General features: G+C 73.4%; 46 protein-coding genes, 2 tRNA genes and 3 pseudogenes (2 of these 51 running past the window's edge). 15 read left to right on the forward strand and 36 right to left on the reverse strand.

All coding sequences use genetic code 11. The annotated features are described in order from the left end of the window. Positions 1–1,585 carry the 5' portion of a glycoside hydrolase family 3 C-terminal domain-containing protein gene (locus RVR_RS10875; RefSeq protein WP_202233655.1) on the reverse strand. Its footprint begins 1,226 nt before the window's first position, so the window shows 1,585 of its 2,811 coding nt (coding positions 1–1,585); it begins with the start codon at positions 1,583–1,585; its stop codon lies beyond the left edge, outside the window. A 584-nt stretch (positions 1,586–2,169) separates the two neighbouring features. Here RVR_RS10875 and RVR_RS10880 point away from each other — a divergent pair. Then, complete coding sequence (locus RVR_RS10880) at positions 2,170–3,300, forward strand: winged helix DNA-binding domain-containing protein (RefSeq protein WP_202233656.1); 1,131 nt, start codon at positions 2,170–2,172, stop codon at positions 3,298–3,300. A 93-nt stretch (positions 3,301–3,393) separates the two neighbouring features. On the opposite strand, the gene RVR_RS10885 is transcribed toward RVR_RS10880, so the two are convergent. Beyond that, positions 3,394–3,879 carry an SAM-dependent methyltransferase gene (locus RVR_RS10885; protein ID WP_202233657.1) on the reverse strand — a complete coding sequence of 162 codons (486 nt, stop codon included), beginning with the start codon at positions 3,877–3,879 and terminating at the stop codon, positions 3,394–3,396. A gap of 160 nt (positions 3,880–4,039) precedes the next feature. On the opposite strand from RVR_RS10885, the gene cutA reads away from it, so the two are divergent. Beyond that, complete coding sequence (gene cutA, locus RVR_RS10890) at positions 4,040–4,363, forward strand: divalent-cation tolerance protein CutA (protein ID WP_202233658.1); 324 nt, start codon at positions 4,040–4,042, stop codon at positions 4,361–4,363. Between the two features lie 4 nt (positions 4,364–4,367). Here cutA and RVR_RS10895 read toward each other — a convergent pair. From RVR_RS10895 to RVR_RS10910, 4 genes and pseudogenes are all read right to left on the reverse strand, one after another. Next, a pseudogene (locus RVR_RS10895) lies at positions 4,368–4,856 on the reverse strand (NsdA family TPR-like regulatory protein); the annotation flags it as partial. A gap of 28 nt (positions 4,857–4,884) precedes the next feature. Next, entirely contained in the window at positions 4,885–5,766 is an 882-nt protein-coding gene (locus RVR_RS10900) for an IS3 family transposase (protein ID WP_202233659.1), read from the reverse strand. After that, on the reverse strand, positions 5,763–6,062 hold the full coding sequence (locus RVR_RS10905) for a transposase (protein ID WP_202233660.1): 300 nt from the start codon (positions 6,060–6,062) through the stop codon (positions 5,763–5,765). Before RVR_RS10905 ends, RVR_RS10900 begins: the two co-directional genes overlap by 4 nt. 23 nt (positions 6,063–6,085) lie before the next feature. Beyond that, positions 6,086–6,910 (reverse strand): NsdA family TPR-like regulatory protein, encoded by an 825-nt coding sequence (locus tag RVR_RS10910; RefSeq protein ID WP_237404683.1) that lies wholly within the window; start codon positions 6,908–6,910, stop codon positions 6,086–6,088. 384 nt (positions 6,911–7,294) lie between these two features. Here RVR_RS10910 and RVR_RS10915 point away from each other — a divergent pair, with 384 nt between their 5' ends. Beyond that, a complete protein-coding gene (locus RVR_RS10915; protein WP_202233662.1) occupies positions 7,295–8,176 on the forward strand; it encodes a helix-turn-helix domain-containing protein in 882 nt (293 codons plus the stop codon). Continuing rightward, entirely contained in the window at positions 8,173–8,448 is a 276-nt protein-coding gene (locus RVR_RS10920) for a helix-turn-helix domain-containing protein (protein WP_202233663.1), read from the forward strand. The genes RVR_RS10915 and RVR_RS10920 overlap by 4 nt, the downstream gene beginning before the upstream one ends. Positions 8,449–8,633: 185 nt before the next feature. Here the strand turns inward: RVR_RS10920 and RVR_RS10925 are convergent, their stop codons facing one another. The 5 genes from RVR_RS10925 to hrcA all read right to left on the reverse strand — a co-directional run bounded on the left by RVR_RS10925 (position 8,634) and on the right by hrcA (position 13,294). Continuing rightward, complete coding sequence (locus tag RVR_RS10925; RefSeq protein WP_202233664.1) at positions 8,634–9,041, reverse strand: NUDIX hydrolase; 408 nt, start codon at positions 9,039–9,041, stop codon at positions 8,634–8,636. Between the two features lie 55 nt (positions 9,042–9,096). Beyond that, positions 9,097–9,840: a 16S rRNA (uracil(1498)-N(3))-methyltransferase gene (locus tag RVR_RS10930; RefSeq protein WP_202233665.1), complete on the reverse strand. Its 744-nt coding sequence runs from the start codon at positions 9,838–9,840 to the stop codon at positions 9,097–9,099. Then, entirely contained in the window at positions 9,837–10,901 is a 1,065-nt protein-coding gene (locus RVR_RS10935) for a nitronate monooxygenase (protein WP_202233666.1), read from the reverse strand. The genes RVR_RS10930 and RVR_RS10935 overlap by 4 nt, the downstream gene beginning before the upstream one ends. A gap of 239 nt (positions 10,902–11,140) precedes the next feature. Beyond that, complete coding sequence (gene dnaJ / locus RVR_RS10940) at positions 11,141–12,277, reverse strand: molecular chaperone DnaJ (protein WP_202233667.1); 1,137 nt, start codon at positions 12,275–12,277, stop codon at positions 11,141–11,143. After that, positions 12,278–13,294 carry a heat-inducible transcriptional repressor HrcA gene (hrcA, locus tag RVR_RS10945; RefSeq protein WP_202233668.1) on the reverse strand — a complete coding sequence of 339 codons (1,017 nt, stop codon included), beginning with the start codon at positions 13,292–13,294 and terminating at the stop codon, positions 12,278–12,280. Positions 13,295–13,588: 294 nt separating this feature from the next. Between hrcA and RVR_RS10950 the strand changes: the two genes are divergently transcribed. Continuing rightward, positions 13,589–14,335, forward strand: a complete 747-nt coding sequence (locus tag RVR_RS10950) for an MBL fold metallo-hydrolase (protein ID WP_202233669.1) — start codon at positions 13,589–13,591, stop codon at positions 14,333–14,335. Between the two features lie 134 nt (positions 14,336–14,469). Further along, positions 14,470–15,300 (forward strand): DUF3097 domain-containing protein, encoded by an 831-nt coding sequence (locus RVR_RS10955; RefSeq protein ID WP_202233670.1) that lies wholly within the window; start codon positions 14,470–14,472, stop codon positions 15,298–15,300. A 27-nt stretch (positions 15,301–15,327) separates the two neighbouring features. On the opposite strand, the gene hemW is transcribed toward RVR_RS10955, so the two are convergent. From hemW to lepA, 3 genes are all read right to left on the reverse strand, one after another. Further along, positions 15,328–16,560 carry a radical SAM family heme chaperone HemW gene (hemW, locus tag RVR_RS10960; RefSeq protein WP_202233671.1) on the reverse strand — a complete coding sequence of 411 codons (1,233 nt, stop codon included), beginning with the start codon at positions 16,558–16,560 and terminating at the stop codon, positions 15,328–15,330. Positions 16,561–16,662: 102 nt separating this feature from the next. Continuing rightward, positions 16,663–18,546 (reverse strand): AMP-dependent synthetase/ligase, encoded by a 1,884-nt coding sequence (locus RVR_RS10965; RefSeq protein ID WP_202233672.1) that lies wholly within the window; start codon positions 18,544–18,546, stop codon positions 16,663–16,665. 173 nt (positions 18,547–18,719) lie between these two features. Then, positions 18,720–20,603: a translation elongation factor 4 gene (lepA, locus tag RVR_RS10970; RefSeq protein WP_202233673.1), complete on the reverse strand. Its 1,884-nt coding sequence runs from the start codon at positions 20,601–20,603 to the stop codon at positions 18,720–18,722. 235 nt (positions 20,604–20,838) lie between these two features. Here lepA and rpsT point away from each other — a divergent pair, with 235 nt between their 5' ends. Then, complete coding sequence (rpsT, locus tag RVR_RS10975) at positions 20,839–21,105, forward strand: 30S ribosomal protein S20 (protein WP_202233674.1); 267 nt, start codon at positions 20,839–20,841, stop codon at positions 21,103–21,105. 281 nt (positions 21,106–21,386) lie between these two features. Beyond that, entirely contained in the window at positions 21,387–22,280 is an 894-nt protein-coding gene (locus RVR_RS10980) for a hypothetical protein (RefSeq protein ID WP_237404684.1), read from the forward strand. A 167-nt stretch (positions 22,281–22,447) separates the two neighbouring features. Here RVR_RS10980 and holA read toward each other — a convergent pair whose 3' ends face one another. Further along, positions 22,448–23,434 carry a DNA polymerase III subunit delta gene (holA, locus tag RVR_RS37480; protein WP_237405284.1) on the reverse strand — a complete coding sequence of 329 codons (987 nt, stop codon included), beginning with the start codon at positions 23,432–23,434 and terminating at the stop codon, positions 22,448–22,450. 116 nt (positions 23,435–23,550) lie between these two features. Between holA and RVR_RS37485 the strand changes: the two genes are divergently transcribed. After that, positions 23,551–23,808, forward strand: a complete 258-nt coding sequence (locus RVR_RS37485) for a hypothetical protein (protein WP_237405285.1) — start codon at positions 23,551–23,553, stop codon at positions 23,806–23,808. A gap of 127 nt (positions 23,809–23,935) precedes the next feature. On the opposite strand, the pseudogene RVR_RS37490 reads toward RVR_RS37485, so the two are convergent. The 7 genes and pseudogenes from RVR_RS37490 to RVR_RS11015 form a co-directional block, all read right to left on the reverse strand. After that, positions 23,936–26,341, reverse strand: a pseudogene (locus RVR_RS37490) (ComEC/Rec2 family competence protein); the annotation flags it as partial. A 673-nt stretch (positions 26,342–27,014) separates the two neighbouring features. Further along, positions 27,015–28,016, reverse strand: coding sequence for a ComEA family DNA-binding protein (locus tag RVR_RS10990; protein ID WP_202233676.1), 1,002 nt, complete (start codon positions 28,014–28,016; stop codon positions 27,015–27,017). A gap of 203 nt (positions 28,017–28,219) precedes the next feature. Then, entirely contained in the window at positions 28,220–29,137 is a 918-nt protein-coding gene (locus RVR_RS10995; RefSeq protein WP_202233677.1) for a DegV family protein, read from the reverse strand. Between the two features lie 175 nt (positions 29,138–29,312). Further along, a complete protein-coding gene (locus RVR_RS11000) occupies positions 29,313–29,900 on the reverse strand; it encodes a hypothetical protein (RefSeq protein ID WP_202233678.1) in 588 nt (195 codons plus the stop codon). Positions 29,901–30,159: 259 nt separating this feature from the next. Then, entirely contained in the window at positions 30,160–33,096 is a 2,937-nt protein-coding gene (gene leuS / locus RVR_RS11005; protein WP_202233679.1) for a leucine--tRNA ligase, read from the reverse strand. 338 nt (positions 33,097–33,434) lie between these two features. Further along, a complete protein-coding gene (locus RVR_RS11010; RefSeq protein ID WP_202233680.1) occupies positions 33,435–35,405 on the reverse strand; it encodes a S53 family peptidase in 1,971 nt (656 codons plus the stop codon). A 531-nt stretch (positions 35,406–35,936) separates the two neighbouring features. Further along, positions 35,937–36,009: transfer RNA gene (locus RVR_RS11015), tRNA-Ala, on the reverse strand. Positions 36,010–36,235: 226 nt separating this feature from the next. Here RVR_RS11015 and RVR_RS11020 point away from each other — a divergent pair. After that, entirely contained in the window at positions 36,236–37,366 is a 1,131-nt protein-coding gene (locus RVR_RS11020; RefSeq protein ID WP_202238530.1) for an alkene reductase, read from the forward strand. Between the two features lie 92 nt (positions 37,367–37,458). On the opposite strand, the gene RVR_RS11025 is transcribed toward RVR_RS11020, so the two are convergent. The 6 genes from RVR_RS11025 to RVR_RS11050 all read right to left on the reverse strand — a co-directional run bounded on the left by RVR_RS11025 (position 37,459) and on the right by RVR_RS11050 (position 41,601). Further along, a tRNA-Ala gene (locus RVR_RS11025) sits at positions 37,459–37,531 on the reverse strand. Positions 37,532–37,633: 102 nt separating this feature from the next. Further along, positions 37,634–38,284 carry a histidine phosphatase family protein gene (locus RVR_RS11030; protein WP_202238531.1) on the reverse strand — a complete coding sequence of 217 codons (651 nt, stop codon included), beginning with the start codon at positions 38,282–38,284 and terminating at the stop codon, positions 37,634–37,636. A gap of 148 nt (positions 38,285–38,432) precedes the next feature. After that, positions 38,433–38,876: a ribosome silencing factor gene (rsfS, locus tag RVR_RS11035; protein WP_202233681.1), complete on the reverse strand. Its 444-nt coding sequence runs from the start codon at positions 38,874–38,876 to the stop codon at positions 38,433–38,435. Positions 38,877–38,991: 115 nt separating this feature from the next. Further along, positions 38,992–40,812 carry an LCP family protein gene (locus RVR_RS11040; RefSeq protein WP_202233682.1) on the reverse strand — a complete coding sequence of 607 codons (1,821 nt, stop codon included), beginning with the start codon at positions 40,810–40,812 and terminating at the stop codon, positions 38,992–38,994. A gap of 30 nt (positions 40,813–40,842) precedes the next feature. Beyond that, a complete protein-coding gene (gene nadD, locus RVR_RS11045; RefSeq protein WP_202233683.1) occupies positions 40,843–41,442 on the reverse strand; it encodes a nicotinate-nucleotide adenylyltransferase in 600 nt (199 codons plus the stop codon). Positions 41,443–41,457: 15 nt separating this feature from the next. Then, positions 41,458–41,601, reverse strand: a complete 144-nt coding sequence (locus RVR_RS11050; protein WP_202233684.1) for a hypothetical protein — start codon at positions 41,599–41,601, stop codon at positions 41,458–41,460. 225 nt (positions 41,602–41,826) lie between these two features. Here RVR_RS11050 and RVR_RS11055 point away from each other — a divergent pair, with 225 nt between their 5' ends. Continuing rightward, on the forward strand, positions 41,827–42,870 hold the full coding sequence (locus tag RVR_RS11055) for a M48 family metallopeptidase (RefSeq protein ID WP_202238532.1): 1,044 nt from the start codon (positions 41,827–41,829) through the stop codon (positions 42,868–42,870). 206 nt (positions 42,871–43,076) lie between these two features. Here RVR_RS11055 and RVR_RS39300 read toward each other — a convergent pair. From RVR_RS39300 to galE, 6 genes and pseudogenes are all read right to left on the reverse strand, one after another. After that, a pseudogene (locus RVR_RS39300) lies at positions 43,077–44,063 on the reverse strand (SCO2583 family membrane protein); the annotation flags it as partial. Positions 44,064–44,127: 64 nt separating this feature from the next. Beyond that, complete coding sequence (locus RVR_RS11060) at positions 44,128–44,550, reverse strand: SCO2583/SCO2584 N-terminal domain-containing protein (RefSeq protein WP_202233685.1); 423 nt, start codon at positions 44,548–44,550, stop codon at positions 44,128–44,130. A gap of 147 nt (positions 44,551–44,697) precedes the next feature. After that, on the reverse strand, positions 44,698–45,984 hold the full coding sequence (locus RVR_RS11065) for a glutamate-5-semialdehyde dehydrogenase (protein ID WP_202233686.1): 1,287 nt from the start codon (positions 45,982–45,984) through the stop codon (positions 44,698–44,700). A 459-nt stretch (positions 45,985–46,443) separates the two neighbouring features. Beyond that, a complete protein-coding gene (locus tag RVR_RS11070) occupies positions 46,444–46,932 on the reverse strand; it encodes a hypothetical protein (protein ID WP_202233687.1) in 489 nt (162 codons plus the stop codon). A 198-nt stretch (positions 46,933–47,130) separates the two neighbouring features. Next, positions 47,131–48,210, reverse strand: coding sequence for a glutamate 5-kinase (gene proB / locus RVR_RS11075; RefSeq protein WP_237405286.1), 1,080 nt, complete (start codon positions 48,208–48,210; stop codon positions 47,131–47,133). A gap of 95 nt (positions 48,211–48,305) precedes the next feature. After that, complete coding sequence (gene galE / locus RVR_RS11080; RefSeq protein WP_202233689.1) at positions 48,306–49,274, reverse strand: UDP-glucose 4-epimerase GalE; 969 nt, start codon at positions 49,272–49,274, stop codon at positions 48,306–48,308. A gap of 263 nt (positions 49,275–49,537) precedes the next feature. Here galE and RVR_RS11085 point away from each other — a divergent pair, with 263 nt between their 5' ends. The 4 genes from RVR_RS11085 (at position 49,538) to RVR_RS11100 (ending at position 55,445) form a co-directional block, all read left to right on the forward strand. Then, positions 49,538–51,298, forward strand: coding sequence for an FG-GAP repeat domain-containing protein (locus RVR_RS11085; RefSeq protein ID WP_202233690.1), 1,761 nt, complete (start codon positions 49,538–49,540; stop codon positions 51,296–51,298). A 307-nt stretch (positions 51,299–51,605) separates the two neighbouring features. Beyond that, positions 51,606–53,681, forward strand: a complete 2,076-nt coding sequence (locus RVR_RS11090) for a glycosyltransferase family 2 protein (RefSeq protein ID WP_202233691.1) — start codon at positions 51,606–51,608, stop codon at positions 53,679–53,681. A gap of 229 nt (positions 53,682–53,910) precedes the next feature. Next, positions 53,911–54,531 carry a dTDP-4-dehydrorhamnose 3,5-epimerase gene (gene rfbC, locus RVR_RS11095; RefSeq protein WP_202233692.1) on the forward strand — a complete coding sequence of 207 codons (621 nt, stop codon included), beginning with the start codon at positions 53,911–53,913 and terminating at the stop codon, positions 54,529–54,531. Positions 54,532–54,656: 125 nt separating this feature from the next. Continuing rightward, positions 54,657–55,445 (forward strand): class I SAM-dependent methyltransferase, encoded by a 789-nt coding sequence (locus RVR_RS11100; RefSeq protein ID WP_202233693.1) that lies wholly within the window; start codon positions 54,657–54,659, stop codon positions 55,443–55,445. Positions 55,446–55,449: 4 nt separating this feature from the next. On the opposite strand, the gene RVR_RS11105 is transcribed toward RVR_RS11100, so the two are convergent. Together RVR_RS11105 and RVR_RS11110 are read right to left on the reverse strand one after the other, a co-directional pair. Next, positions 55,450–57,240 carry a DUF6020 family protein gene (locus RVR_RS11105; RefSeq protein ID WP_202233694.1) on the reverse strand — a complete coding sequence of 597 codons (1,791 nt, stop codon included), beginning with the start codon at positions 57,238–57,240 and terminating at the stop codon, positions 55,450–55,452. After that, on the reverse strand, positions 57,237–57,671 hold the end of the coding sequence (locus RVR_RS11110; RefSeq protein ID WP_237404685.1) for a glycosyltransferase family 2 protein. It continues 489 nt past the right edge of the window; only the last 435 of its 924 coding nucleotides appear in the window; the start codon falls outside the window, past its right edge; its stop codon occupies positions 57,237–57,239. The genes RVR_RS11105 and RVR_RS11110 overlap by 4 nt, the downstream gene beginning before the upstream one ends.

Raw genomic sequence — 57,671 nt, forward strand, 5'->3', positions numbered from 1 at the left:
CGATCGCGGTGCCGTAGTCCTGGCCCGGGTACCACGCCTCCATGACGCCCTTCACCGAGCCGAGCCACGGCATGGTGACCGCGGAGCCGGTGTTGAGCACCACCACGGTGTTCGGGTTGGCGGCGGCCACCGCCGAGATCAGGCTGTTCTCCGCGGCGGGCAGGTCGATGCCGCTCAGGTCGCTGCCCTCGCCCTCGTAGTCGCTGACGAAGACCACCGCGACGGACGAGGCCGCGGCGAGCGAGGCGGCCGAGCCGGTGTCGGACCCGTCGCTGTACTTGACGCTGACGCCGCTGCCGGCCCGGGAGGTGATGCCCTGCAACGGGGTGACGGTGCCGCTGGAGTTGACCTGCGCGCTGCCTCCGCCGCGGCTCTGCACGCTGGTGGACGCGTCGGCGCCGATCACCGCGATCGAGGAGGTGCCGGAGCCGAGCGGCAGCACGGAGCCGCTGTTCTTCAGCAGGACGGTGCCCTCGGCGGCGAGCTGGGCGGCGGCGGTCTGGTGCGCGGCGCTGGTGGCGACCGCGCCGGGCGCGCCGGAGGGCGCCTTGTCGAACTGTCCGAACGCGAACATCTCGGTGAGGATGCGGCGGGCCATGGTGTCCAGGGTGGTCTGGCCGACCGCGCCGGAGGCGACCGCGTTGCTCAGCGCGGTGCCGTAGTAGCCGTCCGAGCCGGACATGTCCTGGTCGAGGCCGGCGTTGGCCGAGGCAGCGGTGGAGTGGGTGGCGCCCCAGTCCGAGGTCACGAAGCCCTGGAAGCCGAACTGCTGGCGCAGCGCGGTGGTCAGCAGGTCGGGGTTCTGGCAGGCGTACGTGCCGTTGACGGTGCTGTAGGAGCACATCACCGAGGAGGCCGCGCCCTGCTGCACCGCGGCCTGGAAGGCGGGCAGGTAGATCTCCTGGAGCGCCTTGGCGCCGATCACCGCGTCGTCGGAGGGCGTGTTGCGGTTGGTCTCCTGGTTGTAGACGGCCAGGTGCTTGACCTGCGCCATCACCCCCGTGGACTGCACGCCGCGGATGTCGGCCGCGCCCATCTGGCCGTTGAGGTACGGGTCCTCGCCGATCGACTCGAAGGCGCGGCCCCAGCGCGGGTCGCGGTCGATGTTGATGGTCGGGCCGAGGTCCACGGTGGTCCCCTTGGCGGCCTGCTCGCCGCCGATCACCCGGCCGTAGGTCTCCTCGGCGGAGGTGTCCCAGGTGGAGGCGACGCTGACGGGGGCGGGCAGTTGCGTGACGTCGTTCATGCCGTCGGCGACGCCGGCCGGACCGTCCTCAAGTGTCATCGCGGGGATGCACAGGGAGGGGATCGCCGGGGTGAAGCCGACGTAGCTGGAGCCGGTGGCGCCGGTGGCGAGCGTCACCTTCTGGGCGTTCGTCATCTTCGCCAGCACCTGGGAGACGCGGTCCGGGATCGGTGCGGTGGAGTGCACCCAGGGGCAGTCGGCCGCGGCCGCCGGGGCGGCGGGCGCGGCCTGCGCGGCGGGGGCGGCGACGGCGCCGAGCAGGCCGGAGCCGCCGGCGAGCAGGGCCAGGGCGGCGAGGTACGGCGTCCGCCGTCTCGCCGGAGTACGGAACGTGTGCACGATGCCTCCAAGCATCTTGCCGAGGGGGGTGTTCCGGGTCGGTACGGTCGGGAACGGGGCAGGCGGGGCACGGGACGGCTGGGAGCGCCGGGGCCGCCGGGGACGGCCGGGACGGTTGGCTTCGGAAGGTGGACGCACGCCGCGCGGCGGCCGGTTGCCGTCGCGGTGGGCGCGCGGGGGTGCGCGGTTGCGGGCGTGCGGAGGCGCTGTTCACGAAGGGGCGGTCCTGCGGCCTGCCGACGGTTGCCGGTCATGTGCCCGTGGTGCGGGTGTGATTGAACCCGCCTCCCGGGGCATGGTCAAGGTCTGAAGCGTCATTGCCGGAAACCGGTGCGCAAGGGGCGCCACCAGCGGGATTGGCTTCAAGAAGTGAAGTCGGCGTCTGCGAGGGCGGGTTCCGTGAGGGCCGCGGGTCCGGGCGGGGTGCGCGGGGCGCACGGGGGCGGGCGCGCCGGGGCGGGGACGGGGAGCGGACGGGGAGCCGGGGCGGGCGGGGACAGGGTCGGGCGGGGTCGGGACGGGGAAGCGCGCGGGAACGCGGGCCCGCGTGATGCCGGAAGGGACGGCGGGTAGGGTCCGCTCGTATGCTGACCATGCGTGAACTCAACCGGGCGACCCTCGGCCGCCAGCTACTGCTGGAGCGTGAGCCGCTGAGTGTCGCCGACGCGGTGCGGCGCGTGGTCGCGCTCCAGGCGCAGCATCCGGCCTCGCCGTATCTCGCGCTGTGGAACCGGGTCGCCGGTTTCGCTCCGGCCGAACTCGACGCCGCCTTCACCGGGGGCTCGGTGGTCAAGGCGACCCTGATGCGGATCACCTTGCACGCCGTGCACGCCGGGGACTATCCGGTCCTGCGCAGGGCGGTGCAGCCCACCTTGTACGCCTCCCGACTCGGCTTCCGCTTCGCCGACGCGGGGCTGACCCCGGCGGACGCCGACGAACTGGTGCCGGAACTGCTGGCCTTCGCCCGCCTGCCGCGGACTTCGGCACAGATGCAGGAGTGGGTGGAGGAGCGGCTCGGAGCCGAGAGGAAGGACGGGGCGTGGTGGGGCCTGAAAGCCTATGCGCCGCTGCACCACGCCCCGACCGGCAGGCCGTGGTCGTTCGATCCGCGGCCGTCCTTCGTCGCGGCGGGGATGGGGGCCCTCCCCGCCGGGCGGGCGGTGGATCCGCAGGCGCTTCGCACCCTGGTTCTGCGCTACCTGGCCGGCTTCGGGCCGGCGTCGGTGGAGGACGTGGCCCAGTTCGCGATGGTGCAGCGGGCACCCGTCCGGGAGGCCCTGCGCGCTCTGGACGGCACCGTCGAGCAGCTTCCGGGACCGGACGGCAGCACGCTGTTCGACCTCCCGGGCGCTCCCCGGCCGCACGCGGACACCCCCGCTCCGCCTCGGCTCATGGCGATGTGGGACAGCGTCCTGCTGGCGTACGCCGACCGCAGCCGGGTGATCCCCCCGGCCTACCGCCCCCTGGTGATGCGCAGGAACGGAGACGTACTGCCCACCCTGTTGGTCGACGGCCACGTCGCCGGTGTGTGGCGCGCGCTGGACGGCGGCATCGAGGCCACGGCCTTCCACCCCCTGCCACCCGCGACCTGGGACGAACTCGCCGCGGAGGCCGCGTCCCTGAGGGTGCTCCTCGCCGACCGCGAGGCGGAGGTCTACCACCGCTACCACCATTGGTGGTCGAAACTCCCCCAGTCCGAGGTGCGCATGCTGTGACCCCCTCCTTCGCCGCCCGGACTCCGGCGCCCTGACCGAGGTGCGGTGCCCCCGCCACGAGGTGGGGCGGGCGTACCCGGGGCGCCCCGGGGGTCAGTCCTTCGGCGGCGCGTAGTACTCGGCCAGCATCTCCGAGGGCCAGGCCGGTTCGCCGACTTCGCCGCGGGGACCCATCGCGGTGAACCAGGGCTTGATGTCGAGCACGGGGGTGCCGTCCACGGCGTCCAACTCCTCGACGTGCAGGTCGAGGCCGTCGACGTCGAGCAGCCGGCAGCGCGAGACGCCCAGCCAGTTCGTCCGGCGCATGTTGCGGTGGGCGAAGATCCCGCCGAGCGGCCAGTCGGGGTTGTCCCGGGGGCGGCGCGGCTCGGGGTGCAGGTCGGTCGGGTCGGTGAGGTGGAAGCGGAACACCACCTCGATGTGGGAGAAGGCGTCGAGCCCGACCACCGCGCCCGCGTCGAACTGCTCCGCGTCGATACGGATGACGGAGCGGCGCCCACCCCAGTAGTCGTCCTCCGGGACCGTCCGCCCCCCGACGACATGGGCCACGGGCACCACCGTGAACGATTCGCCTGCCATGAACTCAAGCCTCCAGGTGTAGTTGTGCTCAGGTCGGACCCGGCCCCGGCCTGCGGTCCGGTTCGGTCCCTGCGGTGATCCCGCACCCCCGCACGTACCACCGCGTCACGAGTTTCCCGCAGAACCTCAACGCACGGAGCTGAACGCTAGGATCGCCAACATGACGGACTTCGTGCAGGTGTCGACCGCCACCGAGACCCGTGACCAGGCCCTCCGGCTCGCCCAGTCCGTCGTCCGGGAACATCTGGCCGCCGGAGCGCAGATCGTCGGCCCGGTGACCTCCGTGTTCTGGCACCTCGGGGAGTTCGGGACGGGCGAGGAGTGGCAGCTCCTCCTCAAGACCCGGGCCGATCGGTACCCCGCCCTCGAAGCGCACCTGCTCGAACACCACCCCTGGGACAACCCCGAGGTGTCCGCCGTGGCGATCGTCGCGGGAGCCGAAGGGTGCCTGCGCTGGGTGGCCGAGAGCACCGAACCCGAGTAACCCATCAGCCGGCGGCCTTGTCGAGTAGTTCGGAGACGGCGGGCACACCTCGATGTTCTCCCAGATTTTTCAGGAGCGGCGCCAGGCGGCGTCGCGGCCGAACAGATGCCACGCCGTCCGAGAGGTCCAGGGCCCGGTCGACCACCAAGACAGCCTGTTCGATCTCCCCCGCGCTCAGGTAAGCATCGGCAAGCCATGAAAGGTAGAGGGCCTTGTCTCGTGCGTGGCTGTCGTCGTAACGCGCCAGTGCCTGTTCGAGCGCGGGAACTGCCCTCAGCGGACGACGTAGTTCGGTCCAGCAACGGCCTGACATGATCTGGATCTCCGTGTGATCGACCCACGCCACCCAGTCTGGTTGGGGTGCGTCTGCAACATCGGCGAGCGCCGAATTCGCATCGTCCAGCGCCCTTTCCGTTTCAGCAGCGAGTCCCGCGACGGCACATGCCCATGCCTTGCGCTCGTGGAGCAGTGCGCGGACACCAGCAGGAGTGAAGTTTCCCCGTGATCTCGGACACTCGTTCTTACGCGGCGAGGGTGTGTCGTTGTCGGGTCTCTTGCGGGGTCAGATAGCCCCAGTCGGGGTGCTTGCGTAGCCGACGGCGGTTGTAGAAGGTCTCGATGTAGGAGAAGACCGCGGCGCGGGCGGTGGCCCGGTCGGGCCAGGTCCGGGTGCCGATCTCGGCTTTCAGGACTGCCCAGAAGCTCTCGGCGGCGGCGTTGTCGTAGCACGAGCCGGTGCGTCCGGTGCTTACCTTCATGTCCAACTCGGTAACTGCCGTTCGAAATTGGGCTGAGGTGTATTCGCTGCCGCGGTCGCTGTGTGCGATACAGCCGGGTTCCAGGCGGCCCCGGTCGTGGGCCATGTGCAGGGCGTCGACGACCAGGTCGGCGCGGTGGTGGTCGGCCATTGACCAGCCGACGACCTCGCGAGTGGCCAGGTCCAGCCAGCAGGCCAGGTAGAGCCAGCCCTGCTCGGTAGGCAGGTAGGTGATGTCGCCGACCAAGCGGGTCCCGGGGCGGTCGGCGGTGAAGTCGCGGCCGATCAGGTCCGGTGCGGGCCGGGCCTGCTTGTCCGGGCGTGTCAGCGACCTGCGGTGGCGGCGGGTGATCCCGGCGATGCGGCGTTCACGCATCAGCCGCTCGACCCGCTTGTGGTTCACCGCGTGCCCCAGTCGCCGCAGCTCGGCATGTACGCGCGGGACGCCGTAGGCGCCCCGGGAGGCGAGGTGGATCACAGTGATCTCGTGCGCGAGTGCGTCATCGGCACGCAGCCGCGCGCCCCGGGCGACCTGCCCCTCGGCCCACGCGTAGAAGGAGGAGCGGTGCACTCCGAGAATGCGGCACAGCAAGGTGACCGGGTAGGTGGCCTTCTCCGCCGCGATGAACCGGTAGACCTCGCTCACCGCTCGCTCTCCCGCGCGAAGAAGGCCGTCGCTTTTTTCAGGACCTCGATGGTCCTTTGCTGTTCGATGTTCTGCCGGCGCAGGCGCCGCAGTTCCTCGTGCTCGGCACCGGTCAGCTCGCCCGGGCCGCCCTCACCGCGGTCGATCTGGTCCTGCTTGACCCAGCTCCGCAGGCCCTCCGGGCTCACGCCCAGATCCCGGGCCACCTCGGTAACCGTCTTGCTGGAGGATCGGGCCAACGCCACGGCGTCCCGCTTGAACTCCTTCGAGTACCGCTTCCCTGCTTTGTTGCTCACCTGGCACTACTTCCTCTGGGACCTCACGTCCCAGTCTCCAGGTGTCCAGGTCCACGGGGAAGCTTCAGAGCGTCCGGCCCTGCGGTCTCGCATGAGCGAAGTGCTGTCTCCACACCTGCGTGGCAGTCCCCGCCCACCGACTGGTAAGCGAGGAACGCCAGCGCGTTGCCCGCGAGATCAGTGTCACCGGCCTCCTTGGCCGCCTCGTAGCTGTCCCGGTACAGCCCGGTGGCGTCAGCCTCTCTACCACCGTCGAATGCGGCCCATCCGGCCTGCTGAGCCTGTTCGGCGAGCACAGAGAGCAGGTCCCGACCGGTCTCCTCCGCATAGCTCGCCTCCCGGAGCAGTGCCTTCGTTCTTTGATACTCGCCCAGGTACACCCGATAGGTGTCGCCTCCGCCCAACACATCGTCGAGCCGCCGCAGGCGCGCCGTACGTTCGCGCAGACGCTCCGGGGCGTGCTTCCCCAGCCGCTCGCCCAACGCGGGTCCCCCGAGACCCGGAAGACCCACAGCCAGACCAGTACCTGCGGTCGCCTTGAGGAAATCTCTGCGCTGCACGTCGTTCCTGCTTTCTGTGGTGCCCGGACGTACAGGTTCCGAGGAAGACGCGTTCGACTCCCACGGGCGGGAAGCGAGGCCCAGCAAGTGACCGGGGATGCGCAGCGCATCGGCGATGCTCACGATCTTCTCGAAGCTGGTCACACTTCCCTGGCCCCGCGCAAGAGTCCCCACCCGCTCGGGCTTGATATCGCACTCGGCGGCGATCTTCGAGTAGCTGATCGAAGCATGCGCGCGCGCAAGCCGGAAAACCGTCCCGAAGTCGTGCGCAATGATCGCCGCCCGCATGTCCGGAAGTTCACACACCGCTTGCGGTAGAGCGGTCGGCGGTTCATACCCGTTCATCAAGTCCCCGTCACGCTCGCTGAGTCCATGGTGCATCACCTCGTTGCCGAAAGCGTACCCATGATGGGTATGCCTGCGAGGGGGAAGTCAGTCGGATCTCACCACGCGACAGTGGGTGCGTCAGAATCCGCGACCAACGTAAGTCGCGGCTCAACCAGGAAGAGTCCGGCCTGTCCCGCATTTCTCCGTCCAACTCGTGGAGGGCCCGAGGGCTCGGCTCGCTCATGAACAAGGTGATTTTGCGGCCCGCTCCGCGTAATTACGCGTCAGGCGGGCCGTATCGCACCACCACTCTCACGAAAAAGCACACGTAGAAGGGATATCCGTATGGCCGGCGGCAACGGAAGTGGCGGAGACGGCACGAGGAGGGATGGCGCCGACCTGACGTACCTGTCGGCGCGGGAGTGGTACGCGAGCGAACTGGCCTACCGGCGGCAGCAGTCCGGGTTGAGCCTGGTGCAACTCGCGCAACTCTGCCTGTACGAACAGTCCTACCTGCACCGCCTGGAACGCGGGAAGCGCCTCGGCACCGTTGAGGCGGCCCGCGCGCTGGACAAGGTGTACGGCACCGGGGATCTGCTCGTCCGGCTGTGGCACCTGGCGAAGCGGGAGGCGAGGGAACGCCCGTTCGTCGGGCTGGCTCCGCTGGAGGCGATCGCGGTCGGCATCCAGGAGTACGCGGTCAGCGCCGTCCCGGACCTGCTCCAGACCCGCGCCTACGCCGAGGAACAGGTGCGCGCCGGGCGCACCGGAGGCGCCGATCAGGTGGACGCACGGGTCGCCGGGCGGCTCGCACGACAGGAAAGGCTCACCGACCCCGACCCCGTCCACTACCGGGCGCTCATCGACGAAGCCGTGCTCCGACGCAAAGCGCGGGACCCGCACATCTGGACAGGCCAGTTGGAACACCTGATCGAGGCGGCGCAGTGGCCGGACGTCTCCCTGCACGTCGTGCCGTTCACCGCCGGACCGCACCACCTCCGCAGTTCGCTGGAGTTGATCTACCTTCCGCAGGGCCGCACGGTCGCGTACTCGCACAGCAGTTGGGGCAGCCACGTCGTCGAGGAGCCCGAAGAGGTCGAGCCGCTGAGGTTGGCGTACGACATGCTGCGCGACGCCGCGCTGACCCCGGCGGATTCGCTGACCTTCCTGCACACCCTGCTCACCGAGCACACCACGGACGAACCGTCCGACGGCATCACGTCATGAGCGCGACGACCAGGCCCGGCGGGGCCCGGCAGACCCGGCGGCGGCCCAAGCGGCTCAACCAGGAGCCGGAAGCCGTCACTTGGGCGCGCGAGCGGGCGGGACTGACCAAGCGGGAACTGGCCGGCGCGGTGGGGATCTCCGAACAGCTGATGGGCGAGATCGAGTCCGGCTGGCGCAGCGCCACCCCCGCCAACCTGAGGAGGATCGCGGTAGCCCTCAACTGCCCCCTCGTCGCACTGGAACGAAAACGCTGGCAGCCGTCGCCGCGCTGACGCAAGCGCCCCAACCCGCGTGAAGATCACCCCGTGACCCCCGGGCACGACCTGACCCGCCGCCGGGACAGCGTTGCCCGCAGGGCGGGTGCCGGGTGAGCGGCTGCGGCTGGACCGGTCGCGGACGGAGACGAACCGCCGCACCCAGGGGCGGGTTGCCGCCGAGGTCGCGCACGCGTGCGTCGTCAGGCGGTGAACGTCCGCCCGTCGTGGGCGCGGATCCTCGGCACGGCGCCGTCGCGGAGCGCGTCGGTGACGCGGACCGCGTAGACCTCGCCCATGGCCGCGGCGGCGTCGTCCACGGTGAGCCAGCGCACCGCCGCGGCCTCGTCGGTCGGGTGCGCGTGGCCGGCCTCGGGAGCGCAGCGGAAGACCAGGGCGACCACGCCCAGCGCCATGTTCTTGTACACGCCGGTCAGCCGCTCGGCCCGGACCTTGACGCCGGTCTCCTCGTACACCTCGCGTCGCACGCCGTCCTCGACGGTCTCGTCCCTCTCCAGCACCCCACCCGGCGGCTCCCACGCGCCGTTGTCGGCGCGGCGGATGACCAGCACCCTGCCGTCCTCCCGCACCACCACCCCCGCCACGGACACGGAGTGCAGAGGCGTTGACGCCGGTCGAGGGCCGCTGGCGCTCACGGACACGCGCCTACGACCAGCGGCCCGTGCGGGACATGAGGAGGGAGACGGCGGCCACGCCCGCCGTGGAGGTGCGCAGGACCGTCGGGCCCAGGCGGTAGGCCGCCGCGCCCGCCTCCGCGAAGGCCGCCAACTCCTCGGGGGCGACGCCGCCTTCGGGGCCGACGACCAGGAGGACCGAGCCGGTGGCGGGCAGTTCGGCGCGGGCCAGCGGGGCCGCGCCCTCCTCGTGCAGCACCCCGGCGAAGTCCGCCTCGGCGAGCAGCGCGCAAAGCTGACGTGTCGTCACCTGATCGCCCACCGAGGGGAACCGCAGCCGCCGGGCCTGCTTGGCCGCCTCGCGCGCGGTGGAGCGCCACTTCGCCAGCGACTTCGCGCCGCGCTCGCCGCGCCACTGCGTCACGCAGCGGGCCGCCGCCCACGGCACCACCGCGTCCACCCCGGCCTCGGTCATGGTCTCCACGGCCAGTTCGCCGCGATCTCCCTTGGGCAGCGCCTGGACGACGGTGACCGAGACCGGCGGGGCCGGCTCGGTGCGCAGGGCGCGCACCTCGACGTCGAGCACGTCCTTGCCCGTGACCGCGCTGACCGCGCCGCTCGCGCCGCGCCCGGCGCCGTCGGTCAGCACGACCTCCTCGCCGACCTGTAGGCGCCGTACCGACACCGCGTGCCGCCCCTCGGGGCCGTCGAGCCGTACCGTCGCCGGGGAGCCGTCGAGCGCGTCGGGGCCGACCAGGAACACCGGGGCGGTCACGCGCGGGCCTCCTGCGCGGCCCGCTGCTCGGCGGCCAGGGTCTCCACCAGCGCGCCCGCCGACAGCTCGCGGGCCAGCCGGTGCCCCTGCCCGGCCCACAGCGCCATGCCCTGCGGGTCGCCGAGGCCGGCCGCGGCGCGGCGCACCGGTTGGGTCAGGTGGTGCACTTGCGGGTAGCCGGCCGGTGCGTAGCGGCCGTGCTCGCGCACGAAGCGGTTGAGCAGGCCGCGCGCCGGGCGCCCGCTGAAGGCCCGGGTCAACTCGGTACGGGCGTACACCGGGTCGGTCAGCGCCCGCTTGTGGAGCGCGGACGCGCCGGACTCCGGGCAGACCAGGAACGCGGTGCCGAGGGCTGCCGCGCTGGCGCCCGCGGCGAGCACGGCGGCGATCTGCTCGCCCCGCATCAGCCCGCCCGCGGCGATCATCGGCAACTGCACCGCCTCGCGGACCTGCGTGATCAGCGACAGCAGGCCGAGGCCCGAGCCGTCGAGCTGGGGGTCGTCGCGGTGGGTGCCCTGGTGGCCGCCGGCCTCGACGCCCTGCACGCACAGCGCGTCGGCCCCGGCCCACTGGGCGGCGAGCGCCTCCGCGGGCGTGGTGACGGTGACCACGGTGCAGGTGCCGGCCTTCGCGAAGGCGTCCAGCACGGCCCGGTCGGGGCAGCCGAAGGTGAAGCTCACCATCGGCACCGGGTCCTCCAGCAGGATCGCCACCTTCGCGTCGTACGCGTCGTCGGAGCCCGTCTCCGGGTCGCCGAGCTCCGTGCCGTACCAGGCCGCCTCGCCGGCGAGCTGCTCGGCGTAGACCGCGACGGCGGAGGGGTCGACGGTGTCGGGCTGCGGCATGAACAGGTTCACCCCGAAGGGCTGCGACGTGGCGTCCCGCAACTGCCGGATCTCCTGGTACATCGCGTCGGACGTCTTGTACCCGGCGGCGAGGAAGCCGAGGCCGCCGGCGCCCGAGACGGCCGCCGCCAGTCGCGGGTTGGAGGCCCCGCCGGCCATCGGGGCCTGCACGATCGGGTACGCCGAGTAGGAGGAGAGATCGGTCAACGCGGACATGCGGTCATCGTGCCACGTACGGTGTGGTGCCCCGCGCCGCGGGGTGGCCCGGGCGGGAGCCCGCCGGCGGCGGACCGCCCGCCGAGCGGCGCCCCGGACCACAGGCGGGCACGGGTTCCGCCACACGGGCGCCCCGGACTCCGCGTACGGAAGCCCGGCCGGCCGCACCGGCACCCCGGACCGCGGGCGGCCGCACCGGCACCCCGGACCCGGCCGGGGTGCCCGGACGGCCATGCGGCCTACCGCCCGTTGAACGCGTCCTTCAGCCGCGAGAACAGCCCCTGCTGGCCCGGCGCGAACTGCCCGGTGGGCCGCTCCTCGCCGCGCAGCTTCGCCAGCCGCCGCAGCAGCTCCTCCTGGTCGGCGTCGAGCTTGTGCGGGGTGACCACCTCGACGTGCACGATCAGGTCGCCGCGCCCGCCGCCGCGCAGGTGCGTGATGCCGCGCTGGTGCAGCGGGATCGACTGGCCGGACTGGGTGCCGGGCCGCACGTCGACCTCCTCCAGGCCGTCGAGTGTCTCCAGCGGGCACTTGGTGCCGAGCGCGGCCGCCGTCATCGGGATGGTGACGGTGCAGTGCAGGTCGTCGCCGCGGCGCTGGAAGACCGCGTGCGGCAGCTCGCGGATCTCCACGTACAGGTCGCCGGCCGGGCCGCCGCCGGGGCCGACCTCGCCCTCGCCGGCGAGCTGGATGCGGGTGCCGTTGTCGACGCCGGCCGGGATCTTCACCGTCAGCGTCCGGCGCGAGCGCACCCGCCCGTCGCCCGCGCACTCCGGGCACGGGGTGGGCACCACGGTGCCGAAGCCCTGGCACTGCGGGCACGGCCGGGAGGTCATGACCTGGCCGAGGAAGGAGCGGGTGACCTGGGAGACCTCACCGCGGCCGCGGCACATGTCGCAGGTCTGCGCGGAGGTGCCGGGGGCGGCGCCCTCCCCGTTGCAGGTGCCGCAGGTGACCGCGGTGTCCACCTGGATGTCCTTGGTGGTGCCGAACGCGGCCTCGTCCAGCTCGATCTCCAGCCGGATCATCGCGTCCTGGCCGCGCCGGGTGCGCGAGCGCGGGCCGCGTTGCGAGGACTGGCCGAAGAAGGCGTCCATGATGTCGCTGAAGTTGCCGAAGCCGGCGCCGAAGCCGCCCGCGCCGCCGCCTCCGCCCGCCGCGGACAGCGGGTCGCCGCCGAGGTCGTAGACCTGTTTCTTCTGCGGGTCGGAGAGGACCTCGTAGGCCGCGTTGATCTCCTTGAACCGCTCCTGCGTCTTGGGGTCCGGGTTGACGTCCGGGTGCAGCTCGCGGGCGAGGCGGCGGAACGCCTTCTTGATCTCGTCCGGGCCCGCGTCGCGGCGCACGCCGAGCACGGCGTAGTAGTCCGTGGCCACCTACGACTCCGCCAGGATCTGTCCGACGTAACGTGCCACTGCGCGTACCGCTCCCATCGTTCCGGGGTAGTCCATGCGGGTCGGTCCGACCACGCCTAGCTTGGCGACTGCCTCGTCGCCCGAACCGTAGCCGACCGCCACCACGGAGGTGGAATTGAGGCCCTCGTGAAAATTCTCATGCCCGATCCGGACCGTCATGGTGCCGTCGGCGGTCTCCCCGAGGAGTTTGAGGAGCACCATCTGCTCCTCCAGCGCTTCGAGCACCGGGCGGATCGTCAGCGGGAAGTCGTGGTGGAACCGGGTCAGGTTGGCCGCCCCGCCCAGCATGATCCGCTCCTCCTTCTCCTCGACGAGGGTCTCCAGGAGGGTGCTGAGGACCGTGGCGACCGACGGGCGGTCGTCCGGGTCGAAGCTCTCGGCCAGGTCCTGCACCAGCGGCGGCACGTCGGGGAAACGGCGGCCGGTGACACGGCTGTTGAGCCGGGCGCGCAGGTCCGCGAGGACCGTCTCGCCCACCGGGCCGGGACAGTCGATGATCCGCTGCTCCACCCGGCCGGTGTCGGTGATCAGCACCAGCATCACCCGGGCCGGCGCGAGCGCGAGCAGTTCCACGTGCCGCACCGACGAGCGGGTCAGCGACGGGTACTGCACCACGGCGACCTGCCGGGTGAGCTGCGCGAGCAGCCGCACGGTGCGGGCCACCACGTCGTCGAGGTCGACGGCGCCTTCGAGGAAGTTGTGGATGGCGCGGCGTTCGGCGCCCGACAGCGGCTTGACGCCGGCGAGCTTGTCCACGAACAGGCGGTAGCCCTTGTCGGTGGGGATGCGGCCGGCGCTGGTGTGGGGCTGCGCGATGTACCCCTCGTCCTCCAGCACCGCCATGTCGTTGCGCACGGTGGCCGGGGACACCCCGAGCGAGTGGCGCTCGGTGAGCGCCTTCGACCCGACCGGTTCCTCGGTACCGACGTAGTCCTGAACGATGGCACGCAGCACTTCGAGTCTGCGTTCGCTCAGCATCGCGTACCTCCAACCCGGTGTCCCGGCCCAGCCGCCTGGCACTCCTCCGTTTCGAGTGCCAGCGCTCCCGCCCTCAGTGTACGGCGCGGCGGCAAGGGCTCGGCAAGAGCGACGGCGATCCGGTCTCGCGCGGCGGGCGGTACGGGCGATACGCGCGGTACGTACGGTGCCCGGCGCGGTCCCGGAGCCGCCGGCCGGTCCGCCGTACGGGGGGCGGCCCGGCGGAAGGCGCCGGCGGGGGCGCCGGCGGGGGTACGGCGCGCGGGGCGGCGGGCAGGGCGATAGCGTCGAGGCGTGAGTGATGAGGACAGGGCCGGAGCCGGCACGGCGCCCGGCGCCGGCGGATCGGGGTGGGAGCACCTCGCCCCGGGCGTCGCCAGGCGGCGGCTGCCGCACCTCGACGTGACCATCGGGCTGGTGGTCGGCGCCGAGGGCGTGCTGATCGTCGACACCGGGTCCACGCTGCGCGAGGGCGCGGAGCTGCGCGCCCAGGCCGAGGCGCTGACCGGCCGCCCCGTCACCCATGTCGTCCTCACCCACGGGCACTTCGACCACGTCTTCGGTGCCGCGGCCTTCCCCGACGCCGAGGTGTACGGCCACCGGGCGCTCGGCGAGGGGCCGGGCGGCGGCCCCGAGGCGCTGCGGGCGGACGCGGTCGCGCACGGGACGGACCCGGTGGAGGCGGCCGCGGCGGCCGCGGCGCTGCGCCGGCCGACCCGGCCCGTCATCGACCGGCTCGCCCTCGACCTCGGCGACCGCCCGGTCGTGCTGGTGCACCCCGGGCCCGGGCACACCGGCCACGACGTGGCCGTGCTCGTGCCCGGCGCCACCGCCAGCGATCCGTCGGTGGTCTTCTGCGGCGACCTCGTCGAGGAGTCCGGGGCGCCCCAGGCCGGTCCCGACGCCTTCCCGGCGCGGTGGCCGGCGGCCCTGGACGCGCTCCTGGCCCTCGGCGGCGAGACGGCCCGCTACGTCCCCGGCCACGGCGCGGTGGTCGACGCCCGTTTCGTGCGTGCGCAGCGCGACGCCCTGGGCTCCTGAACGCTCGCGCCCCCTCCCGCCGGCCCGGGGACCGGCCGCCGGGGTGCGGGCAGGCCGAAGTGCGGGGCCGAAGTGCGGGCCCGGCGGCGGGTTGCCCTACTCCCCCCGGCCCGGCCCTGCTTACGATCGTGCCCATGCGCAGCAGGAGTTACGACCCTGACCTGACCCCGCCGTGGAAGAAGTCCGGCCCGGTACCGGAGGTGGCCGCGGACCGCGACCTGGTCGTCGAGGAGGTGACCACCGGCTTCTGCGGGGCCGTGGTCCGCGTCGAGAAGACCGCCGAGGGCCTGACGGTGACCCTGGAGGACCGCTTCGGGAAGCTGCGGGTCTTCCCGATGGCCCCGCGCGGGTTCCTGATCGACGGCCGCACCGTGACCCTGGTCCGCCCGCGCGCGGCCGCCCCGGCCCCGCGCGGCCCGCTGCTGTCGGCGTCCGGCTCGATCGCGGTGCGGGGCGCGAAGGCCAGGGTGGCCCGGGCCGGCCGGATCTACGTCGAGGGCCGCCACGACGCGGAGCTGGTGGAGCGCGTGTGGGGCCACGACCTGCGGGTCGAGGGCGTCGTCGTGGAGTACCTGGAGGGCGTGGACGACCTGCCCGCCATCGTCTCGGCGTTCTCCCCCGGCCCGGACGCCCGGCTCGGCGTGCTGGTGGACCACCTGGTGCCGGGGTCGAAGGAGTCCCGGATCGCCGAGTCCGTCACCGGCGCCGACGTGCTGGTGGTCGGGCACCCCTACATCGACGTGTGGGAGGCCGTGAAGCCTTCCTCGGTCGGCATCGCGGAGTGGCCGCGGGTGCCGCGCGGCGAGGACTGGAAGACCGGCGTGTGCCGGGCGCTGGGCTGGACGGACCTGACCACCGGCGAGGCGTGGCAGCGCATCCTGGCGTCGGTGGGGTCGTACAAGGACCTCAAGCCCGAGCTGCTGGGCGCCGTGGAGCACCTGATCGACTTCGTGACGGCGCCGTAGGGGCCGCGCCCGCGGCGGGCGGAGCCCTCAGTCGACCAGGTCCCTGACCACGGCGTCGGCGAGCAGCCGGCCGCGCAGGGTGAGGACGGCGCGGCCCTCGGCGTAGGGGCCGGGCTCCAGGAGGCCGTCCCGCACGGCTTGGGCGGCGGCCTTCGCGCCCTGCTCGGCCAGGATCTCCAGCGGGCAGCCGTCGGCGAGCCGGAGCTCCAGCAGGACGCGCTCGACGCGGCGGTCCTCGCCGGTGAGCAGTTCCCGGCCGACGCCGGGGCTGCGCCCCTCCGCGAGGGCCTGCGCGTAGGCGCCCGGGTGCTTGGCGTTCCACCACCGCACCCCGCCCACGTGGCTGTGCGCGCCGGGCCCTGCGCCCCACCAGTCCGCGCCGGTCCAGTACAGCTCGTTGTGCCGGCAGCGCGCGGCGGGCCCGGTGGCCCAGTTGGACACCTCGTACCAGCCGTAGCCCGCAGCCGAGAGCCGCTCCTCGGCGATCAGGTAGCGGTCGGCGTGCACGTCGTCGTCGGTCGGCGGCACCTCGCCGCGCCGGATGTCGCGGGCGAGCCGGGTGCCCTCCTCCACGATCAGCGCGTACGCCGAGACGTGGTCGGGTCCGGCGCCGATCGCGGCGTCCAGCGACGCGTGCCAGTCCTCGTCGCTCTCCCCGGGGGTGCCGTAGATCAGGTCGAGGTTCACGTGCCCGAAGCCGGCGGCGCGGGCCTCGGCCACGCACGCCTCGGGGCGCCCGGGGGTGTGGGTGCGGTCCAGCACCTCCAGGACGTGCCGCCGGGCGCTCTGCATGCCGAACGACACCCGGTTGAAGCCGGCGGCCCGCAGCTCGGCCAGGTAGGCCGGGTCGACGGACTCCGGGTTGGCCTCGGTGGTCACCTCCGCGTCCGGCGCGAGCCCGAACTCCGCGCCGACCGCGGCGAGCATCCGGCCGAGGTCGGCGGCCGGCAGCAGCGTGGGGGTGCCGCCGCCGACGAACACGGTGCTGACCTGGCGGGGGTCGTCGCCGAGCACCTTGCGGGCCAGCCGGACCTCCTCGGCCAGCACGTCCGCGTAGGTGTCACGCGAGGCCAGCACCCCGCCCGAGCCGCGCAGCTCGCTCGCGGTGTACGTGTTGAAGTCGCAGTACCCGCACCGCGTGGCGCAGTACGGCACGTGCAGGTAGAACCCGAGCGGACGGTCCTCGGCGCCGTCGGACGCGGAGGGCGGCAGGCCGCCGTCCGCGGGCACGGGTTCCCCCTCGGGAAGTACGGAAGGCATACCGCCAGTATCCGCCACCCGGGCGCGGTGCCCTGCCGGGTGCCCCGGGCCCCGCGCCTCCCGGGGCGCCCCGGGCCCTCCGCCCCCGGGTGGCGTCCGGCCTCACGCCTCGCGGGCGCCCTCGTACATCTCGTCGATCAGCGGGGCGAACTCGCGCTCGACGACCGGCCGCTTCAGCTTGAGGCTGGGCGTGAGGTCGCCGTGCTCGACGTCGAGGTCGCGCGGCAGGATGCGGAACTGGCGGATCTGCTGCCAGCGCTGGAGGCCCTCGTTGAGCTCCCGGACGTACCCCTCGACCAGCTCGCGCACCTCCGCGGTGCCGACGAGTTCGGCGTAAGGCCGGCCGGCCAGGCCGTTGTCCCCGGCCCAGCCCAGCAGCGCCGGCTCGTCGAGGGCGAGCAGCGCCGAACAGAAGTTGCGGCCGCCCCCGATCACCAGCACGTTGCTCACGAACGGGCAGACCGCCTTGAACTGGCCCTCGACCTCGGCCGGCGCGATGTACTTGCCGCCGGAGGTCTTGATCAGGTCCTTCTTGCGGTCGGTGATCTTCAGGAAGCCGTCGGGCGACAGCTCGCCGACGTCCCCGGTGTGGAACCAGCCGTCCGGCTCCAGCACCTCGGCGGTCTTCTCGGGCAGCCCGTGGTAGCCCTGCATGATGCCGGGGCCGCGCAGCAGGATCTCGCCGTCCTCGGCGATCCGCACCTCCAGGCCGGGCAGGGCCTTGCCCACGGTGCCGGTGCGGTAGGACTCCCCGGGGTTGACGAAGCTCGCCGCGCTGGACTCGGTCAGTCCGTACCCCTCCAGGATGTGGATGCCGGCGCCGGCGAAGAAGTAGCCGATCTCGGGGGCGAGCGCGGCCGACCCGGAGACGCAGGCGCGCAGCCGGCCGCCGAACGCCTCGCGCAGCTTCCCGTAGACCAGCCGGTCGGCGACCGCGTGCTTGCTGCGCAGCGGCAGCGGGACGGTCGGGGCGCCGGTCAGCCGCATGCTGTTCTGCGCGGCCTTGGCGTAGTCGCGGGCGACCTGGGCGGCCCACTGGAAGATCTTGTACTTCGCGCCGCCGCCCTCCCTGGCCTTGGCGGCGACCCCGTTGTAGACCTTCTCGAAGATCCGCGGCACGGCGGCCATGTAGGTGGGCCGGACCACCGGCAGGTTCTCGATGATCTTGTCGACCCGGCCGTCCACGGCCGTGACGTGGCCGATCGTGATGTGCCCGGCGGTGAGCACCTTGCCGAAGACGTGCGCGAGCGGCAGCCACAGGTACTGCACGTCGTTCTCGTCGAGCAGCCCGACGGCCTGGATGGCGCGGGCCATGTACGCCCAGGCGTCGTGCGGCAGGCGCACGCCCTTGGGGCGGCCGGTGGTGCCGGAGGTGTAGATGAGGGTGGCGAGCTGGTCCTTGGTGAGCGCGGCGACGGCGTCGGTGACGGCGGCCGGGTGCTGCTCCAGGTAGGCCGCGCCGCGCTTCTCCAGGTCGGCCAGCGACAGCACCCAGCCGTCGCCGTCGGCGTCGGTGGCTCCGGCCGGGTCGATCACCACGACGTGCGCGAGGTCGGGCAGGTCGGCGCGGCGCTCGCGGGCCTTGGCGAGCTGGCCGGCGTCCTCGGCGATCAGCACCCGGCTGTCGGAGTCGGCGAGGATGAACGCGGTCTCCTCGGCGTTGGTGGACGGGTAGACCGTGGTGGTGGCGGCGCCGGCGCACAGCACGCCGAGGTCGGCCAGGATCCAGTCCACCGAGGTGTTCGCGGCGATCGCGACGCGCTCCTCGGGGCGCACCCCGAGGTCCATCAGGCCGGCCGCGATGGCGTTCACCCGCGTCGCGGCCTGCCCCCAGGTCAGCGAGCGCCACTCGTCGGGGCCCTCCCCGGACGCGGGTGGCACCGGCATGCGGTACGCCTCGGCGTCCGGCGTCGCGTCGACCCGCTCCAGGAAGAGCGTGGCCACGGACGGCGGCCGGTTCTCGATCAACGTCTGCGTGTCGGTCACGACAACCTCCGGGCCCGAACGGCGTTCTTAACTCACCAGTAACCTGTCCGCGATCAGGGTAGAGGCCACACGTCCGACATGTAAGGGGGAACGGGCGGCGGGTCGTGAACCGTGACCGGCTCCACCCGTCCCGCCCGCTCCCCCGCCCTGCCGCGCGGCGCCGCCTGCGAGCGCTACTTCTTCGCCTTGGCCTCGCCCTCGGAGTCGGTGGACAGCACCGCGATGAACGCCTCCTGCGGCACCTCGACGTTGCCCACCATCTTCATCCGCTTCTTGCCCTCCTTCTGCTTCTCCAGCAGCTTGCGCTTGCGGGAGATGTCGCCGCCGTAGCACTTGGCGAGGACGTCCTTGCGGATGGCGCGCACGGTCTCGCGGGCGATGACCCGGGCGCCGATGGCGGCCTGGATCGGCACCTCGAAGTTCTGCCGCGGGATCAGCGCGCGCAGCTTGCCGACCAGCCGCACCCCGTAGGCGTACGCCTTCTCCTTGTGGGTGATCGCGGAGAACGCGTCGACCTTGTCGCCGTGCAGCAGGATGTCGACCTTCACCAGGTCGGCGGCCTGCTCGCCGGTGGGTTCGTAGTCCAGCGAGGCGTAGCCGCGGGTCTTGGACTTGAGCTGGTCGAAGAAGTCGAAGACGATCTCGGCCAGCGGCAGGGTGTAGCGGATCTCCACCCGGTCCTCGGAGAGGTAGTCCATGCCGAGCAGCGAGCCGCGCCGGTTCTGGCACAGCTCCATGATCGCGCCGATGAACTCGGTGGGGGCGAGCACGGTGGCGCGCACCACCGGCTCGTGCACCTCGGCGATCTTGCCCTCGGGGAACTCGCTGGGGTTGGTGACGGTGTGCTCGGCGCCGTCCTCCATGGTGACCCGGTAGACCACGTTGGGGGCGGTGGCGATCAGGTCGAGGCCGAACTCGCGCTCCAGCCGCTCCCGGATCACGTCCAGGTGCAGCAGGCCGAGGAAGCCGACCCGGAAGCCGAAGCCGAGGGCGGCGGACGTCTCCGGCTCGTAGACCAGCGCCGCGTCGTTGAGCTGGAGCTTGTCCAGGGCCTCGCGCAGTTCGGGGTAGTCGGAGCCGTCCAGCGGGTACAGGCCGGAGAAGACCATCGGCTTGGGGTCCTTGTAGCCGCCCAGCGCCTCGGTGGCGCCCGCGGTCTGGGTGGTGATGGTGTCACCGACCTTGGACTGGCGGACGTCCTTCACCCCGGTGATCAGGTAGCCGACCTCGCCGACGCCCAGGCCGTCGGCGGAGAGCATCTCCGGGGAGTTGGTGCCGATCTCCAGCAGCTCGTGGACCGCGCCGGTGGACATCATCCTGATCCGCTCGCGCTTGGTGAGTTGGCCGTCGATCACCCGGACGTAGGTGACCACGCCGCGGTAGGAGTCGTAGACCGAGTCGAAGATCATCGCGCGGGCCGGGGCGTCGGCGACGCCGACCGGCGGCGGCACGTCGCGGACCACCCGGTCCAGCAGCGCGTCCACGCCGACGCCGGTCTTCGCGGAGACCCGCAGCACGTCGGCGGGGTCGCAGCCGATCAGGTTGGCCAGCTCGTCGGCGAACTTCTCCGGCTGGGCGGCCGGCAGGTCGATCTTGTTGAGCACCGGCACGATGGTGAGGTCGTTCTCCATCGCGAGGTAGAGGTTGGCGAGCGTCTGCGCCTCGATGCCCTGCGCCGCGTCGACCAGCAGGATCGTGCCCTCGCAGGCGGCCAGCGAGCGGGACACCTCGTAGGTGAAGTCCACGTGGCCGGGGGTGTCGATCATGTTGAGGATGTGGGTGCGGCCTTGGTCGTCGCCGGCGGTCGGCGCCCACGGCAGCCGGACGGCCTGCGACTTGATGGTGATGCCGCGCTCGCGCTCGATGTCCATCCGGTCGAGGTACTGGGCGCGCATCTGCCGCTGGTCGACGACTCCGGTGAGCTGGAGCATCCGGTCGGCCAGCGTCGACTTGCCGTGGTCGATGTGGGCGATGATGCAGAAGTTCCGGATCAGCGACGGGTCGGTACGGCTCGGCTCCGGGACGTCGTGCGGCAGAGGAGAAGGGGTCGCGGGCACGCGGGGTCCAGTTTCTTGAGAACGTGGGGAACGAGGGAACGTGAGGACGGGCGGACGGTCCGGGCGGACTGCCCTCCATAGTCCCATGACCGGGGGGCGGGCACGGTTTGGGAGCGCGTGTGCGCTGCTGGTAGCCTGGACCGCTGCGTCTCGTGCCCTCTACCCGAGGCGCGCACCCTGGTAGACACGCCATCGGCACAAGCCGGCGGCCAGACGAACCTGAGAAGGCTCTTTCGTGGCGAACATCAAGTCCCAGATCAAGCGCAACAAGACCAACGAGAAGGCGCGCCAGCGCAACAAGGCCGTCAAGTCCGAGCTGAAGACCGCGATCCGCCGCACCCGCGAGGCCGTCGCGGCCGGCGACAGCGAGAAGGCCACCGCCGCCGCGCGCGCCGCCTCCGCCAAGCTCGACAAGGCCGTCAGCAAGGGCGTCATCCACAAGAACCAGGCCGCCAACAAGAAGTCGGCGCTGGCCCAGTCGGTCTCCGCGCTCCAGGGCTGATCCACCCGCACCACCCCTCGTCACGGATCGCGGCACCGCCGGCAACCGGACCCAGCGGCCCCTCTACCGCCCGGACCGGCACGGCCCCGACCCAGTGCGCCGCACGCGGACGTTCGCCACGTGCCTGCGGCGCCGGACGCTGCTTCGAGAGCCCGCCCGGGTCCGCCCGGGCGGGCTCCCGGCTTTCCGGGGGCGCCCCAGGTCGCGGGGGTGTCACGGGTACGTGTGCGTTCCGTGACCGACCATCGCCGCAGGGGTACCGCTGCCGCTAGTCTCGGCCCATGTCGACGCCGCCGGAGCAGCCGAGTTCGAACCCCTACCAGCAGCCCGCGCCCGGGCAGGGCCCGGCCCCGATACCCCCGCAGCCCCCGGCGGTCGGCGGCTACGGGACACCGGTGCCGGCCCAGCACAACCCCTACGCGCAGCCCGGCCCGTACGACCGGCCGGCGCCGGGGCAGCAGCCTCCGGCGCAGGGCTACTCCATGCCGCCGGGGGCGCCCGGAGCGCCGGGGATGCCCGGGGTCCCGGGGATGCCGGCCGGGCCCGGGGCGCCGCGAAGCACGGGCGGGGCCGGGCGGGCCGTGCTGTGGGCGGTGGTGGGCGCGGTGGTGGCGTCGGCGCTGTGGGGCGGCGGGGTGCTGCTGTTCGGCAAGGACTCCTCGGCCGAGGCGGACCTGCGCGGGTACGCCGTCAAGGACGACCTGTGCGCGACCGCCGACCTGTCGGCGTTCAAGTCCACCTACCCGAAGGACGACGACGACCCGACCAAGTACACCGCCAAGACCCCGACGCTGGACGAGATGTACTGCGACGAGGGCCTGCAGAAGGACACCTCGACCTACTCCGACGCGTACGTGTACGTGCAGGTGGACCTGCACAGGAAGACCGACCCGAGCGGCGAGTTCGCGGACACCTGGCGCAGCTACACCCAGCACGACGACGACTACAAGGTGACTCCGGTCAGCGGCTACGGCGACGAGGCGTACCTCGTCACCGACAGCAGTTCGAGCAGCACCTACGTGACGCTCGCGGTCCGCGACGGCTGGATGACGTACACGATGGAGTGGAGCGCGTTCAGCGCGGGCACGTCGGACGACGACGCGCTGCCGTCCGCCGACGAGGCGTCGGACTGGGTGAAGACGGCGACGCGGGCGACGCTGCCGAAGCTGAAGTAGTTCTGTCCGGGACCCGCGCCCGGGTCGGGGTCGGGCGCCGGGGGCGGGGTCCGGGTGGCGGGCCACGGGGCGGACGTGGAGCCGGCGGCCCGGGGACAGGGCCGGGGGGAGACAGGAGCGGCGGGGCCGGGCATGCGGGGCCCCGTCAGGCGCCGGGGGCGGAGCCGTCAGGTACGGGAGCGCGCGGCGCCGGCGATGGTGACCACGGCCTTCTCCAGGGCGTACGCCGGGTCCGCGGCACCGCCCTTGACCGCCGCGTCCGCCTCGGCGACCGCGCGCAGGGCCACCGAGACGCCGTCCGCGGACCAGCCGCGCATCTGCTGCCTGACCCGGTCGATCTTCCACGGCGGCATGCCGAGGTCGCGGGCGAGCTGGCCCGGGTTGGCGCCGCGCGGCGCGGAGGCCAGCTTGCCGATCGACCGCACCCCCGAGGCGAGCGCGAAGGTGATGCCCGGCAGCGGCTGGCCGACCGACAGGGCCCACCGCAGCCGTTCCAGCGCCTCGGCGGCCCGCCCGGTCACCGCGAGGTCGGCGACCTCGAAGCCGGTGGCCTCGGCCCGGCCCGTGTAGTAGCGCGCCACCACGTCGACATCGATGGTGCCGTCCACGTCTGCGGTCAACTGGGCGCAGGCGCTGGCCAGTTCGCGCAGGTCACTGCCGATCGCGTCGACCAGTGACTGGGCCGCCTCCGGCGTCGCGGACCGGCCGAGGGTGCGGAACTCCTGCCGGACGAACCCGAGCCGGTCGGCCGGCTTGGTCATCTTCGGGCAGGCCACCTCGCGCGCCCCGGCCTTGCGGGCCGCGTCCAGCAGTGCCTTGCCCTTGGCACCGCCGGCGTGCAGCAGCACCAGGATGATCTCCTCGGCGGGCGCGGCCAGATACGCCTTGATGTCCTTGACGCTGTCCGCCGAGACGTCCTGCGCGTTGCGCACCACGATCACCTTGCGCTCGGCGAACAGCGACGGGCTGGTCAGCTCGGCGAGCGTGCCCGGCTGCACCGCCTCGGGCGGCAGGTCCCGCACGTCGGTGTCGGGGTCGGCGGCCTTGGCGGCGGCCACCACCTCGCGCACCGCGCGGTCCAGCAGCAGGTCCTCCTGGCCGACGGCAAGCGTCAGCGGAGCGAGCACGTCGTCTGAAGCGGTCTTCCTGGCCATCGCCGACCAGCATCCCACGCGGCGCCGACACCCCGTCCTCCCACCCGGCACCCGTCGGCACCCGCCGGCCCCCGCCCGGGTTCTGCGGCCGCCTGCGGCTCGGGCACAATGCCGGGGTGAGCGACGTACGACATGTCCTGGTGCTGCCCGAACGCGACGCGGCCGAGGAGGTCGCCGAACTCCTCTCCGACCGCTTCGACCTCCCGGACGAGCCGCGCGTCCTGCGCGACGCGCTCGCCGGCGAGGACGACGCCGAGGACGCCCAGTGGCTCGTGGTCGTCGAGGCGGACGACGACCTCCTCGACCCGGTGGCCCTCGACGAGATGGCCGCCCGCCTCGGCGGCTGGCTGGAAGAGGACCGCGACGAGCCCTGACCCGTGGCGCCCCGGCCCGGAGCGGCTGGACGGCCCCTGCGGGCTCGAAGTCGGCGCCCTGGGTGGGGGGCTTGGACGGGGTGGGGTGGTGGGGGACATAGGAGGTGCGGAGGTCGGTCGGGGTGGTGCCGCTCACCGCGATCGGGCCGTCCTGGTCGGTGCGCAGCACCACGGCGCCCAGGGCGCGCAGGGCGGAGACCGTGCGGGGGGCCGGGTGGCCGTAGGTGTTGTGGGCGCCGACGCTGATCAGGGCGAGGCGGGGGTGCACCCGGGCGAGCAGGGCCGGGTCCTGGTAGGCCGAACCGTGGTGCGCCACCTTCAGGACGTCGACGCGCGGCAGTTCCGGCCGCTCCGCCAGCACCTGGGCCTGGACGTCCGGCTCCAGGTCGCCCATCAGCAGCAGGGTCAGGCCGGCGTCGTGGACCAGCAGCGCGATGCTCGTGTCGTTGGGCGCGCCGGCCGGCAGTTCGGCGGCGGGCAGCCCGGGCGGGCCGGGCGCGGGCCACAGGGTGCGCCAGGACAGCGGGCCCACGGTGCGCCCCTCCCCCGGCTCCACCCGGCGCAACGGCACCCCGGCCGCCTCCGCCTGCCGCCGGACCCGGGCGGCCTGGCCGGGCGGGTCGTCCAGCGTGGTCGTCTCAATCGCGCCCACCCGGCGGCCGCGCAGCGCCCCGGGCAGGCCGTCCACGTGGTCGGCGTGGAAGTGGGTGAGGACCAGCAGCGGGATCGACGTCACCCGCAGGTCGCGCAGGCAGCGGTCCACCGGGGCCGGGTCGGGGCCGGTGTCCACCACGACCGCGCTGCCCGGACCGGTGGACAGCGCCAACGCGTCGCCCTGTCCGACGTCGCACATCGCGAACCGCCAGTCCGCCGGCGGCCACGCGGCGATGACGCGCGGCAGCGGCACCGGCCGTACCAGGGCGAGCATCAGCGCGACCGCGGCGCCCGCGCACCGCCACGGACGGCGCAGCAGGCTCCGGCCGCAGACCACCGCCGCGGCCGTCACCACCGCGAGCAGTGCCGCACCGGCCCAGCCGCCGGGCCAGGCGATCTCGGCGCCCGGCAGCGCGGCGCCTCGCCGCGCCACCGCCACGATCCACCGGGTCGGCCAGCCGGCCAGCCACGCCAGGCCGCGGGCGGGCGACGGCGAGAGCGGCGCCACCACCAGCGCGGCGAACCCCAGCACCGTGGCGGGGCCTACCGCCGGCTCGGCCAGCAGGTTGCACGGCACCGCCACCAGGCTCAGCCGCGCCGACAGCACCACGATCAGCGGACCGCAGGCCGCCTGCGCGGCCGCCGCCGCGGCCAGGGCCTCCGCCAACCGGGACGGCAGCCCCTGCCGGTGCAGGGCCGCGGCCCAGCGCGGTGCCAGCGTCAGCAGCGAACCGGTGGCCAGCACCGACAGCGCGAAACCGTAGGAGCGGGCCAACTCCGGCGCGCAGAGCACCAGCAGCAGGACCGCCCCGGCCAGCGCTGGGAGCAGGGAGCGGCGCCGTCCCGTGCCGATCGCGAGCAGCGTGATCAACCCGCACGCCGCCGCGCGCAGCACGCTCGGGCTCGGCCGGCAGAGCAGCACGAAGGCGACGGTGAGCGCGGCGCCGAGGACCGCGGTCGAGCGCAGCGGCAGGCCGAGCCGGGCGGCCAGTCCGCGCCGCTCCACCCGCGTGGCGAGGCCGGGCGGCCCGATCAGGAGGATCAGCATGATCGTCAGGTTCGCCCCGGAAACGGCGGTCAGATGTGCGAGGTCCGTGGCCTTGAACGCCTCCTCCAGATCCTCCGGCAACCCCGTGGTGTCCCCCACCACCAGCCCGGGGAGCAGGCCGCGGACGTCCCGGGGCAGCGGGGCGGCGGCCTTCCGCAGGCCGGTCCGCAGCCGCGCGGCCAGGCGTTGGAGCCGGGTCGGGGGGCCGGTGATCCGCGGCGCGCCGCGCACCGCGAGGACGGCGGCGGTCCGCCCGCGCGTGTCCGGCCCGAACCGCGCGGTGGCGGTCACCCGCGTGGAGGGGACCAGCCGCAGCCACGCCTCCGCCGCGCCCGTCGCCATCAGGACGACGGGCGTACGCAGCCGGGTCCGGCCCACCCGCTCCACGGTGGCCGGTACGACGACCACGGGCGGCCGTTCCCCCGCGCCCGCCGCGAACGGATCGCCGGTCACCTCCACGGACACCTCCGCGCCGGTGTGGTGGCGGGCGAGCGACGGCACCGGGCCGCGGGTCAGCTCGGCGCCCTGCAAGGCCGCGGCCGCCGCCGCGACGGTGCCGCACAGCACCGTCGCGAGCATCGCGGTCGGCAGGTTCGCCCGGCCCCGCCCGACGGCGCGGTTCCCCCGGCCGCCGCGCGGCGGCCCGATGCCGGCCCGGGCCCGGGAGACCGCAACGGCCAGGGCGGCCACGGCCGTCAGCGCCACCAGGCCCACGACCGCGGTGGCCGCCCCCACCGCCGGCACCGCCGCCGCGGCGCCCCACGCGGCCAGCGCGGGCCCGACCAGACGCAGATCCGGCGGCCCCTCCTGCCGCGGGTTCGCCGCGCCCAGCCGCGAGGCCGCCGCGGCGTGGACCGCCGCCCGGCCTTCATCCGACGACCGCGCCTCCCGCCCGCCTGGCGGGTCAACCGACGATCCGTCAGGGACGCTTCCCGCGGCCGGGTCGACCGCCCCCGGCCGCGGGGCCGCCTCCGTACTCCCCTCACCCTCCCGCCACGGCGGCCTCGGCCCCACCGCGGACCCGTCCGGCCGCGTCGGCCTCCGCCCGACCGCCGCTGCCGCGCCCGCGCCCGCACCCGCACCCGCACCCGCACCCGCACCCGCACCCGCACGAGCGTCACCCGCGCTGCCCTCCCACCCCAGCCCCGCCCGGGCGGAAGGGACCGCCCCGGTGGAAGGGGTCTCGGAGGGCGCGGGCATCCCGGTGCCGCCCTTCCCGCCGCGGCTCCCGCCGGTCACCGGGCACCCCCCTGCGCCCGTGCCGCTACCTGCTCGGTCCGCGCGCCGGGGGCACCCTCCGGTGCCGACGCGTGCTCCCGCCCTGTCATCGCGTCGGGCACATCCTGCTGCGCCGACGATGCCGGCCCGCGCCCTCGCCGCACGCCGGGGACACCCTGCTGCGCCCATGCGGGCTCCCGCCCCGTCCACACGCCGTGGCGCGCACGGGGAACGACCCGGTCCTCGGGCGGGCGGCGGGTGTGCCGGGCGGGCGGCCTCCCGCGGGTCACGGCGCGACCAACGGCTGGAGGGTGGCGAACTTGCGGGGGCCGATGCCCGGGATCTGCTGGAGCTGCTGCGCCGAGGTGAACGCGCCGTGCTGCGTGCGATACGTGAGGATGCGCTGGGCGGTGACGGGTCCGACGCCGGGGAGCGCGTCGAGTTGGGGCTCGGTGGCGGTGTTGAGGTGGAGGGGCGGGACCGGGCCGCCGTCCGCGCCGAGGCCGCCGTCCGCTGCGGAGCCGCCGGTACCGCCGCCCGGACCGGTCGCCCCACCGGGTCCGGCGGGCGGGGGCGTGACGCCCACGAGGATCTGCTCGCCGTCGGTGAGGGGCCGCGCCAGGTTCAGCGCGGTGGTGTCGGTGCCGGGCAGGGGCCCGCCCGCCGCCGTGAGGGCGTCAGCCACGCGGGCGCCCTTGGGCAGTCGTCGGACACCGGGCTTGGCCACCTTCCCCGCGATGTCCACGGTGAGCTTGGGCGGCGGCGCGGGCGGGGAGGACGACGGCGCGGCGGCGGACGGCGCGGCGGCCGCGAGTCGCGCCGGCGGTGCCGGGATGCGGACGGTGCGGGGACGGCCGCTCCAGTAGTGCTGGACCGCGAGCCCCGCGGCCACGGCGAGGACCACCGCGAGTGCCAGCACCGTCCTGAGTTCGAGCCCGCACCGCACGAGCAGCCAGGTCCGGGTGCGGCCGAGCGGGCCGGTGCCGAAGACCGGAGCGCCCGCGACCGGCGGGCCGAGCGGCGGTTCGGCCGGCGGCCCCTCGCCCGGCGGCCCCTCGCGGGCCGCGCCGAAGACGGCCGCGGTACGGTCCCGCGCGGCGGCGGCCGCGGCACCGGCCGCGCGGTCACGCCCGCGTACGCGTGGGGCCCGAGGCGGTCCGGAGCGGTCCGGGTGCGACGGCGGGCCCAGCGGGCGTGTGGAGCCGGGGGAACCGAGCGGGTCGGGGGAAACGAGGGGGTCGAGGGAAGCGAGCAGGTCGGGGGAGTTCGGCGAGTGCAAGATGTCCATGACCTGATGCTCGCTCGCCCGCGGCCCCCGGAACGATCACGCCGAACATCTGTGGAGAACCCGCGGGATGTGGATAACTTCGCCACTCGTGTGGGTGACCCGCATCCCGGCGGCCCCCACTCCCCGTACCCGCGCCACGCCGCATCCCGGCGGCACCCCCACTCCACCCGTACCCTGCACCGCACCCCCGCCCCGCCCGGACCTCAGCGGGGCGACACCACGACCCCGAGCAGCCCCGGCCCGGCGTGCGCCCCGATCACCGCGCCCACCTCGCTCACCACCAGCTCCCCCAGCCCCGGCACTCGCGACCGCAGCCGCTCCGCCAGCGCCGCGGCCCGGTCCGCCGCGGCGAGGTGGTGCACCGCCAGGTCCACCCGCCGCCCTGCCGCGCCGCCCCCCGGACCGCCGACCGCGCCGCCCCTCCCCCGGTCACCCGCACCGCCGTCCACGGCGGCCCCCGCCCGCTCCACCACGATCTCCTCCAGCCGGGTCACCGCCTTGGACGCGGTGCGCACCTTCTCCAGCAGTTCGATCCGCCCGTCCGCGAGCCGCAGCAGCGGCTTCACCGCGAGCGCGGAGCCGAACAACGCCTGCGCCGCGCCGATCCGGCCCCCGCGGCGCAGATAGTCGAGCGTGTCGACGTAGAAGAACGCGGAGGTGGCCGCCGCGCGGCGCTCGGCCGCCGCGACCACGTCGTCCGGGCTGCCGCCGGCCTCCGCGGCCTCGGCGGCGGCGAGGACGGTGAAGCCGAGCGCCATCGCGACCATTCCCGTGTCCACGACCCGGACCGGGACGGGCGCCTCCTTCGCGGCGATGGTCGCGGCGTCGTAGGTCCCGGAGAAGTCGGCGGACAGGTGGAGCGAGACGATCGCCTGCGCGCCGGCCGCGGCGGCGGCCTCGTAGGCCGCGGTGAACTCGGCGGGGCTGGGGCGCGAGGTGGTGACCGGGCGGCGGCGTTGCAGGGCGCGGGCGACGGCCGGCGCGGAGATGTCGGTGCCCTCCTCGAACGCCTCGTCGTCGATCACCACGGTGAGGGGGACCAGGCTTATGGCGTGCCGGGTGAGGGCCTGCGGGCTCAGGTAGGCCGTGGAGTCCGTGACGATGGAGACGTGCGGGGGCATGTCGGGAGATTACCGGGGCGCGGGGCGGGGCGGCACGTCGGGACCTGCGCCTTCGGGCCCGCGCCGCGGGACGGGCACGCCCCTCGGCCACGGCGCAGGAACCCGGGGCCCGACCCGCGCGCACCCCGCGCGCACCCCGTGCTCATCGCTGCTCATCCCTGCTCACATCCCGCGCTCACCCCGCCGACGGGGGCTTGTCCGGCAGTTCCTCGGACGCGCGCCCACCGGGGTGGAGCGGCTCCCAGTGGCGCAGGGCCGTCGCCTCGATGTCGATCTCGCGGGTGAGGGAGGCGAGGTCGTCGCCGCCGGCGTGCTGGACCCGGTCCTGGGCGGCCCAGCGCAGCGCGTCGGCGGAGTGGGTGATGCGCCGGGCCCGCTCGACGAGTTCGGGGAGCCGCGCGGAGACCCTGGAGCGGTCCGGCTCGCGTTCGAGCAGCTTCAGCTCGGCGTCCAGGCCGCGGGCGTGGTCGTTGAGGCGGTCGAGGAGGGCGGCGGCCTCGGGCAGCGAGGCGCGCTCCATGGCCTCGAAGGTGCTGTCGATGGAGGCGCGCAGGTCCAGCCGCAGCCGGGTGAGCGCCCCGATGTCGCCGGGCTGCGCGAAGCGGCGGGCCCGCAGCTTCTGGTCCTCGACCAGGCGGCGGGCCCTGGTCGTGTGCCGTTCGACGCCCCGCTTCACGGCGCGCGTGGTCCTCACGATCGCCACGGTGGCGAGCGTGGCGAAGATCAGGAAGAACAGCAGCAGGATGATGCCGACGGTCTCCACGGACAGCGCCTCCGATCACGGGCCACCGACCCGTTCGGGCCTCATTCCACGGTAATGCCTGGGGACGCGCGCAGGGGCCGGAGCGCTCCCCCAACCTGCTCCGGCCCCTCCCCTAGGGGGCGTAACGCCCGCACCCTCACGCGCGACCCACCCCTCACACGGACCCGCCCCTCACGCGCGACCCACCCCTCACACGGACCCGCCCCTCACGCGCGCCCCGCGCCTCACACCGCCACGCCACCCCTCACACCACCGCGCCTCACACCACGACGTTGACCAGCTTCGGCGCGCGCACGATCACCTTCCGCACCGGCGCGCCGCCGACGGCCTCGACCACCGCGGGAGCGGCCAGCGCCAGCGCCTCCAGGTCGGCGTCGGTGATGCCCGGCGGCACCTCCAGCCGCGCCTTGACCTTGCCCTTGACCTGCACCACGCAGGTCACGGCCTCGTCCTGGACCAGTGCCGGGTCGGCGACCGGGAAGGGCTCGTGGGCCAGCGACCCGGGGTGCCCCAGCCTGGCCCACAGCTCCTCGGCGAAGTGCGGGGCCAGCGGCGCGATCAGCAGCACCAGCGACTCGGCGACCGCGCGCGGCACCCCGCCCGAGGCGCCGGACGTGCGGGTCAGCGTGTTGTTCAGCTCGGTGATCTTGGCGATGGCCGTGTTGAAGCGCAGGTTGGCCATGTCGGTGGAGACGCCGTCGATCGCCTTGTGCAGGGCGCGCAGCGTGGCCTCGTCGGGCGCGGTCTCGGCGACGGTGACCTCGCCGGTGGCCTCGTCCACCACGTTGCGCCACATCCGCTGCAACAGCCGGTACTGCCCGACGACGGCGCGGGTGTCCCAGGGGCGGGACACGTCCAGCGGGCCCATCGCCATCTCGTACAGCCGCAGGGTGTCGGCGCCGTACTCCGCGCAGATCTCGTCGGGCGTGACGGCGTTCTTCAGCGACTTGCCCATCTTGCCCAGCAGGCGGGAGACCGGCGCGCCCTCGTGGAAGTAGGCGCCGTCCACCTCCTCCACCTCGGCCGCGGGCACCGCGATGCCGCGCGCGTCGCGGTAGACGAACGCCTGGATCATGCCCTGGTTGTACAGCTTGTGGAAGGGCTCGAAGGACGAGATGTGGCCCAGGTCGTACAGCACCTTGTGCCAGAAGCGGGCGTACAGCAGGTGCAGCACCGCGTGCTCGGCGCCGCCGACGTACAGGTCGACGCCGCCGGCCGGCTGGCCCTCGCGCGGGCCCATCCAGTACGACTCGGCCTCGGCGGAGACCAGCTTGTCGGTGTTGCGCGGGTCCAGGTAGCGCAGTTCGTACCAGCAGGAGCCGGCCCAGTTGGGCATGGTGTTGGTCTCGCGGCGGTAGGTGCGCAGGCCGTTGCCGTCGCCCAGGTCCAGCTCGACGGTCACCCACGCCTCGTTGCGGGCCAGCGGGGGCTCCGGGGAGGTGTCGGCGTCGTCGGGGTCGAAGGTGCGGGGGCTGTAGTCGTCGACCTCGGGCAGTTCGACGGGCAGCATCGCGTCGGGCACGGCGTGCGCGGTGCCCTCCTCGTCGTAGACGATCGGGAAGGGCTCGCCCCAGTACCGCTGACGGCTGAACAGCCAGTCGCGCAGGCGGTAGTTGACGGTGCCCTCGCCGATGCCGCGCGCGGTCAGCCAGGTGGTGATCGCGGCCTTCGCCTCGATGACGCCCAGCCCGTCCAGGCTGATCGGGTCGGCCGCGGCGGCCGAGCCGGCCGGGGCGTCGCCGGTACGGGAGTTGACGATCTTCCCGTCGTACGACACGAACGCGTCGTCCCAGGCGGCCGGGTCCGTGCCGCGGCCGTCGCCGGGCTCGACGACGCAGCGCATCGGCAGCTCGAAGGCGCGGGCGAACGCGAAGTCGCGGCTGTCGTGGGCGGGCACGGCCATGATCGCGCCGGTGCCGTAGCCCATCAGGACGTAGTCGGCGATGAAGACCGGGACGGGCTCGCCGCTGACCGGGTTCACCGCGTAGGCGCCGGTGAAGACGCCGGTCTTGTCCTTCGCCTCGGCCTGGCGCTCCACGTCGGACTTGGCGGCGGCCTGCTTGCGGTAGGCGGCGACGGCGTCGGCCGGGGTGGCGTGGCCGCCGGTCCAGGCGTCGCGGGTGCCTTCCGGCCAGGCGGCGGGCACGATCGCCTCGACCAGCTCGTGTTCGGGCGCCAGCACCATGTAGGTGGCGCCGAACAGGGTGTCCGGGCGGGTGGTGAAGACGGTGATCGCGCGGTCGCCGGCGTCCTTCGTGCCGCCGTCGGCGCGGACCGGGAAGTCGACCCGGGCGCCCTCGCTGCGGCCGATCCAGTTGCGCTGCTGCAGCTTGATCGCCTCGGGCCAGTCCACCGCGTCCAGGTCGTCGGCCAGCCGGTCGGCATAGGCGGTGATCCGCATCATCCACTGGCGCAGGTTCGCCTTGAAGACGGGGAAGTTGCCGCGCTCGGAGCGGCCGTCGGCGGTGACCTCCTCGTTGGACAGCACCGTTCCCAGGCCGGGGCACCAGTTGACCGGCGACTGGGCGACGTACGCCAGGCGGTATCCGCTCAGCACGTCGGCGCGCTCGGGGCCGGACAGCCGCGACCAGGCGGCGCCGCCGGGCACCTGGCGGCTGCCGTCCTCGAACTGCGCGACCAGGGTGTCGATCGGGCGGGCCCGGTCGGCGTCGGGGTCGTACCAGGAGTTGTAGATCTGCAGGAAGATCCACTGCGTCCAGCGGTAGTACTCCGGGTCGATGGTGGCGAAGGAGCGGCGGCGGTCGTGGCCCAGGCCCAGCCGGCGCAGCTGCGCCTTCATGTTGGCCATGTTGGCCTCGGTGCTGACCCGGGGGTGGGTGCCGGTCTGCACGGCGTACTGCTCGGCGGGCAGGCCGAACGCGTCGAAGCCCAGGGTGTGCAGGACGTTGTGGCCGGTCATCCGCTGGTGGCGGGCGAAGACGTCGGTCGCGATGTAGCCCAGCGGGTGGCCGACGTGCAGGCCCACCCCGGAGGGGTACGGGAACATGTCCATCACGAACTTCTTCGGCCGGGCCGCCAGCTCGGGCTGCTCGTCCAGCTCACCGCTGGGGTTGGGGGCGGCGAAGGTGCCGTGCTCGTCCCAGTGGTCCTGCCAGTGGCGCTCGATCCGCCCGGCCAGCTCGGCCGTGTAGCGGTACGGCGCAGCCGTCTCGGCGGCCGGGGTGGTGTCGCTCATCGTCCTCGGTACTCCATCGATGTCGTGACGGCCGCGCCGCCGTGGGCCGGTGCGCCGGGACCCGCGCCCGGGCCCGGGGGCGGAAACAAAAAAACCCCTCGCGCAGGAGGGGTGCCGCACTGACGTCCTTCGCGGTCAGCGCGGCGGGCTAAGCAGGAGGCTCACGGCTCGCATGCGGTCAGGATACCGCAGCGTGTCCCAGGCCCGCACAGGGGTCGTACGGCCCTCGGAGCCCCGTACGGGGGCCGCGCGGACGTAGTCCGCGGCCGCGGACGGGCGGCGGGCCCGCACCGGGGTTGCCGGTGCGGGCCCGCCGCCGTTCCGTGCGGGTCCTGCCGTCAGTTCTTGCCGGCCTTCTTGGCGGGCTTGTACGACTGGACGTAGCCCTTGGCCGGGCTGCCGACGCCGGTGACGTCGTCGTAGCCGACCGTGGCGTGCAGCGAGCTGTCCGTGCCGAAGGTGCGCAGGCTGGTGATCAGGCCGTCCGAGGCGTCCACGCCGTTGGCGTAGTCGACGCGGACGTTGGCGATGCCCTGGCCCTGGCCCAGCGGGTGGTCGGTCACGTCGTGGTACGCGGAGGTGCCGTACCGGTCGTAGATGAGCGGGTTGGCGAAGCCGATCGGCACGCCGCCGCGGGCCTGCTCGGCGAGCGCCTGGACGGCCGCGATGACCGGGGAGGCCAGCGAGGTGCCGCCGAGGCGGTACTCGCTGTACTTGGCCTTGCCGTTCGGGAAGGTCTGCGTCTCACCGATCAGGAAGCCGGTGTTCGGGTCGGCGACGGCCGAGATGTCCGGCTGGACCCGCATCCTGGTGGTGCCGCCGTTCGCCAGCGCGAGCGAGTCGGGGACGACGCCGCGCTGGTAGAAGGGCTGTGCGACGGTCTTGCTGGTGCCGCCGCCGGCGCCCGAGGTGAACGGGCCGGGGAAGCCGTCCCAGCTCTTGCCGTCGGCCGACAGCGGGGCGCGCTCGGTGCCCCAGCCGGTCTCCCACAGGTACTTGTCGTTCTTGCCGACCGCCAGCGAGGTGCCGCCGACCGAGGTGGCCCAGATGGAGTTGGACGGGGTGCTGACGTCCTTGGCACCGTTGATGGTGTCGTCGCCGTCGTCACCGGAGGAGAAGTAGAAGCCGATGCCCTCGACCACACCCTGCTCGAAGGTCTGGTCGTAGGCGGCCTGCACGTCCGGCGTGGAGTTCGCCTCGACGTCGCCCCACGAGTTGCTCACGATGGTGGCGAGCCGGCCGTCGACGATGGTGTTGAGCGAGTCCAGCAGGTCGTCGTCGTAGCAGGACTTGGCGCCCACGTAGACGATGTTCGCGTCCGGGGCGACCGCGTGCACGGACTCGACGTCGAGGGACTCCTCGCCGTACCAGCCGGCGGCGCCGCAGTCCTCGACGTTGGTGTAGCCGTCGGCGGCCGGGGTGACCTGGGTGAGCTGGCCCTTGCGGTACTTCTGGCCGCCGGTGTCCTTCGCCAGCTTGGCGCTGTCGCCGACGATGGTCGGGGAGGCGTACGCGTCGGTGATCGCGACGGTGACGCCCTTGCCGGTGTAGGTGCCGGCGCCGTAGGCGGCGCGCAGCTGCTCACCGGTGTAGCCCTGGATCGTGTACGGGGCCTTGCCGCCGTACGCCGAGGGAAGCTTCTTGTCGGTGTTCGACCCGTAGTAGGTCGAGAACGGGCCGGCGTTGACGAAGGCGTCCTCCGGGGGAGGCAGCGTGTCGTCGTGGCTGGCCTGCTTGGGGGCGTTGTCCAGACCGGTGACGGTCAGGACGGCTCCCTTGAGCGACGCGGGCGCGGACGCCGTCGTGGTGGGCGCGCGGTAGGTGTGGCCGCTCTTGGTGTAGTTGTGCAGCTGGGTGCCGAACGCCTTCTCCGCCGCCTTCACCTCACCGGTGACGGTCAGGTAGTGGGCGTTGGTCCCGGTCACCTTCAGGCCGGCCGAGGTCAGCCAGTCGGTGATCGCCCCGGTCTGCGCCGTGGTGGCGCCGAACCGGGCCTGGACCTGGGCGGGCGTCAGGTAGTGCGCGTACTCGGTGGAGTTCGGGTCCGAGACGGCCTGCGCGTAGGCGGCGAGCCCCGCGGCGTCCTTGCCGGCCAGGTAGACCCGTACCGTGACCTTGCCGCTGTCGGACGTGGCGCCCTTGTCCGAACCGGCGGTGGCCCACTGCGGCTTGGTGCCGCTCAGGAGTTGCCGGCCGGCGGGCTGTGCGGCCGTGGCGCTCTGGGCGCCCAGCGCGAGGGCGCCGGCGACCAGCGGCAGCGCCGCCGCCACCGCCAGTGCCGCGCGCGTTCTCTTGCGCTCGAATCTCATGAAACCCCCATACGCAGCGAATGGTTGTCGCATCCAGGCGGTGTCGCCGCTATGCGTGCGCGGCTCTCCGCAGAGCGACACTCTTTCGCTGATCAGTTCATGCCAGGGATATGATTATCCCAAGAGAAGGTCAAGGAATGGTAGGCGCCGGTGAGTTCGCGGGCGGGGTACACAGGCGGGCGGCTCCCACAGGACGTGATGTCGTGCGACGCTCGCCGACGACCTGATGTTGCTCGCTCCACGCCCCGTCAAACGCCGGACACGCGACCACCGCTGACGGCATGTACCCGGATGGACCTGGCGGCCGGCCGGAAACGCGGAGGGCGGGACCCGGTCCGCGTCCACCGCGAACAGGTCCCGCCCTCCGGCCACGTGGCCCCTGCCCCCGGGTGCTCCCACCCCGACGTCCGCCCCGGAAGCCCCCAGGGGGTGCGGGTGGCGAAGCCCCGCCGGGCGAGGCGAAGCCGAGTGGAAGCGACAAAGGGCGAAGCGGCTCGCGCTTTCCGCGAGCACACTCCGCCCTCGACCCTGTGGAGCTACGGGGAATTGAACCCCGGACCTCTTGCATGCCATGCAAGCGCTCTACCAACTGAGCTACAGCCCCGCACCGGCCCCGGACCACCCCGGCGACCTGGACTCACTTTACACGGCGACGCGGCCGGGAAGCACATCCACAAATTCGGGGGCCGGCCCGGCGGCGACGGCGTGACGACCGCGGCCGGAACAGCCCGGAACGGGTCCGGCGCGGTGTTCACGAAGTCTCAATAATCGGTGCGGGTTTCGCGGGCTACGGTGGGTTCGGCCGTGTGGACGACAGGCTGGAGGCCACCGTGACCACCGCGTTCGACCCGATCGACCTGGCCGGGATACGCCTGCGCAACCGGATCGCCATGGCGCCGATGACCCGCAGCAGGGCGTACGGGCCCGGGCTCAGTCCCACCGAGTCGACCGCCGCGTACTACGCGCAGCGGGCGTCGGCCGGGCTGATCGTGACCGAGGGCATCCAGCCGTCACCGGGCGGACAGGGGTACCCGGACACCCCCGGGCTGCACAGCGCCGAGCAGGTCGCCGCCTGGCGCCGGGTGACCGCGGCGGTGCACGCGGCCGGCGGGCGGATCTTCGCCCAGCTGATGCACACCGGCCGGATCGGGCACCCGTCGCTGCTGCCGGACGGCCTCTACCCGGTCGGACCGTCGGCCGTCCCGGCCAGGGGCTCGGTGTACACCGCGGACGGCCCGAAGCCCTTCGTGGTGCCGCAGGAGCTGGGCGAGGACGACATCTGGCAGGCGGTCGAGGACCACGCCGCCGCGGCCCGCAACGCCATGGCCGCCGGTTTCGACGGGGTCGAGGTGCACGGCGCCAACGGCTACCTGGTGCACCAGTTCCTCGCCCCGAACGCGAACATCCGCGTCGACCACTGGGGCGGCGACGACCGGCGCCGGACCCGGTTCGCGGTGGAGGTGGTTCGGGCGGTGGCCGCCGCGATCGGTCCGGAGCGCACCGGCCTGCGGATCTCCCCCGGCAAGGCGCTGGGCGACATCGACGAGCCGGACCCGGGCCCCACCTACCTCGCGCTGCTGCGCGGTCTGGAGCCGGTCGGTCCGGCCTACCTGCACCTGGTGGAGAGCCCGGACCGGGCCCTGACCCGGGAGCTGCGCGAGCGGTTCCGCGGGGTCTTCGTCCTCAACCCCCGCGTCGAGGGCGGCCACGCCGGGCCCGAGCAGCTTTCGCTGGTCGAGGAGGGCACCGCCGACGTGCTGGCCTTCGGCGCCCTGTTCCTGGCCAACCCCGACCTGCCGCGACGGCTGCGGCGCGGCGGACCGTACAACCCCCCCGAGCGGGCCACCTACTACGGCGGCGACGACCGCGGCTACACCGACTACCCGGCGCTGCCCGAGGACGGGGAGGACGCCGCGGCCCCGGACGCGCAGCGGCCCGCGCCCGCCGTGCGGACCGGCTGAGGAGGGCAGGGAGCTGCCGGGGGCGGCCGGGCGGAAACGACGAGGGCGGAGGCCGCTCGCGTCTCCGCGAGCGGCCTCCGCCCTCGATCCTGTGGAGCTACGGGGAATTGAACCCCGGACCTCTTGCATGCCATGCAAGCGCTCTACCAACTGAGCTACAGCCCCGCGCCGACCCGGTTGTCCCGGCGACGAGAAGAAGCATAGCCGGTGGACGGGCCGGAAACGAAATCGGCCGCCCGGCCCGCCCGGGCTCCCGCGGGCCGCGGCTCAGGTGTCGTCGCCGAGGACCGGTTCCGGCAGGGTGCCGGCGTTGTGCTCGGTCAGCCGCCAGCCGCGCGCGCCCTCGCCCAGCACCGACCAGCAGCAGTTCGACAGGCCGCCCAGCGACTCCCAGCTCGTCGGCTCCAGGCCGAGCAGCCGGCCGATGGTCGTACGGATGGCGCCGCCGTGGCTGACCACGACGAGCACGCCCCCGTCCGCGAGCTTGTCGGCGGCCGCGAGCACCACCGGCGCGGCGCGGTCGGCGACCTCGGTCTCCAGCTCGCCGCCGCCGCGCCGGACCGGCTCGCCGCGCTTCCACGCCGTGTACTGCTCGCCGTAGCGGGCGAGGATCTCGGTGTGGGTGAGCCCCTGCCAGGCGCCCGCGTAGGTCTCCCGCAGGCCCTCGTACGGGGTCACCGGCAGGCCGGTGAGCGCGGCCAGCTCCGCCGCGGTGGCCCGGGCCCGGCTCAGGTCGGAGGAGATGATCGCGTCCGGGGCGAGCGCGGCGAGCAGCCGGGCGGCCCGGCGGGCCTGGGCGACGCCGGTCTCGGTGAGCGGGATGTCGGTGCTGCCCTGGAAGCGCTGCTCGACGTTCCACGCGGTCTGGCCGTGGCGCCACAGCACGATCCGCCGACGCCGCTCGGTGCCGGCGGGCACGTCGGTGCCGGTGGACTCGTGAGTACCGGCGGACGCCTCGGCGCCGGCAGACACGTCGGCGCCGGCGGCCGCCTCAGTGGCGCCGGACACGTCGGTGCCGGTGGGGGGCTCGCCGGCGGTCGGGCGGTCGGTGCCGGTCACCGCGCGCTCACACGTCCTCGCGCTCGGCGGCGTCGGCCGCCGCCTCCGCGGCCGCCGCGTGGGCCGCGGCCTTGCCGCGGGTGGCCACCGCGTCCGCGGGCAGCCCGATCTCGGGGCAGTCCTTCCACAGCCGCTCCAGCGCGTAGAAGACCCGCTCCTCGGAGTGCTGCACGTGCACCACGATGTCCACGTAGTCCAGCAGGACCCAGCGGCCGTCCCGCTCGCCCTCGCGCCGCACCGGCTTGGTGTCCAGTTCCTTGAGGAGGTGCTCCTCGATGGCGTCAACGATCGCCTTGACCTGCCGGTCGTTGGGCGCCGAGGCGACCAGGAAGGCATCGGTGATGGAGAGCACATCGCTGACGTCGTAGGCGATGATGTCGTGCGCGAGCTTGTCGGCGGCCGCCTGGGCGGCGGCGCGGGTCAGCTCGATGGAACGGTCAGTGGCGGTCACGGATGCGGCTTTCCGGTCGGGGTCTCGTCGCCTCCAGGGTCTCACGACCCTCCGGCAGAACCCGACCGCGTGACCGGGCGGCGCCGCTGACCTGCGGCGCCGCCCGGCGGACGGCTCAGCTCTCGTCGCTGGTCGGCTTGTAGTCCTGGCCGAGGACGACCGAGATGTCCGCGTTCGAGGCGACCGTGCCCTTCTTCACCTCGGTGGCCGGCAGGCCCAGCGTGGCCGCCACGTCCTTGGCCGCGGCCTCTCGCGCCGGATCGGCGTAGAGCACCTGGGACGCCGGCTGCGTCGTGGCGGACTTGCCGCCCGCCACGTAGGTGTAGGTGCCGCCGTTCACGATGGCCGCCTGCGCCATGGTCGCGGACTTCGCGTTGCCGCTGGCGTCCTTGATCGAGACCCGTGCCGGGCCGGAGGAGCCGGTGGCCTTCTTCACGCTGCCGCCGAGCACGTCCTTGACCACGCTGTCGGTGGCCGCAGCGCTGAGGGTGCCGTCCTTCTGCACCGGCAGCAGCGAGGTGCTGTACTGGCCGGTCTTGGCGAGGTCGGCGAGTTCGGCGAGCGAGGCGCCGAGCTGCTTGTCGGTGAGCGACGGGTCGAGGATCTGGGCGAGCGCCTGCACGGTCCTGGTCGCGTCGGGCGCGTCGCTGGGCATCTTCATCAGCACCGCCTGCATGACCTGGCCGAACCGGCTGAGCTGGGCGGTCTGCGGCTCGCCGGGCGCCTTGTAGGTGGCGTAGGCGACGGCGGCGTCCCCGCTCAGCTCCTGCTGCTCGCCCTTGGCCACGAGCACCTTGTCCTTGTCCTTGCCGGTGCCCTTGACCTCGGCGTTGGTGTCGACGTAGATGTCGCCGAGCGAGTCGACGAGCAGCTCCAGGTACGGCGAGTCGAGCCGCCAACTGCCCTTGATGTCGGTGCCGAGCAGGGTGTTCAGGGAGTCCCGGGTGGGCCCGACGCCGTCCGCCACGGACTTGTCGAGGGTGGTCACCGAGCCGTCGTCGCCGGTGAGTTGCACGTCGTTGGGAATCAGCACCGTGGTGCCGTGCTTCTTCGTCGTGTTGTCCACCAGCAGCGCGGTGGAGCTGGCGCCGCCGTCGACCGGCAGCATGTGCACCACGATCACGTCGCGCCGGTCGGCGCCGCTGCTCGCGGCGGCCGCGGTGGAGCTCTTCCCCAGCCCGGGGATCTTCCCGGCCTTCCACAGGTACCCGCCGCCGCCGAGCAGGGCGAGCACGAGTATCGCCACCAGGCCGAACCTGCGTTTGCGCCCGCGGCGCTTGGCCTCCTCACGGCGCTCGGTGCGCGACTCGGAGAACTTCAGCCAGTCGATGACCTCCTCGGACTCCTCGGACTCCTCGTCGACGAAGGCGAACTGCTCGGTGCGGTAGTCCGGCACGCCCTCCTGCTCCGCCTCCCGGGGGACCTGCTCCTCCTGGTAGGCGGGCATCTGCCCGGTCTGCTGGGCCGCGGGCTGCTGGCCGGTGTCGTGGACAGGCTGCTGCCCGGTGTCGTAGACCGGCGGCTGGTTCGGGTCGTAGACGGGCATCTGCCCGGTGCCGTAGGCGGGTTGGCCGCCGGCGCCGTAGACCGGCACCTGCCCGGTGCCGTACTCCTGCGCGGGGTAGGCGGGCTGCGGGCCGGTGCCGTAGTCGTGGCCCTGGTCGTAACCGGGCTGGTAGCCCTGGGCCGGGTAGCCCTGGTGCGTGCCGTCGCCGTACTGCTCCTGGTACGGCGGCTGGGCCTGCTGGGGGACGTAGCCCTGCTGCTGGCCGCCGTAGCCCGAGGAAGGGTCCTGGTACGGCGGCGGGGCGACCGGACGGCCGTACTCGTCGTAGCCGTAGGACTGCTGCTGGTAGTACGGGTCCTGCGCGTAAGGGTCTCTCTCGTTGTCTGGACCGCCCTCGGCATAGTGCCTGCGGGGGTTGGCGTCGTTCACGAGGAACCCCTTCACGTTTGCTGTGCGCCGCTACCCGGTCTCGTGCCGGTAGAGCGCGCGCTTGTCGATGTAGCGCACCACACCGTCCGGAACCAAGTACCAGACCGGTTCCCCCTTGGCCACCCGCTGGCGGCAGTCGGTCGACGAGATCGCCAGCGCCGGCACCTCCACCAGCGACACACCGCCCTCGGGGAGGCCCGGGTCCGACAGCGTATGCCCTGGACGTGTGACGCCGATGAAATGCGCCAGCGCGAACAGCTCCTCGGCATGCCGCCAGGACAGGATCTGCGAGAGCGCGTCGGCCCCCGTGATGAAGAACAGCTCCGCCTCGGGGTGCTCGTCCCGCAGGTCCCGCAGGGTGTCGATGGTGTAGGTCCGGCCGCCGCGGTCGATGTCGCTGCGGCTGACCGAGAACTGCGGGTTGGAGGCGGTGGCGATCACCGTCATCAGGTAGCGGTCCTCGGCGGCCGAGACCTTGCGGTGTTCCTTCTGCCAGGGCTGGCCGGTGGGCACGAAGACGACCTCGTCGAGGTGGAAGAGGCTCACCACCTCGCTCGCGGCCACCAGGTGCCCGTGGTGGATGGGGTCGAAGGTACCGCCCATCACGCCGATGCGCTTCTTGTCGGACATGCGGTCGACTGGTCCCTAGTCCCGGTTGAAGCGGGTGACGACCCACAGCAGGAGGAGGAGGGCGGCCAGCGCGCCGAAGCCGGTCAGGTACGGGCTCAGGCTCGGGTGGTTGCCGCCCTCGGCGAGCGTGGTCAGGGAGGTGGCTGCTGCGGTCGGCATTCGGCTGGCCCTTTGCGTTGTCGGGAACGGTCGGGAAGGCTCACGGCACATGGTACGGGCGGGGCCCGGGGAACTTCGCGCTGGCTCCGCGCGTCCAGCACTGTGTAACGGTTGGCGAGCAGGGGGTTGGCCCAGGTGTCCGAATCGTCCCAGTCGAAGAAGTCGAAGAAGGACGGGCCCGGCGGAAAGGGCTCGGGCGGCAAGGGGTCGGGAGGGGGCGGGAAGCTGCCCGGCCGTGTCCGGCGCCGGTTCCCCGACATCTCCTCGCGGGCGTACGAGCACCCGGCCGACAAGTCGGCGCTGGTCGCCCTGCGCAAGCTCAGCGGCTTCGACACCGTCTTCAAGGCCCTCAGCGGCCTGGTGCCCGAGCGCAGCCTGCGCCTGCTGTTCCTGTCCGACTCGGTGCGGGTCAGCGACGAGCAGTTCGCCCACCTCAACGCGATGCTGCGCGACGCCTGTTACATCCTCGACCTGGAGAAGGTGCCGTCCTTCTACGTCACGCAGGACCCGCAGCCGAACGCGATGTGCATCGGCATGGACGAGCCGATCATCGTGGTCACCACCGGCCTGGTCGAACTGCTGGACGAGGAGGAGATGCGCGCGGTCGTCGGCCACGAGGTCGGCCACGCGCTGTCCGGCCACTCCGTGTACCGGACCATCCTGCTCTTCCTGACCAACCTCGCCCTGCGGGTGGCCTGGATACCGCTGGGCAACCTCGCGGTGCTGGCCATCGTGACCGCGCTGCGCGAGTGGTTCCGCAAGTCCGAACTGTCCGCGGACCGGGCCGGGTTGCTGGTCGGCCAGGACCTCCAGGCATCGATGCGCGGCCTGATGAAGCTGGCCGGCGGCAACCACCTGCACGAGATGAACGTGGACGCCTTCCTCCGGCAGGCCGACGAGTACGAAGCCGCGGGCGACCTGCGCGACTCGGTGCTGAAGATCCTCAACGTGCTGCCGCGCAGCCACCCCTTCGCCACCGTGCGGGCCGGCGAGCTGCGCAAGTGGGCCGCCAGCCGGGACTACCAGCGGCTGATGGACGGCCACTACCCGCGGCGCACCGAGGACAAGGACGCGTCGGTCTACGAGACGTTCAAGGAGTCGGCCAACCACTACTCCGACCGGGCGAAGCAGAGCAAGGACCCGCTGGTCGGTCTGATCCGCGACCTGGGCAACGGCGCCGGCGACATCGGCGGCAAGCTGCGGGACAGGTTCACCGGGAAGGGCGGCGCGGGGACGGACCCGTCGGGCGCCGAGCCCGAGGGCGCGTAGCGCGTCCGCACGGCGGCGGTGACCGCGTCGGCCGCGCTCGCCGCGGTCACCGCGGTCGCGGCTCCCGTGGCCGCCGCGGCCGCCGTACCGCCGGTCGCGGCCGGGTGCGACGGCGTGACCGGAGCCGACGGCGTGGCCGGGCCGCCGTCGTCCATGGCCGTGCAGACCGAGCCGGCCGGGTGGTCGGGGCGGTAGGGGTCCACGCCGTCGAGCGGGCCGCCGCTGTCGCCGGCGAGAACTGGCCGGAAGTAGCTGCCCACGGAGTCCGTGCAGGCCAGCGGACCCGCCTCGACCTCGGCGTCCACCACCTCGATGTGGTGCTGCCGCAGGTCGGTGTGGTCCGCGTGGAAGACCAGCTTGCGCCGGACCGAGAAGAGGGACACCCCGGTGTCCGGGACGCCGTGCAGCGCGTAGAAGAAGGTGTAGTCGGAGGAGATCTCCAGCGCGCCGCCGGCCGCGGCGGTGCGCACCTCGCCGTCGTTCACCCGGATGGCCTGGGCGTCGCTGCCCGCCAGCGAGATCTTCGCGCTCGGGTCGAAGCGCACCAGCCAGCCGGTGGCGGCGTGGCTGCCGTCGTCGCTGGGCTGGGAGAGGGTGGCGTCGAACTGGCCGCGCTGGCCGGGGCTCAGCAGCTCCCGCACCGGCTCCAGGTCGCCGGCGAGCACCGTGTCGCGGTCGAGCGAGGTGACGGTCAGGTACTTCTTGGCGGTGTCCAGCGCCTCCTGGACCTCGCTCTGGGCGTAGCCGCCGATCCGCCGCGCCGCGTCGGTCGGCACCCGGATGCCGTGGCCGTACGCCTGCGCCGCGCTGCCGGCGAAGGGCGCGCTCGGCGAGACGGCGGGGACGGTGCCCCGGGGCACCAGGGGTATCACGTTCACCCGGATCTGCTCGCTGACCGCGGGGGTGGGGGTGCGGTACGGGTGGCGGACCCCCATGTAGACGGCGAGGCCGAACGCCAGCGTGATCAGCACGAACACGGCCAGTGCCTGCCGGGCCAGGCCCTGCGGGGCGGTGCGGCGGACGTGCACCGCGTGCGCCGCGTCGTCGAGCCGCTCGCGCGCCGAGTACTCCTGGATACGGGCAGCCCTGACGAACGACTCGTCGAACACGACGGATCGGTACTCGCTGTCGTCGTCGCCCCCGGGCGGCACGCCGTCGGGCGTGCCCTCGGGAGGGTCCTCATGCCCGCTCATACCACAAGGTTAAGTCCGTGTGGACGGGGACAGGCGGCCTCGGAACGGACAAGTTGACGCCGGATCAGGGTTGGGGGGCGAGGTGGAGGGCCGGGGTCGCCGAGGTGCCGATGGGCGGGAGGGAGGGCGGCGGGGTGGTGGCGCGCCCGTTGCCCGCCCCGCGGTAGACCGCGGCGAAGGTCAGGGCGACCACGCCGATGCCCATCACCACGGCGAGTGCCCAGGCGACCGGCCGGTGCCAGCGGGTGCCGATGGCGCGGTACGGGTGGCCCTGCGCGTAGAGCTCGTCCGACTCGAGGACGGAGTCGTCCTCCAGGTCGGGCATGGCGGCGGCCCGGCTTCCGTACCGCCCGGGACGGCCGGGTGGCAGCGCGGGACCTTCGGCGACGGCAAGCATCCGTTCCCTGGCCGTGGGCTCGTGGAACAGAGCGGACCGTACGAATTCCTCGTCGAGGACTACGGAGGCGAACTCGTCATCGTCCGGCATCTGTTCAGAGTAAGCCGGAAGAGGCCCTTTTGGGCAGGGCTTTCCCGGTCCGCCGTGCGGCGGACCTGCGCCACTGGCGGGTCCGTGGTACGCGCCCGCTCCGGCGGCCCGCGGCGGGCGGGACGGCCGGTGCGGGTGCGGCGGCGGTCAGCGGATGTGGCCGTCGCCGGTGACGACGTACTTGGTGGAGGTCAGCTCCGGCAGGCCCATCGGGCCGCGCGCGTGCAGCTTCTGGGTGGAGATGCCGATCTCGGCGCCGAAGCCGAACTGGCCGCCGTCGGTGAACCGGGTGGAGGCGTTCACCATCACCGCGGCGGCGTCCACCAGCTGGGTGAAGCGGCGGGCGGCGGTCTGCGAGGTGGTCACGATCGCCTCGGTGTGGCCGGAGGACCACAGCCGGATGTGCGCGACGGCGGCGTCCAGCGAGTCGACCACGGCGGCGGCGATGTCGTACGACAGGTACTCCGTCTCCCAGTCCTCGGCGGTGGCCGGCACCACGGTGGCCTTGCTGTCGTGCGCCCGCGCGGCCGCGACCACGCCCGGGTCGCCGTGCACGGTGACGCCCGCCTCGGCGAGCGCGTCGAGCGCGCGCGGCAGGAAGCGGTCGGCGATGTCGCGGTGCACCAGCAGGGTCTCGGCGGAGTTGCAGACGCTGGGGCGCTGCGCCTTGGAGTTCACCAGGATCTGCACGGCGGTGTCGAGGTCGGCCTCGGCGTCCACGTAGACGTGGCAGTTGCCGGTGCCGGTCTCGATCACCGGCACGGTGGAGCCCTCGACCACGGCGCGGATCAGGGCGGCGCCGCCGCGCGGGATCAGCACGTCGACCTGGCCGCGGGCGCGCATCAGCTCGGTGACGGAGTCGCGGCTCTCGCCGGGGACGAGCTGGACCGCGTCGGCGGGGAGCCCGGCGCCGCCGATCGCGTCGCGCACCACCGTCACCAGCGCGGTGTTCGAGGCGTACGCGGAGGAGGAGCCGCGCAGCAGCACCGCGTTGCCGGACTTCAGGCAGAGCGCGGCGGCGTCCACGGTGACGTTCGGGCGGGCCTCGTAGATGATGCCGACGACGCCGAGCGGGACCCGGACCTGGCGCAGGTCGAGGCCGTTGGGGAGGGTGGAGCCGCGCAGCACCTCGCCGACCGGGTCGGGCAGCGACGTGACGTGCCGCACGTCGGCGGCGATCGCGGCGACCCGCTCACGGGTCAGGGTGAGCCGGTCGATGATCGCCTCGCTCGTGCCGGCCTCCCGGGCGCGGGCGACGTCCTCGGCGTTGGCGGCGACGATCTCCTGGGTGCGGACGATCAGCGCGTCCGCGATGGCCAGCAGGGCGTCGTCCTTCGCCGCGCGGGTCTGCGGGGCCAGGTCCGCGGCGGCGGCACGGGCGCGGTACGCGGCGAGCAGCACCGGGGACTTGGGGAGCGGCGAGGGCAGTTCCATGCGGTGCAGGGTACCGCGACCCGCCCGGGTGCCCCCGTCCCGCCGGTTCCGGGACCACCTCCCGGTGGTGGGGTGCCCTCCGGGGCGGCTGGGCCCGCCGGTTCCCGGGTTTCCCTGCCGGTGGAGAGTCCCCCGGAGTGGCCGGGTCCGCCGGTTCCCGGGTTCCCCCGCCGGTGGAGGGTGCCCTCCGGGGCGGTCGGTGCTGTGGAGGGCGGGATCGTGCGGTGCGTCGGGGCTGGTCGCGCAGTTCCCCGCGCCCCCTGGGGCGCCCGGGCCGCGCTGGGCGGGCAGGCCGCGCTTGCCCAGGGGCGCGGGGAACTGCGCGCGCAACCCCTCACCGGCAGGTGGTCCCGGAACCGACGGCAAGGGGCTGCCCGGGGGGACGGGGCTCAGCCACCACCCGCAGGTGGTCCCGGAACCGACAGCAAGGGGCTGCCCGGGGGGACGGGGGCACCCCGGTCAGTAGGGGTGGACGCCGACGGGGACGGCCGGAGGCGGGCCGTAGCCCTCGGCGAGGCGCTGGTGGTAGGTGGTGCGGTCGATGACTTCGAGGCCGACCGTCTCCCAGGGCGGCAGCCCCGCCGTGGAACGGTGCTCCCCCCACAACCGCAGGGCCAGCGCAGCGGCATCGTGGAGGTCGCGGGCCTCCTCCCAGTAGCGGATCTCCGCGTGGTCGGTCGCGTAGCGGCTGGTGAGCAGGAACGGGTGGTCGTGCGCGAGCTGTTCCAGCCCGCGTCTGACCTCGGCCAGCGGCGTACGGGGCCCGGACACGCTCAACGTGACGTGCCACAACCGGGCGGAAGGCGGGTCGTCGTGCCCGGTCCCGGCGTCCTCGGTACCCGTACCGGTGCCGTCCCCGGCCGTACCGGCGTCGTGCCCGCTGCTCACACTGACGAGCGCGCGCCCCGACGTCCCCTTGGACGAGTGCCCTGGGCGCCCTCGTTTCACCGGCGGCCTCCCTGTGGGTGACGTTCCCGAGCACGCCCGCACGCTCTCGCGGACGACTCCTCCGCTTCACAGTTGACCAGGCTCCGCGGCCGGGCGGGGCGGTTTCCCGGAGATTGGCCGCGGTGGGCGCGCCGGGCGCGCGCCCGGACCGGACCCGACCGGGCGGCGGTCCGTGCCGACCGGGCCGGCGCCCGGCGGCTACGGGCGCAGCAGCACGAGGTCGTCACGGTGGACCACCTCGCGTTCGTAGGCCGGGCCGAGCTCCCTGGCCAGGTCACGGGTGGAGCGGCCGAGCAGCCGCGGCAGCTCGCGGGCGTCGAAGTTGACCAGACCGCGGGCGACCGCGTGTCCGGCCTCGTCGAGCAGGTCCACCGGGTCGCCCGCGGTGAAGTCGCCCTCGACGCCGGTGAGCCCGGCCGGCAGCAGCGAGCTGTGCCGCTCGGTGACGGCGCGCACCGCCCCCGCGTCCAGCCGCAGCGAGCCGCGCGGGGTGGAGGCGTGCGCGAGCCACAGCAGCCGGTCGGCGGAACGCTTGCCGGTGCGGTGGAAGTACGTGCCGGTCGGCCGGCCGGCCAGCGCGTCGGCGGCGTGCACGGTGGAGGTGAGCACCACCGGCACCCCGGCGCCGGTGGCGATGCCGGCCGCCTCGACCTTGGTGGCCATGCCGCCGGTGCCGACGCCGGCCCGGCCCGCGCTGCCGATGGAGATCCCGGCGAGGTCGCCCGGCCCGGTGACCTCGCCCACCAGGCTGGTGCCGGGGGTGCGCGGGTCGCCGTCGTAGAGGCCGTCCACGTCGGAGAGCAGCACCAGCAGGTCCGCGCGGACCAGGTGGGCGACGAGGGCGGCGAGCCGGTCGTTGTCGCCGAACCGGATCTCGTCGGTCGCCACCGTGTCGTTCTCGTTGACGACCGGCAGGGCGCCCATGGCGAGCAGTTGGTCGAGCGTGCGGTAGGCGTTGCGGTAGTGGGTGCGGCGGCTGACGTCGTCGGAGGTGAGCAGCACCTGGCCGACACGGATGCCGTACCGGGCGAAGGAGGCGGTGTAGCGGGCGACCAGCAGGCCCTGGCCGACGCTGGCGGCGGCCTGCTGACGGGCCAGGTCGCGGGGGCGGCGGGCCAGGCCGAGCGGCGCCAGCCCGGCGGCGATGGCGCCGGAGGACACGAGGACCACCTCGCGGTCCTCGCGGGTCTTGGCGAGGACGTCGACCAGGGCGTCCACCCGGTCCGCGTCCAGCCCGCCGGCGGCCGTGGTCAGCGACGACGAGCCGACCTTCACCACGACCCTGCGGGCCTCCACCACGTCCTGCCGTGCCGCCGCTGCCACCTGCGCCGTCCCTCTGTCCGCCGTTCCACCCGCCGCGCGCCCACCGCCGGTCACCCGGGGTGGCGCGCCTGCCAGCCCGCCCATGCCGATTCCACCATCTGGCGGACGTCGTACCGCGCGCGCCAGTCCAGTTCCCCGGCGATCGCCTCGGCCGAGGCGACGACACGGGCCGGGTCGCCCGGGCGGCGCGGGCCGACCTCGGGCGTGACACCAGTGTGGCCGGTCGCCTCGCCGATCACCGCAACCATCTCGGCCACCGAGACGCCGACGCCGGTGCCGATGTTCAGCACCAGGGCCGCGTCCGGGTCGGCGGTGAGCCGGCGGGCGGCGGCCAGGTGCGCGGAGGCGACGTCCCGGACGTGGACGTAGTCGCGCACGCAGGTGCCGTCGGGCGTCGGGTAGTCGTCGCCGAAGACCAGCGGGGGCTGCCCGGCGGCGAGCCGCTGGAAGACCATCGGCACGAGGTTCGACACCCCGGTGTCGGCGAGTTCCGGGGAGGCGGCGCCGGCGACGTTGAAGTAGCGCAGCGACGCGGTGGCCATGCCGTGCGCCTTGCCGGCGGCCGCGACGAGCCACTCGCCGGCGAGCTTGGTCTCGCCGTACGGGCTCATCGGGGCGCAGGGGGTCCGCTCGGTGACCAGGTCGGCGTCGGTCGGGCCGTAGACGGCCGCGGAGGAGGAGAAGACGAACCGGCGCACGCCGGCGGCCGCGGCCGCGTCGAGGACGGTGCGCAGCCCCTCGACGTTCTCCCGGTAGTAGTACAGGGGGCGCTCGACCGACTCGCCGACCTGCTTCTTGGCGGCGACGTGCACGATCCCGTCGACGGCGTGATCACGCAGCACCCGTGCCAGCAGTTCCGCGTCGAGCACCGATCCGCGTTCCAGGGGGACGCCCGCGGGCAGCCGGACCGGGTCGCCACCGCTCAGGTCGTCCAGGACGACGACGCCCTCACCCGCGGCGGTCAACTCCCTGACGACGTGGGACCCGATGTATCCGGCTCCGCCGGTGATCAACCACATCGTCCCACCCTAACAGCGGGAGCCCGCCGGGCCGGTGGAGCTGCGCGGCGCCACCGGGGGGCCACATCGGGTACAGCGGATCTTCACCGAATTCACAGAAAAACCTTGCGCTTCGGCCACATGTACGCGTAGGACATGAAGTCGGAGCACCCGGGGGGGACTTCGGCGGTCTGGTGTACCTGCGCGCCGCGCGGTCACGCCCACGACACGTGGCCCGGCGCTGTGGTGCTCCGCACACCATTCCTCGACGAAGGAACACACACGTGTCCAACTCCTTTCGCCGCAAGGGCCGCCGCACGGCCGCCTGCGCGGTGCTCGGCTGCGCGGGCCTGCTGGTCACCGGCGCGCTGAGCGGCACCGCGGCCGCGGACGAGCCCGGTGTCCCCGGGCCGGTCAAGCAGCCGACCGTGGCGGCGCAGCGGCCGCACTTCACGGTGCCGGGCCGCACCTCGAAGAAGCTCGGATCCAAGGTCGCCGCGCCGCGCACCGCGGCCGCCGCCCTGGCCCACACCTCCGACTTCGACGGCGACGGCGCGGACGACCTCGTCTACAAGTTCTCCAGCGGCGAGGTCACCCTGGACCTCGGCGACAACGGCTACTACACGGCCGTCGAGCCCCAGAACTCGCAGATCCAGGACCTGCTGCTGCCCGGTGACCTCACCGGCGACGGCAGGCCCGACCTACTGACGGTCACGTCCACCGGTTCGCTGCGGGTGCACGACGGCGCCAACGCGCTGAGCGACAACGGCCTGGCGAACTTCACCACGGTCAGCACCGGCTGGCAGAAGTACGACAAGGTCTTCACGCCCGGCGACCTCAACGGCGACGGCAGGCCGGACCTGCTCGCCCGCAGCACCACCGGGCTGTACTTCTTCGCCGGCACCGGCAAGCCGAGCGCGCCGTTCGGCGCCGCCGTGGAGATCGGCGGCGCGGGCTGGAACCAGTTCAACCAGCTGGTCGGCGTCGGCGACTTCAACGGCGACGGCATCGGCGACGTCGTGGCCCGCAACTCCGCCGGCCTGTGGCTGTACACCGGCAACGGCGCGGCGACCCCCGCCTTCTCCGCGAAGTACCAGATCGGCGGCACCGGCTGGAACCAGTACAACCAGGTCATCGGCGGCGGCGACTACGACGGCAACGGCACCCACGACCTGCTCGCCCGCTCCTACGACGGCACCCTCTACTTCTACGAGGGCAACGGCAACGGCACCTTCAACGCCACGCGCGGCACGGTCGGCTCCCCCTGGGGCGACGTCCAGCAGTTCGCGGGCGGCGGCGCCAACCCGTCGTTCGGCAAGGACGGCATCTACGCCAACACCCCCGGCGGGACGCTGTACTACTACGGTGGCACCGGTACCGGCAAGCTCACCGCCAAGTACGAGGTGGGCCCCGGTTTCGACCGCAGCGCCATCCGGCTGTACCACGTGTCCTCGCTGACCGCCGACGGCAACTCCGACCTGATCGGCAAGGGCCTGTACGACGGCCACCTGTACAACCTGGCCGAGTACGCCGAGTACGACGACATGCTCGCCGGCGGCTCGACGTCGTACAACCTGGTGGTCGGGCCCGGCGACCTGAACGGCGACGGCAAGGGCGACCTGATCGCCCGCAACTCCTCGGCGCTGTACTTCTACGCCGGCGACGGGAACGGACTGTCGATGAAGGGCCGCGTGCAGGTCGGCGGCTCGGGCTGGAGCCAGTTCAACACCATCGTCGGCGCGGGCGACCTCACCGGCGACGGCAAGGCGGACATCCTCGCCCGCTCGTCGGCGGGGCTGTTCCTGTACGCCGGTACCGGCAGCGCCTCGGCGCCGTTCGGCGCGAAGAAGCAGATCGGCGGCGCCGGCTGGAGCCAGTACAACAAGCTGATCGCCCCCGGCGACATCAACGGCGACGGGGTCGCGGACCTGCTGGCCCGTAGCTCGAACGGGTTGTACTTCTACGCGGGCACCGGCACCGGCACCTTCAAGGCGCGGGTCTCGATCGGCGGCGCCGGCTGGAGCCAGTACGCCGACCTGACCTGATCGACGGCGGCACGCCACCGGGGCGCCGACACCGCACGAAGCGGTGTCGGCGCCTCCGTCACATCCGCGCCCGGCCTGGTCGGCGCCGGGCCCGCCGACCCCGGACTGCGTGACGACGGTCACAATCGGCGGTCGGCGTACATCCTTTCGCCCGCTGGTCGGTCTGACCGCAGAGTGCGGTGTACCGAGGGTGTACCCCTGATGTACGGCCGTGCTCGACCCGGCGGCCCCTCACGGTCCCCGTAGGATTCAAAAGGACATACCAGCGGCCCGAACCAGCGCTGCGAAAGGCGAGGCGGAAACAAGGATGTCGGTCAAGGTCAGCGTCATCGTCCCGGTCTACAACCCCGGGAAATACATAGAGCCGTGCATCGCGTCGCTGCTGGGGCAGACGCTGCCGGCGGACGAGCTGGAACTGCTGTTCGTCAACGACGGCTCGACCGACGACACGCCCGCGAGACTGGACAAGCTCGCCGCGGAGCACCCGCAGGTGCGGGTCATCCACATCCCGAACTCCGGATGGCCGGGCAAGCCCCGCAACACCGGCGTCGAGCAGGCACGCGGCGAGTACGTGCACTTCGTCGACCAGGACGACTACATGACGCCCGACGCCCTGCGCCGGCTGTACGACATGGGCCACCGCAACGGCTCGGACATCGTCTTCGGCAAGGTCGCCAGCAACTTCCGCGGCGTCCCGCACGGCGTCTTCCGGGTCACCCGGGAGAAGTGCACGATCCACGACGCGCCGCTCGTGGACAGCCTCACGCCGCACAAGATGTTCCGCACCCAGTTCCTGCGCGAGAACGGCATCGCCTACCCCGAGGGCAAGCGGCGGCTGGAGGACCAGCTCTACATGATGGAGGCGTACTTCCCCGCGAAGGTCGTCTCCATCCTCGGCGACTACACCTGCTACCACTACTCCAGGCGCGACGACGGCAAGAACGCCGGCTCCGCGAAGATCGTGCCCACCGGCTACTACGGCAACCTGCGCGAGGTCCTCGACGTGGTGGTGGCCAACACCGAGCCGGGCGCCTTCCGGGACGAGCTGCTGCGGCGCTTCTACCGGGTCGAGATGCTCGGCCGGCTCAGCGAGCCGTCGGTGCTGAAGTACACCCCGGACTACCGGGACGAGATGATCGACGCGGTCAACGACGTGGCCCGCGACTTCGTCAACGACGGGGTGCACGACGGGCTCGGCGCCGTCCTGCGGCTGCGCTCCACCCTGCTGCGCCGCGACCGGCGCGAGGAGCTGGTCGAGGTCGCCCGCCGCGCCTCCTCGGTCAAGGGTGCCGCCCGGCTGGAGGACTTCCGCTGGATCGACGGGCGGATCTCCATCGCCGTCACCGCCCGCCTGGTGTGGGGCGACGAGAAGAAGCCGCTGGCGCTGCTGCGCCGCGACGACCGCTACTTCCTGCACCCCGACTTCCACCGCGACCTGCTGGACGACGGCGAGCTGATCGACGTCACGGACGAGATCGAGGGCTACCGCGCCGAGGTCAGCCTCCGCGACCGGGAGACCGCGGTGGAGTGGTCGTGCCCCGCGGAGTTCACCACCGAGGTGGAGGAGCTGCCGGCCGTCGAGGGCGGCCCGGAGGGCACCCTGTGCGAGGTGGTGCTGCGGGGCACCGGCTTCCTCGACCCCAAGGCCGTCAAGGGCCGTGACGCGCTCGCCCGCGGCATGTGGGACGTGTGGGTGCCGGTGCGCGGCCTCGGCCTGGTCCGCAAGGCCCGGCTCGGCGCCGACCGGGCACCGGGTGTGGACGAGGCGTGCCTGCCCGCGCTGCTCGGCGAGCCGGCCCAGCTCACCGTGCCGTACTTCACCGACCCGCACGGCAACCTCACGCTGGACGTGGCGCGGCGCGGCAAGAAGCTCGGCGACGCGCTCGCCCGCCGCGAGGTGCTGCGGATGCCGGGCGACCGGATGGAGCTGGAGCTCGCCGCGGTCTCGCACCCGGGCACCGCCGCGTCCCGCGCCTGGCTGGTGCTGCGCGGCACCGGCCCGGACGCGGCCTTCGCCGGGCTGCCCGCCGTGCTGGAACCGGTGGGCGGGCGGGTGCACCTGCGGCCGGCCGACGCCAAGGAGGACTCCGCGCCGTACACCGGGCTGCGCCCGGGCACCTGGCAGCTCTCGGCGCGGCTGGACGGCGCCGCGTCGGGTCCCGAGCTGAAGATCGGGCAGGTGCGGATCGACGACCGGGGCCGGATGCACCCGGTCGAGGGTCTGGACACCGTGGACCCGGCCACCGCCCGCGAGGCCCAGGCGCAGCGGCGCCGGACGGCCAAGCGCAGCATGCTCAAGCGGATCGGCGGTCCGGTGATGCGGCGGCTCGCGCCCACCTCCCGCAAGAAGCTGCGCCGGATGGCCGCCCGCCTCGGCGCCTAGGGCCCGCGGCCGGATCCTGCCGCGAGCGCGGCAGGATCCGCCGGACCGGCCCGAGGGACGCGCGGGGCTGCGGAACCGCCGCGGCAGGTGTTCACTCGTACGGGTTGCCGCGGTGCGGGCGGGCCCCGTACTCCTCACGGGTGGTCCTGCCGCCGCTCCCCCGCCCGCCCGTCCGCCTTCCCCCCACCCCCTCCCCACCCGCTCAAGAACCTGCAAGGACGTGATCCGCATGCGGCAGCTCGACATCGCCGGTGCCTTCGTGCACGAGCCCAAGATCTTCCCGGACAGCCGGGGGAGCTTCCACGAGTGGTTCCGTGCCGACGACTTCGAGGAGTCGCTCGGGCACCGGCTGGACCTGGTGCAGGCCAACTGCTCGGTGTCCAGCCGCGGCACGCTGCGCGGGGTGCACTTCGCGGACGTGCCGCCGAGCCAGGCGAAGTACGTCAAGTGCGTGCGCGGCGCGGTGCTCGACGTGATCGTGGACATCCGGGTCGGCTCGCCCACCTTCGGCCGGTGGGAGGCGGTGCGGCTCGACGACGACCTGCACCACGCGGTCTACCTCTCCGAGGGTCTGGGCCACGCGTTCATGGCGCTGACCGACGACGCGACGGTGGTCTACCTCTGCTCGGCCGGGTACGCCCCCGGCCGCGAGCACGGCATCAACCCGCTCGACCCGGAGCTGGGCATCGCCTGGCCCTCGGACGTGGAGCCGCTGCTGTCGGAGAAGGACGCGCAGGCGCCCACCCTCGCCGAGGCCCGCGCGCAGGGCCTGCTGCCGTCCTACGACGACTGCCTGGCCTTCGCCGCGCAACTGCGCTCCACGGCCGGTGGAAGCGCCGCGGACGCCTGATCCGCCATGAGTGTCTGAGGATTCGACAAAGTTCCGCTGAACGATGTCGGTACGGCGGAGCACGCGCTAGCGTCACTCCATTACTCCCACCGAACCACATGCGAAAGCATCGAGGGGTTGTACCAGTGCACCGTCACGAGTTCCTGCGCAGGCTGCACAAGGTCTACAAGCCGCGCAACTACCTGGAGATCGGCGTCAACGACGGGAAGAGCCTCGCGCTGTCCCGGGTACCGTCCGTCGCGATCGACCCGGCCTTCAAGCTCACCCAGTCGATCAGCTGCGACGTCCACCTGGTGCGTGCCACCAGTGACGCCTTCTTCCACCGCAAGGACCCCCTGCTGCACCTGCGCCCGGGACGCAACCCGTTCCGTGCGCTGGGCCGCCGCGACCCGCTGGCCCTGGTCGGCGACCCGGTGCTGGAGCTGTCGTTCATCGACGGCATGCACATCTTCGAGTACGCGCTGCGCGACTTCATCAACGTCGAGAAGCACTCCCGCTGGTCGAGCGTGATCGTCTTCGACGACATGCTGCCGCGCAACGTCGACGAGGCCGCCCGCGACCGCCACACCCGGGACTGGGCCGGCGACGTCTTCAAGGTCGCCCAGGTGCTGCGCCGCTACCGTCCCGACCTCACGGTGGTCGACGTGGACACCGTGAAGACCGGCGTCACCGCGATCTTCGGCGCCGACCCGACCAACACGGTGCTGAAGGACAACTACGACAAGATCGTCGCGGAGTACGCCACCGAGGACCCGCAGGACATCCCGGAGGAGCTGCTGCTGCGCAAGAACGCGGTCAACCCGGAGACGCTGCTGCGCGCCCCCTTCTGGCCCGCGCTCGTGCGCGCCCGCAACGTCCGCCGCGGCCGCTCGTCCTTCGAGGCGATCCGCCGGCAGATCGCGTCCGTGAGCTGATCCCTCACGTCCGGTGCCCCGTCGCCGGCGCCGTGTCCCGGCCTCCCTCGGCGGACGGTCCGGCCACGGCGTCCGGCGGGGCCACCCCCGCACGCTCCCAGGGCGCCCGGCCGGGGCCGGCCAGCGCGACGACCGGGACCGTGAGGACTCCCACGAACAGCGCGGCGCACATGTAGCGCCACAGCGGCGACGGGTTGGCCGCGAGCACCGTCGCCTGCAACGCGACCGGCAGCGCCGCCAGCGCCAGCAGTTCGTACCTGCGGCGCCGCACCGCGGCCACCGCGACCAGCAGGTAGCCGAGGTAGGTCCAGTTCACCCCCCGCCACAGCAGCGGTGCCCGGTCCGGCGCCTTCGTCCACTCGAAGGCCCTGGTCGCGGCGTGGTCCAGCTTGTACGACAGCGGGGCGTCGCGCAGCGAGGCGTGGTACGGGAGCTGCTGGACCGAGTCCAGGCCGTAGGCGGACCAACTGCGCAGCACGTCGCGGTTGGACGCCGGGTACATGCCGGTGTGGCCGGTGAACGCCCAGGCGATGTCGGCACGGCACAGGCGCGCGCCGATGACCAGTGTCGGGTGGTGCGTGAGCAGGCGCCCCCACAGGGCGAGCAGTTGCCCGTTCTCCCGGCCGGCCTTGAAGCGGTCCAGCGGCTCGTGCATGAGCGGGTCGGCCACGTGGCAGTCGCCGCCCGGTCCGCGCCAGTGCGACAGCGGCGCGATGCCGCGCAGCAGCCGCAGGTCCGCGGCGGAGAAGACGTCGGGCCGCTCGGCGTAGACGACGCCGATGTCGGCGTAGTTGAAGGCGTACACCTCGTCCGCGCGCGGCATCTGGACGCCGAGCGCCGGGTACAGGAGGTTGTTCATGCCGAGCGTCAGCACCAGCGGCACCGCGGTCGCCACGGCGATCCGGCGGCGCATGCCCGGCAGCAGCAGCACCAGCAGCACTCCGGCGGCGATGATCACCGGGAAGCCGTTGTTGCGGAACAGGCCGATGCCCAGGCAGCCCGCGGCCAGGGTCAGCAGTTGCCGGCGCAGGGAGCGGTCGCGGACGGCGTGCTCGCGGCGCAGCCGGCGGGCGGTGAGCCGGACCACCGCGCCGAAGGCGACCAGGGTGGCGACGGTGTAGGCGACGTCCTTCCAGACGTACACCGTGAACGACCCGGTCATGGGGGCCGCGGCGACGACCGCGGCGGCGACCGCGCTCCAGCGCCCGTGCACACCGAGGTCGCGCAGCGACGCGCAGACGTACGCCAGCGCGGCGGCCATGGCGACGGTCTGGACGAAGGTGAGGGCGGCGACGCCGCCGGTGACCTGGAGCGAGATCCACAGCAGCGCGTCGTAGGCCACCGAGTGGTCCGCGCGCCAGTGGGAGGTGCTGACCTCGTAGAGGTAGGTGAGGCTGTCGCCGGTGACCCGGCCCGGGTAGAAGGCGGCCCACCAGCCGAACAGCAGCAGTTGGCAGAGGGCGTAGACGCCGAGCGGGAACCGCAGGCGGGCGGGGACGCGGGCGGGTGACCACCAGGGCGGCCGCGGGCCGCTGCGCGGGGTGAGAGCGGTCGCCCCCGCGGGAAGGCCGGCGGAGCCCCCTCCGGTGCCGGACGCGGGGGCGCCGGACGCCGGGGGGCCGGACGCGGGGGTGTGGGCCCGGGCCGCGTGCTCCGACGCCGGTCCGGTGTCCAGACCAGGCGCCGGTCGGGGGGCAGGTCCGACGCCCGCCCGATCCGCCGGGGGCGGGTCCGCGGGGCGCGGGTCCGCGGGGGCGTCGGGGCGGCCTTCTCCCAGCGGTTTCGGCGCGCTCACCGCGCCGTCTCCGGCGCGGCCGGACGGGACGCCCGGGCGAAGGCGTGCCCGGTCAGCTCGCGGGCCGCGTCGAGCCGGCGTCCGCGCAGCGCGCCCGGCACCATCAGCAGCGCGTGCAGCCGGGTGGACAGGTGGCGGCGGGCGGTCCGCGCGGCGCGGCGCCAGCCCAGCGCGTCGAAGTCGGCGGCGAGTTCGAGCAGCAGCCGGCGGGTCTCCTCGAACCGGGAGCCGCTGACCGCCTGGAGCGAGGACTCGCTCGCCCGGTGCCGCCGGTAGTCGAAGCCGACCTCCGGGTCGGTCACCAGTTCCTCGCCGCGCAGTAGCAGTTCCATGACCAGCGCGAGGTCCTGCACGACCGTCAGGTCGGTGCGGAAGCCGATTTCCTTGAGCAGGTCGGAGCGCCAGCACATGGCCGGGAAGTACAGCCAGTT

It is taken from the genome of Streptomyces sp. SN-593, from assembly GCF_016756395.1.
In the GTDB taxonomy this organism is placed as follows: domain Bacteria; phylum Actinomycetota; class Actinomycetes; order Streptomycetales; family Streptomycetaceae; genus Actinacidiphila; species Actinacidiphila reveromycinica.

Coding starts and splice junctions, on each gene's coding strand:
- RVR_RS10880 (WP_202233656.1), top strand. CDS start 2,170: ATGCTGACCATGCGTGAACTCAACCGGGCGACCCTCGGCCGCCAGCTA.
- RVR_RS10885 (WP_202233657.1), bottom strand. CDS start 3,879: ATGGCAGGCGAATCGTTCACGGTGGTGCCCGTGGCCCATGTCGTCGGG.
- cutA (WP_202233658.1), top strand. CDS start 4,040: ATGACGGACTTCGTGCAGGTGTCGACCGCCACCGAGACCCGTGACCAG.
- RVR_RS10910 (WP_237404683.1), bottom strand. CDS start 6,910: ATGCGGGCGGCGATCATTGCGCACGACTTCGGGACGGTTTTCCGGCTT.
- RVR_RS10915 (WP_202233662.1), top strand. CDS start 7,295: ATGGCCGGCGGCAACGGAAGTGGCGGAGACGGCACGAGGAGGGATGGC.
- RVR_RS10920 (WP_202233663.1), top strand. CDS start 8,173: ATGAGCGCGACGACCAGGCCCGGCGGGGCCCGGCAGACCCGGCGGCGG.
- RVR_RS10935 (WP_202233666.1), bottom strand. CDS start 10,901: ATGTCCGCGTTGACCGATCTCTCCTCCTACTCGGCGTACCCGATCGTG.
- hrcA (WP_202233668.1), bottom strand. CDS start 13,294: ATGCTGAGCGAACGCAGACTCGAAGTGCTGCGTGCCATCGTTCAGGAC.
- RVR_RS10955 (WP_202233670.1), top strand. CDS start 14,470: ATGCGCAGCAGGAGTTACGACCCTGACCTGACCCCGCCGTGGAAGAAG.
- hemW (WP_202233671.1), bottom strand. CDS start 16,560: ATGCCTTCCGTACTTCCCGAGGGGGAACCCGTGCCCGCGGACGGCGGC.
- RVR_RS10980 (WP_237404684.1), top strand. CDS start 21,387: ATGTCGACGCCGCCGGAGCAGCCGAGTTCGAACCCCTACCAGCAGCCC.
- holA (WP_237405284.1), bottom strand. CDS start 23,434: ATGGCCAGGAAGACCGCTTCAGACGACGTGCTCGCTCCGCTGACGCTT.
- RVR_RS10990 (WP_202233676.1), bottom strand. CDS start 28,016: ATGGACATCTTGCACTCGCCGAACTCCCCCGACCTGCTCGCTTCCCTC.
- RVR_RS10995 (WP_202233677.1), bottom strand. CDS start 29,137: ATGCCCCCGCACGTCTCCATCGTCACGGACTCCACGGCCTACCTGAGC.
- leuS (WP_202233679.1), bottom strand. CDS start 33,096: ATGAGCGACACCACCCCGGCCGCCGAGACGGCTGCGCCGTACCGCTAC.
- RVR_RS11010 (WP_202233680.1), bottom strand. CDS start 35,405: ATGAGATTCGAGCGCAAGAGAACGCGCGCGGCACTGGCGGTGGCGGCG.
- nadD (WP_202233683.1), bottom strand. CDS start 41,442: ATGTCCGACAAGAAGCGCATCGGCGTGATGGGCGGTACCTTCGACCCC.
- RVR_RS11050 (WP_202233684.1), bottom strand. CDS start 41,601: ATGCCGACCGCAGCAGCCACCTCCCTGACCACGCTCGCCGAGGGCGGC.
- RVR_RS11060 (WP_202233685.1), bottom strand. CDS start 44,550: ATGCCGGACGATGACGAGTTCGCCTCCGTAGTCCTCGACGAGGAATTC.
- RVR_RS11065 (WP_202233686.1), bottom strand. CDS start 45,984: ATGGAACTGCCCTCGCCGCTCCCCAAGTCCCCGGTGCTGCTCGCCGCG.
- galE (WP_202233689.1), bottom strand. CDS start 49,274: ATGTGGTTGATCACCGGCGGAGCCGGATACATCGGGTCCCACGTCGTC.
- RVR_RS11090 (WP_202233691.1), top strand. CDS start 51,606: ATGTCGGTCAAGGTCAGCGTCATCGTCCCGGTCTACAACCCCGGGAAA.
- rfbC (WP_202233692.1), top strand. CDS start 53,911: ATGCGGCAGCTCGACATCGCCGGTGCCTTCGTGCACGAGCCCAAGATC.